This window comes from Variovorax sp. 05N34, from assembly GCF_056397405.1.
Genome location: NZ_JBFTNI010000016.1, coordinates 1 through 57,671, shown reverse-complemented (window position 1 = coordinate 57,671; position 57,671 = coordinate 1). Strand labels below are relative to the sequence as shown.

Sequence of the window (57,671 nt, the reverse complement as noted above, 5' to 3'; positions counted from 1 at the left end):
GGCCAGTGCGGCAGCCATTTCGCCGAAGGCTGGGCGCGCCATGACCTCGGCATCCATGCAGCGCGCTCGAAGGTCGGAGAGAAGCGCAAAAGTCGCATGCTCGTCTCGTGTCCTTGGCGCGCAGTGCGCCAGCAGCTCTTCGAGCAGGCAACCGAAGGCGCGCGCCTCGATGCGCTGCAACGCGTGGGCTCGCGCGTTGTCGTCAGCGGGAAGGAACGATGCGGCACCGAAGTCGCCGAGCAAAGCATCGCCCTCGACATTCGACAGGATGTTGTGGGCGTACAGGTCGCCGTGCAGGATGCCGCGCGCATGCAGTTGGGCGGTGACCGAAGCGATGCCGCTGGCCATGCGCAGTGCGATGGGGACAGACCAGGCTGCGCCCTCCGCGTAGACATCGCGGGTGCACGAGTCAAAGCTCGGCGGCCCTGCCAGGTTCCCGAAGCCTGCATGCACCAGTTCCAGCACGAGTCCCGGCGTGGCCTCGGGGTGATCCTGGATGCGCCCCAGCACACTGATGAGGTTGGAATGCGTGCCGGCCGCGATGCATGCTGCCATCTCGCTGTGCGGCCATCCATCGCTGGTCACCGCGCCCTTGAAGAGCTTGACCGCGACCGGCCGCGTGCCGCCATCCGGCTGGCGCCATTCGGCCTGATGAATCACGCCGGAAGCGCCTTCGCCCAGCTTCTGCTGAAGCGAGAGCTGCCGCCAATCGATCGCTGCAGTCGGCTGGGAGTCGAGCGCCGTCGCTTCAGGTGCTTCGTCGAACGGATTGCCCGCGAATGCCAGCCACGACAGCCTTGGCAGCGAGAGCAGCCAGGCAGGAAGTGCGTCGAGCTCATTGGCGGAAATGCGCACCAGCTCCAGTGCGCGACAGGCCGCCATCTCGGGCGGAAGGGCGCGCAAGCGGTTCCCGGCCAGCAACAGCTTCTGCAGCTTCGTACAGCGGCCGATTTCGGCGGGCAGTGCTTCGATCCGGTTGCCCGTCAGGATCAGCCATCGTAACTCGGGCGGCAGTGCGGCCGCCGGCACCTCGCCGATATCGTTGGCCCGAAACGCGACCATGCTGAGTCGCGGGCAACGTCCGATGGCCTCTGGCAGCGTGGTGAACCGATTGCTGGAGCAGAACAGAACGCGCAGCCGGTGCAGCCGATGAAGATCGTCCGGCAACGCGCTCAATGCGTTGCCGGAGAGGTCCAGAACCTCCAGCGTGTCGGCAAGGTCGAAGATCTCGCGCGGGAACTCCGAGAGGCCGCCGCCCAGATTCAGCCGCTGCGATCCGGCCAACTCGCCCGCGCGCAGTTGGCTCAACGTGTTCATGCGAAGGTGCCGAACCGGTAGACCCCGTCCTCGCCGCGCCGACGCTGCAACTGTCCCGAGAACCACAGCAGATGAAGGTGCGCGATGGTCTCGCCCAACGCGAAGGTCATCTGGTGCAGGTCGAGCGCGCGCTTGAAGAGAATCGGCAAGCCTTCGGCTCCGCTGTGCGGCTTGGCGATGCAGGCTTCGAGCAGTTCGGCCAGGCGGTCGCGGTGGTGTTCCTTGAGCTGCTCGACGCGGCGATGAATGCCGGTGAAAGGCTTCCCGTGCGAAGGCAGACCCAACGTGTTCTCAGGCAAGGACTTGAAGCGCTCGATGCTGTCCAGGAAGAGCCGGAGCGAATTGGCTTCCGGCTCGCCGGCATGCACGCTCACGTTCGTCGAGATGCGCGGCAGCATCATGTCGCCGCCAATGAGCGCATTGAGTTCCTCGCAATACAGGGCAATGTGCTCGGGCGCATGGCCATAGCCGCTGATGCAGCGCCAGCCCCGGCCGCCGATCTGGACGACGTCGCCGTCCAGCATGCGCACGAAGCTGTCCGGCACTGACGGCACCATGTTCGAGTAGTAGTTGCTGCGGGCGCGGATCTTGGCGATTGCTTCCGGGTCGGTGAGGCCGTGGGTCGCAAAGAAATCCGCGGCGGCATCGCCGCCGGCCAGCGTGTCGCCCGTGGAGGTCAGCACCCGTGCGACGTGATAGTCGGTCGAACTGATCCACAGCGGCGCGTTCCAGCGCTTGCACAGCCAGTCAGCCAGGCCGATGTGGTCCGGGTGCATGTGGGTCACGATCACGCGCAGGATCGGCAGACCCTGCAACTGTGTTTCGAAGATCTGTTCCCACTGCTTGCGCGAGGCTTCGTGGGAGATGCAGCAGTCGACCACCGTCCAGCCTTCGACGCCGTCGATCTTGTCGCGCAGCAGCCAGAGGTTGATGTGATCGAGCGCGAAGGGGAGCGCCATTCGGATCCAGCGCACGCCGGGAGCGACTTCAAGCGCCTCCCCGGGGGCCGGCAATGTGTCGCCGTGGGGGTAATGGAGTTCGCGTTCGAGGAGGTTCATGTACGATTGACGTTAACGTAAACGTCATGGCAAGGAGCCACCATTGTAGGCAGTGCCGCTCCGGCGCGCTTACTCATTGCTTTTGAGCCATTCTCATGCCGTCGCAGACCTTCACCATCAGCGAACTCGCCAAGGAGTTCGATCTCACCACACGGGCCATCCGCTTCTATGAGGACATGGGCCTGCTCGCGCCGCGGCGAGCTGGTATGCAGCGGATCTATACGGCGCGCGACCGGACCCGCCTGACGCTCACCCTGCGCGCCAAGCGACTCGGTCTGAAGTTGACCGAGGTCAAGGAAATCCTCGACATGTACGACAGTCCGCGCGACACGGCCTTGCAGTTGCAGCGCTTCCTGGGCGTGCTGGGCAGTCATCGCGAACAGCTCGAATCCCAACTGTCGGAGCTGCAAGCCAACCTCGCCGAGGTCCGCCAGCAGGAAGAACAGGCACGCGCCGCGCTCGCGCGCGCCGCAAGACAGAAGACGCGCTGAGCGCCAATCTCACCTTCAACTCATCCAAGAACGACCATGGAAAACGCACCCGAAACCCTCGACGATCTGTTCGCCCACAACCGGGCGTGGTCCGCACGCATGGAGCGCGACCGTCCTGGCTTCTTCACCAGCCTGGTGAAGCAGCAGACCCCGCGCTACATGTGGATCGGCTGCTCCGACAGCCGTGTGCCGGCCAACCAGATCACCGGGCTGGAGCCGGGCGAGGTGTTCGTGCACCGCAACGTGGCAAACATCGTGGTGCATTCCGACCTGAACGCGCTGTCGGCGATCCAGTTCGCCGTCGAGCGGCTGAAGGTGCAGCACATCATGGTGGTGGGCCACTATGGTTGTTCGGGCGTGCAGGCCGCCCTCGAAGGCGCGCGCATCGGCATCGCGGACAACTGGATCCGCCACATCCAGGACGTGCGCGACCGGCATCGCGTGATGCTCGACACGTTGCCCGAAGCAGCACGCGCCGACGCGCTGTGCGAGCTGAACGTCGCCGAGCAGGTGGTGAATGTGTCCGTCAGCACGGTGATGGTCGACGCATGGAGCCGCGGGCAGGCCGTCACGATTCATGGCTGGGCCTTCGGCGTGCACGACGGGCTCATCCAGGACCTCGGCATCACCGTCGACGGCAACAAGCCGATCGAGAACCAGTATCGCGCCGCGGTGCAGCGCATTCGCTACAAGTGGAGCAAGCCCGGCGAACTGACCATGTCCGAGTCCGCCAAGTAGTTCGCCAGGCTATCGGCCGAAGCCATGTTTCCGCAGCGCCTCGATTCGCCGCTTGCCTACGACGTCGCCAAGGCGATGCGGGACGGCTTCGATCGGCACTACAGGCTGTTTCGTGCCGAGTCGTCGCGTGCCAAGCATCGCTTCGAGACGGCGGACTGGCACGGACAGCAGCGAGCGCAGCGGGAGCGCATCGAGTTCTACGACCTGCGTGTGAACGAAGCCGTTGCGCGGCTCGAAAAGGAATTCAAGGCCGGCGAGCAGCCGATGGACGTCTGGCACCAGATCAAGCTGCACTTCATCGGGCTGCTGGTCGATCATCACCAGCCCGAGTTGGCGGAGACCTTCTTCAACTCGGTGACGACCAAGATATTGCACCGGGCGTATTTTCAGAACGACTTCATCTTCGTGCGCCCCGCCATCAGCACGGAGTACATCGAGCCGCGCGGTGCGCCGACCTATCGCGCCTACTACCCGGCACAGGAAACGCTCGCCGACACCATTGAGTGCATCCTGGACGACTATGCGCTGCAAGGCAGCGGCTACGCCAACATGCGCCGCGATGCGGAGCGCGTGGCGGCCGCAATCCTCGGGCGCTTTCACCAGATCAAGCTGCGCGCCAATTTCCAGGTGCAGGTGCTGTCGGGTCTCTTCTATCGGAACAAGGGCGCGTATGTGGTCGGCAAGATCATCAACGGCTTCACGGAGCTGCCTTTTTCGTTGCCCATCCTGCATGACGGCAAGGGCAAGTTCTATGTCGATGCAGTGCTCTTCGGCGAAGAAGACTTGCAGATGCTCTTCAGCTTTGCGCGTGCGTATTTCATGGTCGACATGGAAGTACCGTCGGCCTACGTGCAGTTTTTGCGATCGCTCATGCCCAGGAAACCGCGCGCGGAAATCTACAACGCACTGGGGCTCGCCAAGCAGGGCAAGACGCTTTTCTATCGCGACTTTCTCTCCCACCTGAACTATTCGACCGACAAGTTCCGCATCGCGCCGGGCATCAAGGGCATGGTGATGCTGGTGTTCGACCTGCCGTCCTTTCCATACGTGTTCAAGTTGATCAAGGACTTCTTTCCACCGCAGAAGGACACCACGCGCGAGCAGATCAAGAGCAAGTACATGCTGGTGAAGCAACACGACCGCGTCGGACGCATGGCCGACACGCTGGAGTACAGCGACGTGGGTTTTCCGATGGACCGCTTCGAGCCCGAACTCATCGAGGAGATCAGGAACTTCGCGCCCAGCCAGCTCGAGATCGGCGACCGCGACGGGAATGGGGAGATGGAGATCGTGCTCAAGCATGTCTACATCGAGCGCCGCATGATTCCGCTCAACATCTACCTGCAGGAGGCGTTCGACCAGCTCGATCATCCCGACCATGCCAAGCGCGCAGGCAAGCAGCTCGAGCATGCGGTCATCGAATACGGCAATGCGATCAAGGACATGGTGGCCGCCAACATCTTTCCGGGCGACATGCTGTTCAAGAACTTCGGCGTCACGCGCGGCGGAAAGGTCGTGTTCTATGACTACGACGAGATCGAATACCTCACCGACTGCAATTTCCGCAAGGTACCGGCGCCTCGCAACGAAGAGGAAGAGATGAGCGGCGAGGTCTGGTATGCCGTCGGCCCAAAGGATGTTTTCCCGGAGACATTCGGCCCCTTCCTGCTTGGCAATCCGGCTGTGCGCGAAGCCTTCATGGCGCATCACGCCAATCTCCTCGACGCGGCTTTCTGGCAGAGCCACAAGCAGCGCATCCAGGCCGGCCACATGCTGGACGTTTTTCCGTATGACGAGGCGCAGCGCTTTCGTCACGACAGCCACAACCCTTATTTCTGACCACTTTCCCTGACCACTTTCCAAGACCACTGAAGGAGCATTTTCATGAGCGAATCGATCGTGATCGTCGGCGCAGCCCGCACCCCCATGGGCGGCTTCCAGGGCGACTTCTCTTCTCTTGCAGCGCATGACCTCGGCGGCGTTGCCATCAAGGCCGCCGTGGAGCGTGCGGGTATCACGGCCGACAGCGTCGGCGAGGTGCTGTTCGGCAACTGCCTCATGGCGGGGCAGGGCCAGGCGCCGGCGCGCCAGGCGGCCTACAAGGGCGGCCTGCCCGATAGCGCGGGCGCGGTGACGCTCAGCAAGATGTGCGGCTCGGCCATGAAGGCGGCGATGCTCGCGCACGACATGCTGCTCGCAGGCACGCATGACGTGATGGTGGCCGGTGGCATGGAAAGCATGACCAACGCGCCCTATCTCATGCTCAAGGGCCGCGGCGGCTACCGCATGGGCCACGACCGCATCTTCGACCACATGATGCTCGACGGCCTCGAGGACGCCTACCAGCCGGGCCGTTCGATGGGCACCTTCGGCGAGGATTGCGCGGCCAAGTACAAGTTCACGCGCGAGCAGCAGGACGCCTTTGCCATCGCGAGCGTAGAGCGTGCCAAGGCAGCGACCACGTCGGGTGCATTCAAGGCTGAAATCGCCGCCGTGACCGTCAAGGGCCGCGGGGGCGAAACGGTCATCGACATCGACGAAGGACCCGGCAAGGTCAAGCTCGACAAGATCGCGACGCTCAAGCCGGCTTTCAAGAAGGATGGCGGCACCATCACGGCGGCATCGAGCTCGTCCATCAACGACGGCGCCGCTGCGCTCGTGATGATGACCGAGAGCACCGCGAAGAAGTACGGTGCAAAGCCCATCGCCCGGCTCGTCGCGCACGCCACGCACGCCCAGCAGCCGGAGTGGTTCTCCACCGCACCGGTCGGTGCCGTCGCCAAGCTCTTCAAGAAGACTGGATGGACAGTCAAGGACGTCGACCTGTGGGAAGTGAACGAAGCATTCGCGGTGGTGCCGATGGCGCTGATGCACGAGCTCTCGGTGTCGCACGACATCGTCAACGTGCACGGCGGCGCTTGCGCCCTGGGCCATCCGATCGGTGCAAGCGGTGCGCGCATCATGGTCACGCTGATCCATGCGCTGCAGCAGCGCGGCAAGAAGCGCGGCGTTGCGACGCTGTGCATCGGCGGTGGCGAAGGCACGGCGGTGGCGATCGAACTGCTCTGATCCGCTCTGAGTTCGCTCTCATCCGCACAAAGGGGCTGCCTAGAATGAAGCCCCGTTTTTTCCCCTTTGGAGACTCTGTTCACATGCATCCGGCCTTCCACCGCAGCGCAGTTGCCGCGCTGCTCGCTTCCGCTTTCATCGCCCCCGCCGTCTGGAGCCAGACGCGCGACCAGGCCTTGTTCGATGCTGCAACCGCTGAAAAGCCAGCGGTCATCAAGACGCTCGAAAACCTGGTCAACATCGAAACGGGCACGGGCGATGCCGAAGGGCTCGCATCGGCCGGCAAGTACCTGGAAGACGAACTGAAGTCGCTGGGTTTCACCGTCACGCGCAGCAAGTCGGCCGGCATCGTCGTCGGAGACAACATCGTCGGCAAGCTCAAAGGCAAGGGCGGCAAGAACCTGCTGCTGATCTCGCACATGGACACGGTCTACCTGAAGGGCATCCTCGCAAAGGCGCCATTCAAGGTCGAAGGCGACAAGGCGTACGGCCCCGGCATCGCTGACGACAAGGGCGGCAACGCGGTCATCGTGCATTCGCTCAAGCTGCTCAAGGCGCGCGGCTTCCAGGACTTCGGCAGCATCACGGTGCTGTTCAATACGGACGAGGAAAAGGGCTCCTTCGGCTCGCGCGACCTGATTCAGGAAGAAGCGGCCAAGGCGGACTACGTGCTGTCCTTCGAGCCGACGGGCGCCGGCAAGGAAGACCTTTCGCTTGGCACCTCCGGCATCGCCTATGTGCAGGTCAACATCACGGGCAAGGCCTCGCACGCCGGTGCCGCACCCGAGCTCGGCGTGAACGCGCTCGTCGAGGCGTCCGATCTCGTCCTGCGCACGATGAGCATCGACGACAAGGCGAAAGGCTTGCGCTTCAACTGGACCATCGCCAAGGCCGGCGCGGTGTCCAACATCATCCCCGCGAGCGCTACGCTCAATGCCGACGTTCGCTACGCGAAGAACGAAGACTTCGACGCCGCCATGAAGACGCTCGAAGAGAAAGCCCAGCAGAAGAAGCTGCCCGATGCCGACGTCAAAGTGCTGATCACGCGCGGTCGGCCGGCCTTCAATGCAGGTGAGGGCGGCCGCAAGCTGGTCGACAAGGCCATCGGCTACTACAAGGAAGCCGGCGGCGAACTCACCATCGTCGAGCGCACCGGCGGCGGCACCGACGCCGCCTACGCCGCGCTGTCGGGCAAGCCGGTGATCGAAAGCCTGGGCCTGCCCGGCTTCGGCTATCACAGCGACAAGGCCGAGTACGTGGACACCAGCGCCATTCCGCGTCGCCTGTACATGGCCAGCAAGCTGATCATGGATCTCGGGCAGGCCAAGTAGACAACCTCCAAGCACGACAAGAAAGCAAGGAACCCGCCATGCTGCTCAACGCCGACCAGGAAGCGATCCGCGACGCCGTTCGCGAGTTCGCGCAAGCCGAGCTCTGGCCCAACGCGCCGCGCTGGGACCGCGAGCACAGCTTTCCGAAAGCGGCGCACACAGGCCTGGCGGCACTCGGGGCCTATGGCATCTGCGTGCCTGAAGAAGACGGCGGCGCCGGGCTCGACTACCTGACGCTCGCGCTGGTGCTCGAAGAAATTGCTGCCGGCGACGGCGGCACCAGCACCGCCATCAGCGTGACCAACTGCCCGGTCAACGCCATCCTCATGCGCTACGGCAATGCGCAGCAAAAGAAGAAGTGGCTGCAGCCGCTCGCACAGGGACAGATGCTCGGCGCCTTCTGCCTCACCGAGCCGCAAGCCGGCAGCGATGCATCGTCCTTGCGCACCACGGCGCGCAAGGACGCCGAAGGCTGGGTGATCGATGGCGTGAAGCAGTTCATCACCAGCGGCAAGAACGGCCAGGTCGCCATCGTCATTGCGGTCACCGACAAGGGCGCCGGAAAGCGCGGGATGAGCGCTTTCATCGTGCCGACCGATGCGCCGGGCTACAACGTTGCACGCCTCGAAGACAAGCTCGGCCAGCATTCGAGCGACACCGCGCAGATCAATTTCGACAGTTGCCGCATTCCTTTCGAGAACCTCATCGGCCAGGAAGGCGAGGGCTACAAGATCGCGCTCGGTGCGCTCGAAGGCGGGCGCATCGGCATTGCCGCCCAGAGCGTCGGCATGGCGCGCAGCGCATTCGATGTCGCCGTGGCTTACGCGAAGGAGCGCCAGGCTTTCGGCGGCGCCATCTTCGACCAGCAGGCGGTGGGCTTCAGGCTGGCCGATTGCGCCACACAGATCGAAGCGGCGCGCCAGTTGATCTGGCATGCCGCCAGCCTGCGAGACGCAGGCCGCCCGTGCCTCAAGGAAGCGGCGATGGCCAAGCTCTTTGCGAGCGAGATGGCCGAGCGCGTTTGCAGCGCAGCGATCCAGACGCTCGGCGGCTATGGCTACGTCAATGACTTTCCGCTGGAGCGCATCTATCGCGACGTGCGCGTCTGCCAGATCTACGAAGGCACTTCGGACATCCAGAAGCTGCTGATTCAGCGCGCCCTGGCCTAAGGGTTTACGCGAGGGTCTGCACAATACGCGCTGAACCCCTCGCCAATACCCCATGCCTGCTCCCGATCCTGCCCGTATTCCCTGTCCCTGCGGGCGCCGCGACCGGCGGGAACTCCCGCTCGCCTACGCGCAGTGTTGCGGGCGCTATGTCGACGATTTCGACAACACGCCAGCTCCGGATGCCGAATCGCTCATGCGCTCGCGCTACACGGCTTTCGTGCGCGAGCGGGCGGACTATCTGCTTGCGACCTGGCACCCCTCGACGCGGCCGGCGACGATCGGCTTCGAGCCCGGCGTGAAATGGCTCGGGCTCGACGTGCGCTCGCGTTCGGTCCTCGACGCGGACCATGCAGAAGTCGAATTCGTCGCCCGACAGCGCAGCAGTGCCGGCGTCGCATCTCGCCTGCACGAGCGCAGCCGCTTCGTCCGCGAGGAGAGCGGGCCGCTGCACCGGTGGTACTACGTGGACGGCGATCTGCACTGACAGGACGGCCGTGCCGCGGCGCACGGCGCGATTGTGTGCAGGCGGGAGACAGAGCAGTTCCCAAAAGGGGTATTTATCTTGTGGCGCGCCTGGATCACACTCCACCCTCAACCACCAGCCACAGGGGCCAGCCATGGACAACAAAAGATTCCAGTTTGGACACCGGCGGCCTTCGCTGTCCGCGACGGCATTCCCTGTTGTGGCCGCGATCGCCTGCATAGCGGTCCCGGCGGCCCGCGCAGAGGGCGTGTTGACGGCGTTCTCGACTGCGCCAGGCCCGCAAGCGCCCGCACCATGGCGCTTCACGACCTTGCCGAACAAGGCGCCGACCAAGTTCGAGATCACCCAACTCGACGGCCAGAAGGTGCTCAAGGTCGACGCCGACAAGTCCTACGGCAATCTGGTTCATGCCACGCGCGTTCAGCTCAACGACCAGGCCACGCTGGCCTGGCGCTGGAAGGTCGAGGAATTCGTGGAAGGCGCCGATCTGCGCACCAAGGGCGGCGACGATGGCGCGGCCAAGGTCTGCGTGTTCTTCGACTTCCCGTCAGACCGGCTGTCCGTGGGTGAGCGAACCAAGCTCGCCTTGGCAAAAGGCTCGACCGGCGAAACGGTACCCACCGAAACCCTCTGCTACGTCTGGGACGTCAAGGAAAGCAAGGGCAGCGAGTTCGACAATGCCTTCACCAAGCGCATCCGCATGGACGTCATCGAATCGGGCGCGACCGACAAGGCCGGCGGCTGGCTCAGCGAGCGCCGGAACCTGGTGGCCGACTACAAGCGAGCCTTCGGCGCCGAGGCTGGCGATACGCTGCCCGATGTGGTGGGCGTGGCGATCCAGGCGGACGCGGACAACACCAAGTCTCGGGGGATCTCGTATTTCTCGGACATCGATCTGCGCGGTGCCACTGCTTCCGCACCCGCGTCCGGCGCGGCGAAACCTGCGCAATAGCGGCCTCGAAACCATCGAAACCGCCCCCATATCGCACATATCGCCGACATGAACGAATTCGTCTCGCTCCTCGCCAGCCAAGGCCCCGCCGTGGTGTTCGTCGCCACCCTGGCGACGCGGCTGGGCGCGCCGGTGCCGGCGGTGCCTTTCCTGATCGTTGCCGGCGGACTGACTTTTGGCGGACAGGTCTCTTTCCTCGCGGTGACGCTGGCCGCCGTGCTCGGCAACATCCTCGGCGACGGCGTCTGGTTCATCGCCGGACGCCGCTGGGGGTACCGGGTCATGCGGCTGCTCTGCCGCATTTCGCTGTCGCCCGATTCCTGCGTCAAGCACAGCGAATCCATCCTCGGGCGCTGGGGCGGCTTGTCGCTGATTGCCGCCAAGTTCGTGCCGGGGGTGTCGGTGGTTGCGCCGCCCATGGCAGGCGCGCTCGGAATGTCGAATCTCGGTTTCTATCCTATGAAACGGTGGCCGCGTTGATCTGGACGCTGGGCTTCCTCCTGATCGGACGCGTGTTCCATGCCGCCATCACGGATGTCCTTTCGGTGCTCTCCAGCATCGGGATGGTCGCGACGGTGATCTGCCTCGTGCTGCTTGGTGCATTCGTGCTCTGGCGCTATCGGCAACGCCGCATGGCTCTTCGATCTCTCGACATCGAGCGCATCGAAGCCGCTGCCCTGCGCGCCGCGATGGCGGCCGGCGCCGGGCTGACGCTGATCGACGTGCGCTCGGACGAAGCGCGGGCGCTCGACGGTCGTGCGATCCCGGGCGCCCTCGGCATTGCGCTCAAGCAGCTGCCCAAGCGTCTCGAAGCCTTCTCGGACGGCCGCGAACTCGTCGTCTTCTGCGATTGCCCCGATGACGGCTCCGCCATTGCGGCGGCGCGGGTACTTCGCAATGCCGGAGTGACCCGCGTGCGCGTCCTCGCAGGCGGTCTCGACGCCTGGGTGGCGCAGTCCGGCGAGACATCGCCTGCCGTCGATTCGTCCATCGTCGCGGCCAATCCCGCTTGATCCCTTTCGCGGGACGGGCCTAGAATCGGTCCCGCTCCGGGGTGCACGCAGATGTGTGCTGAGATGGCCAAGCGGCCGAACCCGCGAACTTGATCTGGTTCATACCAGCGTAAGAAGAGCTGCGACTCCCCGGCATCCCGTCCGTCCCCTGTGACCGATGCCGTCCGGAGCGATCGCGGAGCACCCGTTGTCCCACAACCAGGAGTGCCCCGCATGAATGCCGTCGACAAGTTCGCCTCCCTCCTCACGCTGACGCGCGAGCCCTTTCCCGCTTCGAGCAAGAGCGCCATATCGGGCAGCAGAGCCGATTTGCGCGTGCCTGTGCGCGAAGTCCTGCTCACCAACGGCGAGCGCGTATCGCTCTACGACACCTCCGGCCCCTACACCGATCCGGCGGCCGACATCGACGTGCGGCGCGGCCTTCCGGGCGTGCGCGGCGCATGGATCGCCGAACGCGGCGACACCGAAAGCTACGAAGGCCGCCTGCACCTTGCGCTCGACGATGGCGCCACCAACGTCGACCGCGACTCCCAGCGCATCGCCGACCTGCGTGCCGCCGCCGCTGCGCTGCAGCGCACGCCACGGCGCGCCAAAGCCGGCGGCAACGTCACGCAGATGCACTACGCACGCCGCGGCATCGTCACGCCGGAGATGGAATACGTCGCCCTTCGCGAGAACGGCCGCCGCGAGTGGATGGCCGAATACCTGGCCGACGCCGCGCGAGAAAAGCGCCTGGCCGGCAACCCCATGGGCGCGAGCATCCCGAAGATCATCACGCCGGAGTTCGTGCGCGACGAAGTCGCAAGGGGCCGCGCCATCATCCCGGCCAACATCAACCACCCCGAAGTCGAGCCCATGGCCATCGGCCGCAACTTCAAGGTCAAGATCAACGCCAACATCGGCAATTCGGCCGTGACGAGCAGCATCGAAGAAGAGGTCGAGAAGCTCGTGTGGGCGATCCGCTGGGGCGCGGACAACGTGATGGACCTTTCCACCGGCCGCAACATCCACACCACGCGCGACTGGATCGTGCGCAACAGCCCGGTACCGATCGGCACGGTGCCCATCTACCAGGCGCTCGAAAAGGTCGGCGGCGTGGCCGAAGACCTGACCTGGGAGATCTACCGCGACACGCTGATCGAGCAGGCCGAGCAGGGCGTCGACTACTTCACCATTCACGCCGGGCTGCGCCTGCCCTTCATTCATCTCACGGCGGACCGGCGCACCGGCATCGTTTCGCGCGGCGGGTCGATCATGGCCAAGTGGTGCATCTCGCATCACAAGGAAAGCTTTCTCTACACGCACTTCGAAGACATCTGCGACATCATGAAGGCCTACGACGTGAGCTTCTCGCTCGGAGACGGTCTGCGTCCCGGCTGCGCTTCGGATGCGAACGACGAAGCCCAGTTCGCCGAACTGCGCACGCTCGGCGAGCTCACGCAGATTGCATGGAAGCACGACGTGCAGACCATGATCGAAGGCCCGGGCCACGTGCCGATGCATCTCATCCAGGCCAACATGGACGAGCAGCTCAAGCACTGCCATGAGGCGCCGTTCTACACGCTCGGCCCGCTGACCATCGACATCGCGCCGGGCTACGACCACATCGCCAGCGCCATTGGCGCCGCCATGATCGGCTGGGCCGGTACCGCGATGCTTTGCTATGTCACGCCGAAGGAGCACCTGGGCCTGCCCGATCGCGACGACGTGAAGCAGGGAATCATCGCCTACAAGATCGCTGCGCATGCGGCCGACGTGGCCAAGGGCCATCCTGGAGCGCGAGCGCGCGACGATGCGCTTTCCAAGGCCCGCTTCGAATTCCGCTGGCAGGACCAGTTCAACCTCGGCCTCGACCCCGACACCGCGCGCGAATTCCATGACGAGACGCTGCCCAAGGACAGCAGCAAGGTCGCGCACTTCTGCTCTATGTGCGGCCCCAAGTTCTGCTCCATGAAGATCACTCAGGAAGTGCGCGAGTACGCGGCGCAGAAGGGCGTCGACGAGGTTCGGGCCATGGAGGACGGCATGGCGGACAAGTCGGCCGAGTTCAAGGCGGCGGGCGGCGAGATGTACATCCCGATCCGCAAGACGCAGTGAAATGACAAGGGCGGGCCCGCGGCCCGGGTCCGCAAAATGATTACGATGGCCGCCATGAAAGCCATCCCCTTCGATGCCGTCCTGTTCGACTGCGACGGCGTCCTCGTCGATTCCGAGCCCATCACCAACCGCGTCCTCGCCGAAATGCTCGGCGAACTCGGCTGGGCGTTGACTGTCGACGAATCCATGCGGATCTTCACGGGCAAGGCGGTCAAGGACGAAACCGCGCTGATCGAGGCACGCACCGGCTTTGCGATCACGCCCGAATGGCTTCATCGCTTTCGCCTGCGCCGCAACGAAGCGCTGGAACGCGACCTCGTCGCCATTCCGGGCGCGGCACTGGCGGCGCGTGCATTGCATGCCGCCCTGGACGGCCGCATTGCCTGCGCGTCGGGCGCCGACCGATTCAAGGTCGAACTGCAGCTCGAGAAGATCGGCATCCTCGATTGCTTCGAAGGCCGCATCTTCAGCGGGCATGAGCAACCGCGCTCGAAACCGGCGCCCGACGTGTACCTGGCTGCTTCGACCGCTCTGGGCGTCGATCCGGCGCGCTGCGCGGTGGTGGAAGACACCATCACCGGCGCCAGGGCGGGTGTGGCCGCCGGGGCGACGGTCTTCGGCTACAGCCCGAGCGATCTTGGCCACAGCAGCCCCGATGCGCTGCGCGCCGTCGGAGTCGCGCATGTGTTCACGGACATGGCGCAGTTGCCGTCGCTCCTTGCCGATTGGCGAGCCGTTGCGGCCTGAGTCGCATGCAGGGTCTGCGCGCACTCTGTGGTCTTTTGATCGCCGCGTGCGTCGCAGGCTGTTCGTCGCTGCGACCATGGCTCAACGAGCCGCTGCCCGAGAATCCACCGGCCAGTGGTCTCGTCGCCGGTGCGACGGGGCGCGATCCGAGCATCCTGGTGGCCGTCACCCTGTCCGGCGGCGGCGCGCGTGCCGCTGCTTTCGGCTACGGCGTGCTCGAAGAACTCCACGACACCACATTCAAATGGAGCGGCCACGACACCGACTTGCTCGACGCGACCGATGTCATCAGCGGCGTGTCCGGCGGCAGCATCCTTGCCGCCTACTACGCAGCCTTCGGCGCCGAAAGGCTGCCTGATTTCGAGCGCGATTTCCTGCGGCAGAACTTCCAGAACAGCCTGATATGGCAGGCGCTTCGGCCCGGCAGCCTGTACGACCTCACCTCGCCCTGGTATGGCCGCACGCATCTGCTGGCGCGGCGGCTCGACGAGATCTACGAAGGCAAGACCTACGCCGACGTGGAGCGCAATCCGCGCCATCCACAGCTCGTGATCGCCGCGACCGACATGTCGCTGGGCACACCGTTCGAGTTCACCGCGGACCAGTTCGAGCTGATCTGTTCCGATCTGCAGAGCGTTCCGCTGTCGTTCGCGGTCGCGGCGTCGTCCGCCGTGCCGATCCTGCTGAGCCCGCTGACGCTGAAGAACTACGCACTGGAGTGCCGGGAGCGAGGCATCGTTCCGCGACTCGCCGCGCGCGTCGGCGGCAACTACCGCGCCCGCATGTTCCGCATGCAGGCGAACAGCTATCTCGATGGGGAAGCGCGTCCTTTCATTCACCTCGTGGACGGCGGCGTCGCCGACAACCTCGCCGTGCGCAGGCTGCTCGACCGCGCGCTGGTGGGAGGCGGATTGCGCCGGAGTTTCGAGGAAGTCGGCATTCCGCCCGGCACGGTGCGCAAGCTGGTGGTCATCAGCGTGAACTCGGCGCGTGATCCGGCCAACAACATCGATCGGAGCGACAAGCTGCCGGGCATCAGGGCGGTGGCCGACACACTGCTGTTCGGCGCTGGCGCGCGAGCGACCCTGGAGACGCAGGAATTCCTGCTCGACACCACGCGGCAGTGGCGCGAAGACCTGAAAGTCCGAAGCGCCGATGGCAAGGATGCGTTCGCGCCAGATGCCGAGATCCACGTGGTGCAGGTGAATCTTCGGGACGCAGCCGATGGTGAACTGCGTTTGCGGCTGCTTCAGATCCCGACGGCGTTCTCAATCGGCGACGAGGAAGTCACCCGGCTGATCGCGGCGGGCCGCAGTGCGTTGCGGCGGTCGCCGGATTTCCAGGCGCTCAGGCAGTCGCTGGGCGCGTCAAAGGCGATTGAAGGCGACTGAAAGCGATTGAAGGCGCTCAGCGCTTGCCGGGCGCTGCAGCATTCGCCATGGCGATCAGCGATTGGGTCATGGCTTGGGCGCGGCCGGCCCACATCTGATTGACCAGCTTTTCAGCGTTTTCAGTCACGAAGGTGCCGTTGCGCGTGCGTCCGGACGTGACGATGAAGTCCATGAGGTCGGCAAAGTCTTCGCTGTCGGTGTCGGGAAAGTTCTGCATGACGGCGATCGTAGGGGCACCATCGAGGGCCTTCTGGCGTAGCCAAAGGCGTGGATGGCTGGGGTGAGCATTTAGTCACAAATCCAACGGCGGTTACAGCTTTCGTTGGGCCGACTTCCTTAGCCGCTCGGCAGGTCGCGACGCCTGAAGGCGCCGGGCGTGGCGCCGGACCATGCCCGGAAGGCACGCGAAAAGCTCTTTTCGTTGCGGAACCCCACGGCCAGCGCGATCTGCTTGATGGGCCGGTCGGTGCGGCGCAGTTGCTCCGCAGCCAATTCGTGGCGAACTTCATCCTTCAGCGTCTGCAGCGAAACGCCTTCTTCCAGCAATTGACGGTGCAAGGTACGGCTGGACACGTTCAGCAGCGCGGCGATGGCATCGGCCGTTGCGCCTTCGCTACCGCGCTTTCGCAAGAGTTCGCGCACGCGCTGTCCTAGCAGCCGGTCGCGGCGGTATTGCAGCACCGTCAGCGGCAGGGCGCGCTTCAGCATCGTCCGGAGCGCCCGCTCGTCGCGCTGCAATGGCAGCTCGAGGTAGCGGGCATCGAAGCTGTAACTCGTCCGGTCGGCACCGAAGCGCAATTCGCCGCCGAACATCAACGGGTAGGCGTCGCAGTGCGGCGGTGCCTCGAAGGAAAACGATGCGGCGCTCAGCGAGACGCGGGAGTCGATGGCCCAGCAGGCGTAGCCATGCAAGAAGCGCAGGCTCGATACAAGGCAGAACTCCCGGAACACACCCAGTGCGCGATGTTCGGTGATCGATACGGTTGCCGTGCCGCCAGTCACCGTCAGATCTAGCGTGATGTCCTCGGTCAGCAGGCGATGGTGGCGGCACCAGCGCTTGATTGCCACGCCCAGATCCGGAGATCCGATCGAGGCGCGGCACAGCATCCCGTAGGTGCCCCAGGGCAGCTTGCGCGAGAACCAGCCGAGCGCCTCGTCGTCCAGCTCTTGCATCGCGTGCCCCGAGAGCACCTCGAACTGCGCTGCCGTCACTTTTGCCTGCGGATTTCGCACCTCTTGCGGCGCAATCCGTGCCTCTGCCAAGGCGCCTGCAGGGTCCATCCCATAGCGCTCGTACCCTAGCGCAATCGCTCTCACAAAGGCCATCGGCGTGGCTGCTCGGCCGGCGCTGCGAAAGGGGGATGAGGACATGGCGGCGGCTGAAGATGGTGGCGTGATTTGCAACCATTGTGGCGCCAATTGCAACGGCACACGGCGTAAGCTGCGGTCTTTCCGCGCACGAAAATCCCGCGCGGCCGATGCTTTTGAGGAGACAACCCCATGCACGATCCCGGCCTGAACTTCGACCTGGGTGACACCATCGATTCCCTTCGCGACGCCATCCAGCACTTTTGCGCCGAGGAAATCGCGCCGCGCGCCGCGGACATCGACCGCGACAACCTGTTCCCGCACGATCTCTGGAAAAAGCTCGGCGACCTCGGCCTTCACGGCATGACGGTCAAGGAGCAATACGGCGGCACCGAGCTCGGCTACCTCGCGCACATCGTCGCCATGGAAGAAGTCTCGCGCGCTTCGGCGTCGGTGGGCTTGTCGTACGGCGCGCATTCCAACCTGTGCGTCAACCAGATCCATCGCAACGGCACCGATGCGCAAAAGAAGAAGTACCTGCCCAAGCTGGTGAGCGGCGAGCACGTCGGCGCACTGGCGATGAGCGAGCCCAACGCCGGCTCCGACGTCGTCAGCATGAAGCTGCGGGCCGAAAAAAAGGGCGCCCGCTATGTGCTCAACGGCGGCAAGATGTGGATCACCAACGGCGGCGACGCCGACACGCTGGTCATCTACGCCAAGACCGAGCCGGAGATGGGCGCCCGCGGAATGACCGCCTTCATCGTCGAAAAGAGCTTCAAGGGCTTCTCGGCAGGCACCAAGCTCGACAAGCTCGGCATGCGCGGCTCCAACACTTTTCCGCTCTTCTTCGACAACTGCGAAGTGCCTGAGGAAAACGTGCTGGGTGGCGAAGGCCAGGGCGCGCGGGTCTTGATGAGCGGACTGGACTACGAGCGCGCCGTGCTCTCCGGCGGTCCGCTGGGCATCATGGCGGCGTGCATGGATGCCGTGCTGCCCTTCGTCCACGAGCGCAAGCAATTCGGCCAGAGCATCGGCGAATTCCAGCTGATGCAGGGCAAGCTGGCGGACATGTACTCGACCTGGCAGGCCACGCGCGCCTACGTCTATGCCGTCGGCAAGGCTTGCGACCGCAACGACCATGCGCGCACCTTCCGCAAGGATGCGGCCGGCGCCATCCTCTACTCGGCCGAAAAGGCGACCTGGATGGCCGGCGAGGCGATCCAGGCGCTCGGCGGCGTCGGCTATACCAAGGACTTTCCGGTCGAGCGTTTGTGGCGCGATGCCAAGCTCTACGAGATCGGCGCGGGCACGTCCGAAATCCGCCGCATGCTGATCGGCCGCGAGTTGTTTTCCGAAACAGCCTGAAGGAGCCACCATGACCCTGACGCCCAGCCTGGCGCAAGGCGCCACCGACGTCCCGCTGATCGAGCAGACCATCGGCGACTTCTTCGACGACATGGCCGCGCGGCAAGGCGACCGCGAAGCGCTGGTCAGCGTGCATGAGAAGAAGCGCTACAGCTACCTCGAACTCCAGCGCGAATCCAACCGGCTCGCGAGCGCGCTGCTGAAGCTGGGGCTGGTTCCGGGCGATCGCGTCGGCATCTGGTCGCACAACAACGCGCCCTGGGTGCTGATGCAGCTCGCCACGGCGAAGGTCGGCATCATCCTGGTCAACATCAATCCGGCCTATCGCACCTCGGAGCTTGAATACGCGCTCAACAAGGTGGGGTGCAAGGCGCTGGTCACGATGAAGAGTTTCAAGACCAGCGACTACGTCGGCATGCTGCGCGAACTGGCGCCTGAACTCGCGAGCGCAACGCCTGGCGCCTTGAGCGCCGCGCGCTTGCCGCATTTGCGCGCTGTGGCGTGGATCGATACCGATGCTGACAGCGGCGAGCTTCCGGGGCTGATGYGCTTCTCGAGCCTGCTGGCCAGCGGATCGGCCGACGACCCGCAGGTGGCAGCCGCGGCCAAGCCATTGAAGGCGACGGACCCCATCAACATCCAGTTCACCAGCGGCACCACAGGCTTTCCCAAGGGCGCGACGCTGACGCACCGCAATATTCTCAACAATGGTTTCTTCATCGGCGAATGCATGAAGCTTTCGCCGGCGGACAGGTTGTGCATTCCGGTGCCGCTGTATCACTGCTTTGGCATGGTGCTGGGCAATCTGGCGTGCATCACGCACGGATCGACCATCGTCTATCCCAATGACGGCTTCGATCCGCTGACGGTGATGCAGACGGTGCAAGCCGAAAAGTGCACCGGCGTTCATGGCGTGCCCACGATGTTCATCGCGGAGCTGGACCACCCGCGCTTCAAGGAGTTCGACTTCTCGACCTTGCGCACCGGCATCATGGCCGGCTCGCCTTGCCCGACCGAGGTCATGAAGCGCGTCGTCGAACAGATGCATCTGAGCGAAATCACCATCGCCTATGGCATGACCGAAACAAGCCCGGTGAGCTGCCAGAGCTCGACCGACACGCCGCTCGAAAAGCGCGTGTCGACCGTCGGCACGGTGCAGCCGCATCTCGAAATCAAGATCATCGACCCCACCACGGGCGAGATCGTCGAGCGCGGCCAGTCCGGCGAGTTCTGCACGCGCGGCTACTCGGTCATGCACGGCTACTGGGAAGACGAAGAGAAGACGCGTGAAGCCATCGATTCCGAAGGCTGGATGCACACCGGCGACCTCGCCACGATGGATGCCGAGGGCTACGTCAACATCGTCGGCCGCATCAAGGACCTGGTGATTCGCGGCGGCGAAAACATCTATCCGCGCGAGATCGAGGAATTCCTGTATCGGCATCCGAAGGTGCAGGACGTTCAGGTGGTGGGCCTGCCCGACAAGAAATACGGCGAAGAACTCTGCGCCTGGGTGATTGCCAAGCCGGGACAGACAGTGAACGCCGATGAGATCCGCGACTTCTGCAAGGGCCAGATCGCGCACTACAAGGTGCCGAAGTACATCGAGTTCGTCACCGAATTCCCGATGACGGTCACCGGCAAGATTCAGAAATTCAAGATTCGCGAAGCGATGAAGGGCCGCCTGGGGCTCGATGAGGACAAGACAGCATGATGAGCGCAGCGCAGAACCGCTTCAAGCAAGCTCGCGCCCCCTTGGGGGGAAGCGAGGACACAACAGTGCCGAGCGTGGGGGCCCAATGAAACTGGATTCGAAACTCAACGCGCGCTCGGCCGAATTCCAGGCCAATGCAACGGCCATGCGCACGCTGGTCGATGACCTGCGCGATCAGTTCGCCAAGGTCGAAGCCGGCGGCGGCGAGGCCGCACGAAGCAAGCACACGGCACGCGGCAAGCTGCTGCCGCGCGATCGCGTCGCGCAGTTGCTCGACCCCGGCACGCCCTTTCTCGAAGTGGCACCGCTCGCCGCGCATGCCATGTATCACGGCGCGGCGCCGGGTGCGGGCCTCATCGCAGGCATCGGCCGCGTCAGTGGCGTCGACTGCATGATCGTGTGCAACGACGCGACGGTGAAGGGCGGGACCTACTACCCGATGACGGTCAAGAAGCATCTGCGCGCGCAAGAGATCGCCGAGCAGAATCGCCTGCCTTGCATCTATCTGGTCGACTCCGGCGGTGCCAACCTGCCGAACCAGGACGAGGTCTTTCCCGATCGCGATCACTTCGGGCGCATCTTCTACAACCAGGCGAACATGAGCGCGCAGGGCATTGCGCAGATCGCGGTGGTGATGGGCTCATGCACGGCTGGCGGCGCTTACGTTCCTGCAATGAGCGATGAAAGCATCATCGTCAAGAACCAGGGCACCATCTTCCTGGGCGGCCCCCCGCTCGTGAAGGCGGCGACCGGCGAGGTCGTCACAGCGGAAGACCTCGGCGGTGGCGACGTGCACACGCGGCTCTCGGGCGTGGCCGACCATCTGGCGCAAAACGATCTGCACGCGTTGGCGCTCGCGCGCACGGCGGTCGCCAACCTCAATGCACGCGCTCGCGCGAACGACACGAACGCTGCTGCGGTCGCAACGCCGCGCCCACCCGTCTTCGCAGCCGAAGAGCTCTACGGCGTGATTCCGGTGGACACCCGCAAGCCCTTCGACGTGCGCGAGATCATCGCGCGCATCGTCGACGGCAGCGAATTCCACGAGTTCAAATCGCGCTTCGGCAGCACGCTGGTCTGCGGCTTCGCGGAGATCGAAGGCATGCCGGTGGGCATCGTCGCGAACAACGGCATCCTCTTTTCCGAATCGGCGCAGAAGGGCGCGCACTTCATCGAGCTGTGCTGTCAGCGCAAGATCCCGCTGGTGTTCCTCCAGAACATCACCGGCTTCATGGTGGGCCGCAAGTACGAGAACGAAGGTATCGCGCGCCATGGCGCCAAGATGGTGACTGCGGTAGCCACCGCCAGCGTGCCGAAGTTCACCATCATCATCGGAGGCAGCTTCGGCGCAGGCAACTACGGCATGTGCGGCCGCGCCTACTCGCCACGCTTTCTCTGGATGTGGCCCAACGCGCGCATCAGCGTGATGGGCGGCGAGCAGGCTGCCAGCGTGCTCGCCACCGTCAAGCGCGACGGCATCGAGGCCAAGGGCGGGCAGTGGAGCGCGGACGAAGAAGAGGCGTTCAAGGCGCCGATCCGCAGCCAGTACGAAGCCCAGGGGCACCCGTATTACGCGACGGCGCGCTTGTGGGACGACGGCATCATCGACCCGGCCGATACGCGCCGCGTGCTGGCGCTGGGTCTTGCGGCGGCGCGCAATGCGCCAATCCCAGAGCCGAAGTTCGGCGTCTTCCGCATGTGAGGAGAGTGCCATGACGCTACCGAATTACTTCGCAAGCCTGGGGCGCTATCACGTCTGGGCGACGAACAGGTTGATCGGAACGAACCTGCACGGACTGTCCGACGACGACTGGCACCGCGACTGCGGGCTTTTCTTTCGCTCCGTGCATCGCACCGTCAATCACCTGCTGCTGACGGACACCATCTGGTTTTCGCGCTTTGCGGAAGGCAAGTCGCCGCGCCTTGCGCTCGACACCGAACTGCACACCGACCGCGCCGAAGTCTGCAAGCAACTCGGGGAAGCCGTGACACGCTGGAGCCCCTGGCTGGCAACGCTGGAGCCGGAGCGCTTCAATGGCGAGCTGGTCTACACGCGGAACAACGGCGAGGAGGTGCGGATCCCTTTCGCGCCGGCGCTTGGCCATGTCTTCAATCATGCGACCCATCACCGCGGCCAATTGACGGCCGCACTGACGGCAATGGTCCACCCCGGCCCCGAGCTGGACTGGGTGTATCTGTTGCAGCAGGAAAGCAAGGGATGAATCCCTCGTCCCAGCCTGCAGGTGTTCACAGAGAGCATTGAATGAATAACTTCACCACACTCGAACTTGCCATCGAAGGCGCGGTTGCACGCATCTGGCTCAACCGGCCCGAATTGCGCAATGCTTTCGATGACGTCGTCATCCGCGAACTCGGCGAAGCCTTTGCAGAGGCGAGTGCGGCGGCTGAAGTGCGGGTGATCGTGCTCGGCGCCAACGGCCCGGCATTTTGCGCGGGCGCGAATCTCAACTGGATGCGCCGCGCGGCTGATTTCACGCGCGATGAAAACACCGCCGACGCAGCGGCGCTCGCGGCGATGCTGCGCACGATCCACGAGAGCCCCAAGCCCGTCATCGCTCGCGTGCAGGGAGATGTCTATGCGGGCGGCATGGGGTTGGTTGCCGCCTGCGATATCGCCGTGAGCGTCGACACCGCCTGGTATTGCCTGAGCGAAGTCAAGATCGGCTTGATCCCCGCCACCATCAGCCCTTACGTGCTGCGTGCGATGGGCACGCGCGCAGCGCAACGCTGGTTCCTCACGGCCGAACGCTTTTCTGCCAAGGAAGCGCACCGCATCGGTTTCGTGCATGAGGTGGTCGACGCCGACGGTCTCGATGCGAAGGTCGCGGAGATCGTCAAGGCGCTCACCAACGCCAGCCCAGCGGCGGTGCGTGCGTGCAAGACCCTTATTGCCGATGTCGCAGGCCAGGAGATCGACGACGCATTGGTCGCCAAGACAGTCCAGGGCATCGCCGACATCCGCGCGAGCGAACAGGGGCGCGAAGGCGTTCAGGCCTTCCTGCAGAAGCGCAAGCCGAGTTGGCTGGCCTGACAAGCATGCTGAATGCTGGGGGTGAGCGATGACGTCTTTGGATATGCCCCAACTGTTGGCGTTGGCCGCGGCGTTGGGCTGGGCCAGTGGCGTTCGCCTCTATCTGGTGGTGCTGTTGACGGGGCTTGCCGGCTATCTTGGCTGGCTGCCCTTGCCCCAAGGCTTGCAATTGCTCGCGCATCCAGTCGTCATCGCGGCGAGCGGCTTCATGGTTTTTGTCGAGTTCTTCGCCGACAAGATCCCGGGCCTCGACTCCATCTGGGACATGGTCCACACTGCGATCCGCATCCCAGCCGGCGCTGCGCTGGCGGCTGGTGTGTTCGGCGCCGACCATGCGGCGATGGCCCTGGTCGCGGCGCTGCTCGGTGGCAGCTTTGCGGCCACGGCGCATGCGGCCAAGGCGACGACTCGCGCGGCCATCAATACGTCGCCGGAACCCTTCAGCAACATCGGCGCCTCGCTCGTCGAAGACACCATGGTTCCGGCCGGCTTGTGGCTGGCGGTTGCGCATCCGCTGGTCTTCGGCGTGCTGTTCATCGGCGTGCTCGTGCTCAGCGTTTGGCTCATCCGCAAGAGCTGGCGCTTCCTCAAATCGCTTTTCAGCCGCGTGGCCCGCATCTTCAGCGGCCATGCCGATCCGGGCGTGGTGCCCGCGTTCCAGCTCAAGAAGAATCCTCCCGGAGACTCATCGAATGTTTAAGAAGATCCTGATCGCCAATCGCGGCGAGATCGCATGCAGAGTTGCAGCGACAGCCCGCCGCATGGCGGTTCGCACGGTGGCTGTCTATTCCGACGCGGACGCGCACGCCAATCATGTGCGCGCCTGCGATGAGTCGGTCCACCTTGGCGGAAGCGCGCCCAAGGACAGCTACCTGCGCTGGGAAAAAATCCTCGAAGCGGCCAAGGCCACGGGCGCCGAAGCGGTCCATCCGGGCTACGGATTCCTGAGCGAGAACGAAGAGTTCGCCCAGGCCTGCGCCGATGCGGGCCTGGTCTTCATCGGGCCGCCGCCTTCGGCCATCAAGGCGATGGGCCTGAAGGCCGAGTCCAAGCAACTGATGGAAAAGGCCGACGTGCCGCTGGTGCCGGGCTATCACGGCAGGGACCAGAACCCGGCACTGCTGCAGCGCGAAGCCGATCGCATCGGCTATCCCGTGCTCATCAAGGCAAGTGCGGGCGGCGGCGGCAAGGGCATGCGTGTGGTCGAGAAGGCTGGGGACTTCGCGGGGGCATTGGCTTCGTGCCAGCGCGAGGCGATCAACAGCTTTGGCGACGACGCGGTGCTCATCGAAAAATACGTGCAGCGGCCGCGCCACATCGAGATCCAGGTCTTCGGTGACACGAAGGGAAACTACGTCTACCTCTTCGAGCGCGACTGCTCCGTGCAGCGCCGCCACCAGAAGGTGCTGGAGGAAGCGCCCGCGCCCGGCATGACCGAGGCCATGCGCAAGCAGATGGGCGAAGCGGCCGTGGCTGCAGCGCGCGCGGTGAACTACGTGGGTGCGGGCACGGTGGAGTTCATCGTCGAGCAGCGCGGCGAAGGGGAAATGAACTTCTTCTTCATGGAGATGAACACCCGTTTGCAAGTGGAGCATCCGGTGACTGAAGCCATCACTGGGCTTGACCTCGTCGAATGGCAACTGAGAGTGGCCTCGGGCGAGGCATTGCCGTTGAAGCAAGACCAGCTCCAGATCCACGGCCATGCGATCGAAGCACGCATCTGCGCCGAGAACCCGGACAACAACTTCCTGCCCGCCACCGGAACGCTTCGCGTCTATCGCAAGCCGCAGGCGACTGCGTTCCAGCGCAGCCGGGTGCGCATCGACGACGGTGTGCGCGAAGGCGGCGTGATCTCGCCCTTCTACGACTCGATGATCGCCAAGCTCATCGTGCATGGCGCCACGCGCGACGAAGCGCTCGCGAGGCTCGATCTCGCGCTGGCGCAGACGCACATCGTCGGTGTCGCGACCAACGTGCAGTTCCTGCGCGGCATCTTGCGCACCGATTCGTTCTCGAAGGCGAAGCTCGACACTGCGCTGATCGAACGGGAGCGCGCCGTTCTTTTCGACCAGGAGCCGCTCGGCCTGCCGCTTGCGGCCGCCGCATCGATTGCACGCACGCTCCTGGACGAATCCGCCACAGCGACGGCCGATCCGTTCAGCCGCCGCGACGGATGGCAGTTGCACGGTGTGGCGGTGCGGCCTTTCGAATTCGAGTTTCGTGGCGAGCCGCAGACGGCCGAGTTGCGCTATTTGCACGACGGCGCGATGTCGCTCAGTGTCGGCGGTGCATCAGGCATCCTCGAAATCGGCAGCTTTCCCTCGGGTGAGATCGAAGTGCAATTTGCCGGGCGCCGACACACGCTGAACGTTTATGAAGAGGAGTCGACCGCCTACGTTTTCACTGCCGACGGCGCGACGCGGATCACGGCCATCGACCGGCTCGCGCATGCGGGCGAGGTCCACGCCGAAGGCGGGCGCCTCACGGCACCGATGCCCGGCAAGGTCGTCTCCTTCGCTGTGAAGGCGGGCGACAAGGTCACGCGCGGCCAGCCGCTCGCAGTGATGGAGGCCATGAAGATGGAACACACGATCGCCGCGCCCGCGGACGGTACCGTGCAAGAGCTGCTCTACGCGCCGGGCGATCAGGTCGCGGAAGGCGCGGAGCTGCTCACCCTCGGCGCCTGAGGGTTTGTTCTGGTCAGGCCAATTCGGCCATATGGCAGAGTCGTCGGACGACCGGTCGACACCCCATGCCGCAACCCATCGTCACCATCCGTGATCTGACCAAGTCCTTCGCAGGCGTCCGTGCGCTCGACAGGGCGCAGTTCGACCTGCTGCCCGGCGAGGTGCACGCGCTGATGGGGGAGAACGGTGCGGGCAAGTCCACGTTGATGAAGGTGCTCGCGGGCGTCTACCGCAAGGATGCCGGCGAAGTGACTTTCGACGGAAGGCCGGTGGACATCGAGAGCCCGCGCGCTGCGCAGGCGCTGGGCATCGGGATCATTCATCAGGAGCTGAACCTGATGAATCACCTGAGCGCCGCGCAGAACATCTTCATCGGCCGCGAGCCGCGCCGGAGATTCGGCGTGTTCATCGACGAGCAGGCGATGCGCGTCGAGGCACGGCGCATCTTCGAGCGCATGCACCTGCGGCTCGAGCCGGACACGCCCGTGGGCGAGCTCACCGTCGCCAAGCAGCAGATGGTGGAAATCGCCAAGGCGCTGTCGTACGACTCGCGCGTGCTCATCATGGACGAGCCCACCGCCGCACTGAACACCGAGGAGGTGAGCGACTTGTTTCGCATCATCGGCCAGTTGCGTTCGCAGGGAGTCGCGATCGTCTATATCTCGCACAAGATGGATGAACTCAAGCGCATTGCCGACCGCGTGACGGTGATGCGCGATGGCCAGTACATTGCCACCGTGCGGATGGCCGACACCGCCATGGACTCGCTCATCGCCATGATGGTCGGACGCCATCTCGCCGACGTCGAGAACGATTTTCCGGACACTTCGCAGAACGAGATCGTGCTCGAAGCCAAGGGCATCCACCGCGGCGCCATGGTGCGCGACGCCAGCTTCGTCTTGCGCAAGGGCGAGATCCTGGGCTTTGCCGGCCTCATGGGCGCGGGCCGCACTGAATTGGCACGCGCGGTGTTCGGCGCCGACCCCATCGACTCCGGCGAAGTCTGGCTGCATGGCCGCAAAGTGAAGATCAAGTCGCCGCAAGATGCCGTGTTGCACGGCATCGGCTATCTCTCCGAAGACCGCAAGCATTTCGGGCTTGCCACCGGCATGGACGTGGAAACGAACATCGCGCTGCCAAGCATGAAGCGATTCCTGTCGATGGGCTTCTTTGTCGACCAGCCCGCCATCGAGGCGGCGGGCGAGCGCTATGTCAAGCAGCTCAACATCAAGACGCCTTCGGTGCGCCAGCAGGTGCGATTGCTGTCCGGCGGCAACCAGCAGAAGATCGTCGTCGCCAAGTGGCTGCTGCGCGACTGCAACGTGCTCTTTTTCGACGAGCCGACGCGCGGCATCGATGTGGGTGCCAAGGCCGAGATCTACCGCCTGCTGAAGGCGCTGGCGGAGAGCGGCAAGGCGATCGTGATGATCTCTTCGGAGCTGCCGGAGATCCTGCGCGTGAGCCATCGTGTGCTGGTGATGTGCGAAGGCCGCATCACCGGGGAGCTTGCCGGGCGCGAAGCCTCGCAGGAAAAGATCATGCAACTCGCTACGCGGCGCGAAGCCGCGACGACAGGAGACGCGCCTTGACGACACCCACCGCCAGCTCGACCGTTGCCGCACCGGGCTTTTCGCTGAGGGCGAGGCTGTTCCGCCCGGCGACGCGGCAGAAGCTGCTCGCCTTTGCCAGCCTGATCGCGCTGATGCTGTTCTTCAGCCTCGCCTCGTCACAGTTCCTGCAGACCGACAACCTAGTGGGCATCCTGCAATCGACCGCCGTGAACGGCGTGCTCGCGGTCGCCTGCACCTTCGTCATCATCACGGCCGGCATCGACCTCTCGGTGGGCACGCTGATGACCTTCTGCGCGGTGATGGCGGGCGTGGTGCTCACCTACATGGGCATGCCGCTCGCGCTCGGCATTGCGGCGGCGATCTTCTTCGGCGCGCTGTCAGGATTCGTTTCCGGCGTGCTGATCGCCAAGCTCAAAATCCCGCCCTTCATCGCAACGCTTGGCATGATGATGCTGCTCAAAGGGCTGTCGCTGGTGATCTCGGGCACCAAGCCGATCTACTTCAACGACACGCCGGGCTTCACGGTGATCTCGCAGGATTCGCTGATCGGCTACTTCATCCCCGCGCTGCCGATCCCGAATGCGGTGCTCATCCTTTTTGTTGTCGCTGTGGCCGCGAGCATCGTGCTCAACAAGACCATCCTGGGCCGCTACACCTTTGCGCTCGGCAGCAATGAAGAGGCGGTGCGGCTGTCCGGCGTGAACACCGACTTCTGGAAGATCCTCGTCTATACCGTGAGCGGCGGCATCTGCGGCATCGCGGGGCTGCTGATCGCTTCTCGCCTGAACTCCGCGCAGCCTGCGCTGGGGCAGGGCTATGAACTCGATGCGATCGCGGCGGTGGTGATCGGCGGCACTTCGCTCAGCGGAGGCACCGGCACCATCGTCGGCACGATCATCGGCGCCTTCATCATGAGCGTGCTGACCAACGGCCTGCGCATTCTTTCCGTGGCCCAGGAGTGGCAAACGGTGGTCACCGGCGTGATCATCATCCTCGCCGTGTATGCCGATATCCTGCGCCGCCGCAGCGCGAGCAAGCAGTAGAAGATTCGATTCCCTCGATTCCCTCGATTCCCTCGATTCCCTCGATTCCCTCGATTCCCCACACCACAGGAGACTTTGCATGATCCAGAGAAGAGCAGCCACGTTCGCGCTCGGCGCAGCCCTCGTCGGGCTCTCGGGCTTCGCCCATGCGCAGCAGTCGCAGGAGATGTACATCCCCCTCGTGTCCAAGGGATTCCAGCACCAGTTCTGGCAGGCCGTGAAAGCCGGCGCCGAGCAGGCGGCGAAGGACCTGAAGGTGAAGATCAGCTTCGAGGGGCCCGAGACCGAGGCCATGGTGGACAAGCAGATCGACATGCTCTCCGCCGCGCTGGCCAAGAAGCCGCAGGCGATCGGCTTCGCCGCGCTCGACAGCCAGGCCGCCATTCCTCTGCTGAAGAAGGCGCAGGCGGCGAAGATCCCCGTCATTGCCTTCGACTCGGGTGTCGACAGCGACATCCCGCTGACGACCACCGCCACCGACAACAAGGCCGCTGCCGCGCTCGCCGCCGACAAGATGGCCGAACTGATCGGCAAGTCCGGCGAAGTGGCACTGGTGGTGCACGACCAGACCAGCCGCACCGGCATCGACCGGCGCGACGGCTTCCTGAACCGCATGAAGTCGAACTACCCGAACATCAAGATCGTGAGCGTGCAGTACGGCGGTGGCGACCAGCTCAAATCCACGGAGATCACCAAGTCGATCCTGCAGGCCTACCCGAACCTGAAGGGCATCTTCGGTGCAAACGAGGGATCGGCGATCGGCGTGGTCAACGGCGTGAAAGAGATGAAGCGCAATGGCAAGGTCGTGATCATCGGGTATGACTCCGGCAAGCAGCAGAAGAACGCGATCCTCGACGGCAGCATGGCCGGCGCCATCACGCAGAACCCGGTCGGCATGGGTTACAAGACGGTGGAAATGGCGGTGAAGGCAGCGAAGGGCGAGCCGGTGCCGAAGGTGGTGGATACGGGGTTCTTCTGGTATGACAAGACCAACATCGCGGATCCGAAAATCRCCAGTGTGCTCTATGACTGACCCCCAGGCTGCGCGCACTTCGTGTCGCTTCGCCTACCCCCTTTCAGGGGGCAACACCAGCGGCCCGGCAAAGCCGGTTCCGCGGTGTTTCACGAATGGAGCGGGCAGGTCGGGGCGGGGATGTAGGCTTGTGGGTTTCTGGTTTGTTTCTTCCTTCTGAACATGCGCATTACTGTTTGCTTGACCGACAACCGACCTGACCCTTGGATAGATGGACTTCGTGCTGCCTTGCCGGAGGCGGAGGTTGAAAACTGGGCTCCGGGGGCTGCGGCGGCGGACCATGCGGTGGTTTGGGCGCCGCCGCAGGCTCTGCTGGACGATCAGCCGGGGCTGCGGGGGCTGTTCAATATCGGTGCGGGGGTGGATGCGCTGTTGAAGCTGAAGGTGCCGCCGCAGACGCAGGTGGTAAGACTGGACGACGCGGGGATGTCGGTGCAGATGGCGGAATACGTCTGTCATGCGCTGATTCGGCACTTTCGCGAATTCGATGCGTACGAGGCCGAATCGCGGGCGGGGCGGTGGAGTTACCGCAAGCCTCGCGAACGGCGGGACTTTGCAGTGGGCATCATGGGGCTGGGGGTGTTGGGGGAACGGGTCGCCAAGGCTGTGGCGCAGTTCGAGTTTCCGGTGAATGGCTGGAGCCGATCCGCGAAGGACATCGAAGGGGTTCGCTGCTTTGCCGGGGAAGAAGCCTTCGACGGCTTTCTGCGCGCGAGCCGGGTGCTGGTGAATCTGCTGCCGCTGACGGCTGCGACGCGCGGCATCCTGAACCGCGGCACGCTGTCGAAGCTCAACGGAGGGCAGCCGGGTGGCTATCTCATCAACGTGGCGCGGGGTGCGCATCTGGTGGAAGCCGATCTGATCCCCTTGCTCGACAGCGGGCAGCTCGCGGGGGCGACGCTCGATGTGTTCGAGGTCGAACCGCTGCCCGCCGACCATCCGTTTGTGCGGCATCCGAAGATCACCGTGACGCCGCACTGTTCGGCGCGCACCGAACGCGAAGCATCGATCGCGCAGATCGCGGGCAAGATCCGCGCGATCGAGCGCGGAGAGCCTGTTGCCGGCGTGGTCGATGTCCAGCGCGGATACTGATCGCCTTTCTTTGCAGCCTTGCAGCATTGCAGCCTTGTAGATAGATATCCAAAGACAACGCCATGAAACTCCCCACCCGAGTCAAGATCGTCGACGTCGGCCCGCGCGACGGCCTTCAGAACGAGAAGCAGCCGGTCGCGGCAGAAATCAAGATCGGCCTCGTCCATCGCCTGCAGGACGCGGGGCTGAAGGAAATCGAAGTCACCAGCTTCGTGTCGCCGAAGTGGGTGCCGCAGATGGCGGACAACGCCGAGGTCATGCACGGCATCCGGCGCAAGCCCGGCGTGCGCTATTCGGTGCTGACACCGAACATGAAGGGCTTCGAGGCCGCCATTGCGGCGCCCCGTGATGAATGGCCGGACGAGATCGTGGTGTTCGGCGCCGCGAGCGAGGCCTTTAGCCAGCGCAACATCAACTGCTCCATCTCCGAAAGCATCGAGCGATTCCGGCCGGTCGTCGAAGCGGCGCGGGAGAAGGGCATCTACGTGCGTGGCGCCATGTCGTGCGCCCTCGGCTGCCCTTACGAAGGCGAGATCGATCCTTCGCGCGTCGAAATGCTGGCGGGCCTCATGAAGGGGATTGGTGTGCAGCACATCGGCGTGGCGGACACCATCGGCACCGGCACGCCCGTGAAGGTGCAGCGCGCCATCGACGCGACATTGAAGCACTACGCCATCGACGACATCTCAGGACACTTTCACGACACGTATGGTCAGGCGCTCGGCAACACGCTCGCCAGCCTGGAGATGGGCGTGTGGCAGTTCGACACGTCGTCGGCAGGGCTCGGCGGCTGTCCCTATGCCAAGGGCGCGACGGGCAACGTGGCGACGGAGGACGTGGTCTACATGCTGCACGGCATGGGCATCGACACGGGCATCGATCTCGACAAGCTGATCGATGCGGGCGTCTACATCAGCGATGCGCTGGGCCGTGCGCCGAACTCGCGCGCGTCGAAGGCCATCCTGACGAAGAGGGCCGGCTGATGTGCGGCGCTGAATTGACAGCTTTGCCTGATGGCGTGCAGCGCGTGGCGCGCCTGCTGCAAGACAAGGGCCATCCGCATGCGCCGCAGATGCTCGACGACGCCGCGCGCACTGCGCAGCAGGCCGCCGATGCGCTGGGCATCGGCGTGGGCCAGATCGCCAAGAGCATCGTGTTCCGTCGCAAGGTCGACGAGGTTGCGGTGCTTGTCGTGACCTCCGGCGACAAGCGCGTCGACGAGAAGAAGGTCGAGGCGCTGGTCGGCAAGCTCGGCCGTGCCGATGCCGACTTCGTGAAATCGCGCACCGGCTTCTCGATCGGCGGCGTCTCGCCTTTCGCGCATGCCACGCCGCCCGTGATGCTGATCGACCGCGAGCTCTTTCGATTCGAGGACATCTGGGCGGCAGCCGGACATCCGCATGCGGTGGTGCGCCTGCGCCCGCAAGATCTCGAAGCATTGACCGGCGCGCCGGTAGCGGACGTGGTGTGACCGGGCTTGCCGATCGCGCCATTGCGGCTCGCGAAACAGCGAGCGATGTGCCGTCGCCCTGCATTTCGATCTGCCGCATGGACCCTGCGAGCGGCTTCTGCGAAGGCTGCCTGCGAACCCTCGCGGAGATCGCCGCATGGAGCCGGATGGACGACGCCGAGAAGCGCCGCGTATGGCGCGCCATCGAGCTGCGCGCCGAAGCCGGGTTTCTCGTCGCTTCCGGAGAAAAGGCATGAAGCACATCGTCTTCTATCTCGACTTTCTCTCACCGTATGCCTATCTCGCCTTCGAGCAGTTGCCGCAGGCGCTCGAAGGGTTGAGCTACAGCGTGGCCTACCGGCCCGTGCTGCTGGGCGCACTGCTGAAGCACCACGGCCAGCTCGGGCCGGCGGAGATTCCTGCAAAGCGCGCCTGGACCTATCGCCAAGTGCTGTGGCTGGCTCGCACAAATGGCATCCCGATGCAGATGCCTGCTTCGCATCCGTACAACCCATTGCCGCATCTGCGTCTGGCACTCGCGACGACGATGGATGGCGACATCAACCGGTACGTGGCGGAGACGATCTTTCGCGACGTGTGGTGCACGGGCGCCGAAGCCGGCGATGCGGCGCGTCTTGCCGCACTGTCGGCGCAGCTTCGGCAAGTGCGTGACGTGGGCAGCGACGAGGTGAAGGCGCAACTCAAGGCCAACACCGACGAGGCCATTGCGCACGGCGTCTTCGGCGTGCCGGCCTATGAAGTCGACGGCCGCATGTTGTGGGGCTTCGACGGCCTGGCCATGCTGCGTGCCTACCTCGAAGGCGACGCCTGGTTCGACGGGCCTGAGTGGGCGACCGCGGATCAGCGGCCTTCGCTGCTGAGGAAGTAGCTCGCCCCCAGGCTCGCGCACTTCGTGTCGCTCTCCGCCCCCGGCCGGGGGCAACACCAGCGGCCCGGCCAAGCCGGATTTGTGCGGTGCACATAGGCTTTTTCTACAGGCTGAAACGCGAAGAGCGGGTTTCACCTTAAGTCGTCAGCGAGCATTCAGTTTCGCGACAGGCTCGGGTCAGTCGGCCCTCCAAGAATGCGACACGTCCCACGCCGTGGGCGCATTTCATACGAAGGAGACGACATGTCAGCCACACTAGATTCAAGGGGCGCGCCGCACAGCGCTCCCCGGCCCATGAGCGCGGAGGAGAAGAAAGTCATCTTCGCCTCGTCCCTCGGCACCGTGTTCGAGTGGTACGACTTCTACCTCTACGGTTCGCTCGCGGCGATCATCGCCAAGCAGTTCTTCAGCGGTCTGGATGCGGGCGCGGCCTTCATCTTCGCGCTGCTGGCCTTTGCGGCGGGCTTCCTGGTGCGTCCCTTCGGCGCCATCGTGTTCGGCCGGCTCGGCGACATGATCGGCCGCAAGTACACCTTCCTGGTCACCATCCTGATCATGGGCCTGTCGACCTTCATCGTCGGCCTGCTGCCCAGCTACGGCACCATCGGCGTCGCGGCACCCGTGATCCTCATTGCATTGCGCATGCTGCAGGGCCTCGCGCTCGGCGGCGAGTACGGCGGCGCGGCCACCTATGTGGCGGAGCATTCGCCCCACGGCAAGCGCGGCGCCTACACATCGTGGATTCAGACGACCGCGACGCTTGGCCTGTTCCTGAGCCTGCTGGTTGTTCTCGGCGTGCGTGAAGGCGTCGGCGAAGCAGCCTTTGCCGATTGGGGATGGCGCATTCCGTTCCTCGTGTCGATCCTGCTGCTCGGCATCTCGGTGTGGATCCGCTTGTCGCTGTCCGAGTCGCCCGCCTTCCAGAAGATGAAGGCCGAAGGCAAGACATCGAAGGCGCCGCTGGCTGAATCGTTCGGCCAATGGAAGAACCTCAAGATCGTTCTGCTGGCGCTCATCGGCCTCACCGCCGGCCAGGCCGTCGTCTGGTACACGGGTCAGTTCTACGCACTTTTCTTCCTGACGCAGCAGCTCAAGGTCGACGGCACCACCGCCAACCTGATGATCGCCGCGGCACTCCTGATCGGCACGCCTTTCTTCGTCGTGTGGGGCGCGCTCTCCGACAAGATCGGCCGCAAGCCGATCATCATGGCCGGCTGCCTGCTGGCGGTGGTGACCTACTTCCCGGTCTTCAAGATGCTGACCGAAGCCGCCAACCCTGACCTCGCGAAGGCGCAAGCCACCGCCGGCGTCACCGTGACGGCCGATCCGCGCTCCTGCTCGTTCCAGGGCAACCCCGTGGCGCGTGAGATCGACTTCAACAGCTCCTGCGACATCGCCAAGCGCTTCCTGGTGCAGAACTCGGTGAGCTACGAGCGCATCGATGGCCCGGCCGGTTCGCCCGCCGTGGTCAAGATCGGCGAGGCGGCGATCACCGCGCCGGCCGGCAATGTAGTCAACCACAAGTTCGACGAGGCATCGAGCAAGGAAATCGCCGCGTTCAAGAAGTCGGTCGCCGACGGGCTCAAGGCCGCCGGCTACCCGAGCAAGGCCGACCCCGCCAAGATGAACAAGGTCATGACGGTGGTCCTGCTGTTCTGGCTGGTGCTGCTGGTGACGATGGTCTACGGCCCGATCGCCGCCATGCTGGTGGAGTTGTTCCCGACCCGCATCCGCTACACATCGATGAGCCTGCCGTATCACATCGGCAATGGCTGGTTCGGCGGCCTGCTGCCGACCACTGCCTTCGCGATCGTGGCGAGCACCGGCAACATGTACAACGGCCTGTGGTATCCGATCATCATCGCGGCAGTGACGCTCGTGGTGGGCACGATCTTCATTCGCGAGACGAAGGACGTGGACATCTACGCAAACGACTGACCGGCTTTGCGGCACGAGGGCCTGTCCCTCGGCTCGACATAGAGGCTTCGTATCTTCCCGATACGAGGCCTCTTTTCATTGGGGTACCTCTGGCTATCACTCTTGCGTCGGCGCGCCGCCTTGCCGAAGATCCGTGGCGTCCAGGCAAGGCGAATGCGCCCAGCGAAGGACGAAAGTACAAGAAAACGAGACGACAAGCCGACCGAGAACCGCTGCGATGCCTGAACCGACGAACGATCCCGCCATCGAGCCACTGTCGCCCAACCTGCGCAGCCTGGTGCAAAACATGCGCGAAGACAGCTCGGGACTGTCCTCACGCATGCTCGACATCTTGCGCAGCACCATTCCCGAATACGGCGCGCTGGGCGATTCCCTGGCGCAGGATGTGTATCGCGCCGGCGTCAAGAACGCCGAACTCTGGTATGACGCTCTCCTCGCGAGCGGCAGCCCGCACGTGGATGATCTGCAATGGATCGGCCAATTCAGCCAAAGGCGGCACGCCCAGGCGCTTTCGCTGTCCGCGCTGCTGCAAGCCTATCGGACGGGCTCGCGCGTCTACATGGACGCGATGCTCTCGCATGTGCGGCAGCATCGGTCGCTCGGTGACGAGGTGCTGTTCAAGGTGTCGCCTTTCCTGCTTTATTACAGCGACCTGATGAGCCGCACGATCAGCGATGCGTACTTGGCCGAGCACACGCGCGAGATGCGGTGGCGGGAGCAGATGCAGGCGCGGCTCTGCGCAGCTGTGTTCGATCCGGTGCGCGCCGGCGCTTTTGACGATGCGGCCCGTGCGCTCGGCATTGCGGCGGACCATCCCCACGTCGCGTTGGCGATGCGGGTGAAGATCACGGGGCCCGTCGCGGAACACCTGTCGGTCCCTGAGCACGCGTTGGAGGTGCTGCTTGCATCGGCGTCCGAGCTTGCGGTTGCGGCCGCCGCAGGCCAGCACCGCGGCCATTGGTTGATCTGGGTGCCGGTGCTCGCCGGGGAGTCGGCCGATGCCCGCGAACGGGGTCTGACCGAACGCGTCAAGCAAGTGTTGCGGCTTTGCTCGGAAGTGGAGGCGGCGGGAGTCGGCCTGCCGGGCGCCGGCGTCGCAGGCTGGCGCAGCAGCGCCGAGCAGGCGATGGCCGCCATCGATCTCGGTCGCAGGATCCACAAGGGGAGCTTGAGTTTTCGCTACTCCGAATTCGCGCTCGACACCCTGATGCGCGAGTCCTCCGAAGTGTCCGCCCTTTGCGGCGAGATGATCGCGTGCCTCGCAGCCGAGCCCACATTGTTGGAGACGCTCGAGGCGTATTTCGACCACCGCCAGAACCACAAGGCCGTGGCGGCTGCACTGGGCATCCACCGCAACACCTTGTTCCACCGGCTCGCGCACATCGAGACTGTGCTCGGAGCGAGCTTTGACGACATGGCATGGCTGTCGCGGATGTACCTGGCGCTGCGCCAGCGCCGTCTGAGCCGTGGTGCGCCGCCGGCGATGCACTGAGTCCTGACCAGCAGTTGTGCAAATGCACAGCGGCGCGGGGCAGTTTGCCAATGGCGTTGTCGGCTGCCCACTCGTAGAGTGCTGTCGTTCCAGACGATACCCACGAGGAGACAAGACCCCATGCAATCGCCCGATCGCGGCCAGCCCTTGGCACGCCCATCCTTATCTCGCCGCAGGCTCAAGCCCTGGACTGCGCTGGCAGGCACCGCATTGCTTGCGGCGGTCATCGCGGGCTGCGGTGGTGGCGGGTCCAGCGCACCTTTCGACCTGAGCAGCATCCGCCCTTCGGGCAACGGAGGCAATGGCGGAAACAACAACCCCGGCAACAACCCTGATGGTGGCGGCAATTCGTCGCCAACCATGCTCGCCAGCATCGATGACCAGCTACCGGCCGACACCGCCAGCACGGCCCAGCGATGCGATTTCCTCGACGCGACGCATTGCATGCTGCCGTTTCCGAACGACTACTACACCGTGGCCGACAAGGGCAGCGACACCGGTCGACATCTGAACCTGCAGACCGCCTCGATGCCGCGCAGTGCCATCGCAGCCAATCGTCCGATCGACACCACCGAATGGAACCGCAACGACGGTTTCTCGCCAGGCGCGATGATCGTCACGCGCGTCCCCGGCATCGATCTCGCGCGCACCGGCGCTCCGATGCTGACGGATCTCTCGGCCTCTCTCAAGGCCGACGCTCCTTTCGTGCTGATCGATGCCGACACCCTGGAACAAAAGCTGATCTGGGTGGAGCTCGACAAGAACACCGTGGGCTCGCCTGACCGCCAGGCCCTCAACATCCGCGTCGCGAAGAGCCTCGACTACGGCCACCGCTACATCGTCGCCATGCGAAACCTGAAGAATGCGCAGGGCGAGACGATCGATGCCGGACCGGCATTCCGGATCTACCGCGACAGTCACGAAAGCAGCCTCGACTTCGTCAACCAGCGGCGTGCGCACATGGAAGATCTGTTCGCCACGCTGAAGAAAGCCGGCGTCTCGCGCGATTCGCTTTTCCTCACGTGGGACTTCACCGTCGCTTCGCAGCGCAACTTGACCGGTCGCATGCTCGCGATCCGCGATGCGGGTTTTGCCGCGCTGACCAATGGCACGCCGGCGTTCAGAGTCACGACCAAGGTGGACTACACGCCCACGCAGAATGCGAAGGTCGCGCGCCACATCGAGGGCGTGCTCACCGTGCCGAGTTTCATCGTGACGCCCAATACCGGCACCGACATTTCCCCGGTGGCGAACGCGGTCGCACCTTATCTGCAGGGCCGCGCGCCGCTTGCTCTCGAAAGCATCAAGGCCGCTTTCGCGACCATCGGCGACAGCCCTTTGCCGCTGCCTCGGTTCAACTACGCATCCGCGACGCCGGGCGTCAATGACCTGCCGGTGCGCGCCGGCAGCGCGACCATGGACGTGCCCTTCATCTGCAACATTCCGCGCGCCGCGCTCAACGCCGACGGCAGCGTGAATCCGGCGCGGATTTCGCTCTATGGACATGGCCTGTTCGGCACGCCGACGGAAGTCAACGCAGGCAACGTCACCGACATGGGCAACGAACACAACTTCGTGTTCTGCGCCACCAATTGGTACGGCTTCTCGCAGACGGAACTGATTCCCGCGGTGTTCGCGTTCTTCGATCTCTCCAATGCCCGCGTGCCCTTTGACACCACGCAGCAAGGCGTGCTCAACACACTGATGCTCGGGCGCGCGATGCAAAGTGCGCAAGGCTTCGGCAGCGACCCTGCGTTCCAGATGGGCACGGCCCAGCAGAGCGTGTTGAACACAAGCGAGCTGTTCTACGACGGCAACAGCCAAGGCGGCATCCTGGGCGGGATGCTGATGAGCGTCGCGCAGGACATTCATCGCGGCGTGCTCGGCGTGCCGGGAATGAACTACTCGCTGCTGCTCGAACGCAGCGCCGACTTCCCGCAATTTGCCTCGATGGTGTACGCGGCCTATCCAGACAGCCTGGATCAGCAGTTCATCTTCTCGCTGTGGCAGACACTTTGGGATCGGGCGGAGGCCAACGGCTACGCGCAAACGATGACCGACAAGCCGCTGCCCAACACTCCGCCGCACAAGGTGCTGATGCATGCGGCCTTCGGCGACCACCAGGTGTCGATGTGGGCGGCCGAGATCGAGGCGCGCACCATGGGTGCGAAGCTCCATTGCCCCGCGCTGGCACCCGGTCGCCATCCTGACGCCGTGCCTTACTTCCAGCTCTCGTGCATGGACAACAGCACCGGCTACGACGGGTCGGCACTGGTCGTGTGGGACAGCGGCCCTGGCCGCGTCACCCCGCCGCCGCAAGACAATCTGGCGCCTTCGACGGCGAGCGACCCGCACAGCGATCCCCGCGCCACGCCGGCGGCACGGCTGCAGAAGTCGGAGTTTCTCAAGCCCGATGGCAAGGTCGTGGACACCTGCAACGGCGGGCCCTGCCACACAGCGGCCTATACGCCTTGATGAGCTAGGGGTTTGACTTGCCAAGCCTGTCGATGGTCAGGCCTTGGCTGGTCTTCCCGTACCGGTTCGATCCCGGTTTCCCTCTTGGCAGCGAGTGGTGCCCGTTTTGCGGGCAATCCAGCGGCAAGCCGCATGGGGCCTCGCTTCGAGCACAGCCGTCCTCGTACAACACACAACCTTATCCACAGAAACGCGGCCGAACTTCGTCACGAGGCATGCCGTTCGATCCAGTCGATCACGCCGCGCGCGGTGCGAAATTCATCCGCCGAGCGCGCCGGTATATCCGGATATTGCTGGTTCCACATGCGGGCCAGAGCCTGTCCCGGGCCGATCTCCAGCACGCAGCGGACGCCTCGCGCCGCGATGCCTTCCATGCATTCATCCCATCGCACGGTGTGATCGATTTGCGCGGCCAATGCGAGCTTGGCGTGCGCGCCGTCGCGAATGCGGCCCGTGAAGTCGCTGAGCAAGGTGGTTCGCGGTGACGCGAACGCGAAAGGCCCAGTGGCAAGCAATTCGTCGAAGGCTTTCGCAGCATCGGCCATCCACGGTGTATGCGAAGCGACGTGGACATTGAGCAGCGTGACATGGCCGCCGAGGCCCTGCGCAGATTCTGCGGCCGGCATGAGCGCCGCCTTCACTCCGCCGACGACGACACTGGCCGGGTCGTTGCGGATGGCGAGCGCCAGGCCGAACTCCGCACATAGCCGTTCCAGCGCTTTTTGTGCGAGTCCGCTGATTGCCATCAGCCCTGTGGCGCACTTGTCGGCGTCGCGGTCCATCAGTGCGGCGCGATGTTGCGCCAGGGCGATGGCGTCGCGCGGCGGGAAAACGCCCCCGGCGGAGAAGGCCGCCAGTTCACCGACGCTGTAGCCCGCGATCACGGCAGGCTCGGGCAAGGCCGGCGCGAGTTGCGACCATGCGGCAACGCCGAGTGCTGTCAGCAACAGTTGCGCATGCGCGTTGCGGCCGGCCCATGCGGGATCTTCCAGACGTTCGCGCCAATCGCGCCCAAGTGCGCGCTCGACGGTCTGCAGCGATTCGTCCTCGGTCAGCCACGGAAGCATCGCAGGGTGCTGCATGCCCTGGCCCGAGAAGATCAGCGCGAAGCCCATGGACGACGGGTCTTCAGATGGTCTCGCAGACGCGGCGCATCCAGCACGCTGCGGCCAATGTGTCGGCGGCACCACCAGGCGATAGCCGCCGCGAGACGAAGTCGCTGTGAATCTCCGATGCGGCTTCGAATCGATGGTCGCGTGCGGCGCCGCCATCGGCGAGATACCCGCGTGCGGCGCTTTGTGCGTACCGCAGTCCGGCAAGCCCGCCGCGATGTGCGAGGTTGCTGTCATCCAGCGTTGCCATCGCGGCGAACAAGGTGTCGATGCGCGCAGGTCTTGCGCCCAACCCGCGCCGCTGTGCATCCGCGAGCGCAGGGATGGCGCTCTCGAACAGCACCGGGAATGCAAGCGCAGCCTCTTGCGAGGCACTGCGCAAGCCGTGCCGCTGCGCTGCAATGCCTCCCGGGAGTGTCGAGACGCGCCGGCTGCGTGCATGCAGTGCATCACCCCAATGCCGGCGCAGCGATTCGCGCAACGCCTCGGGACTGAGCGGCACACCACTGCGAACGAGGGCGCCCGCCGAAGCGCACAGCAGGCCGAGCGTGAAGATTGCGCCACGATGGGTGTTGATGCCTCCCGTGGCCGCCAACATGCATTGCTCGGCAGCGATGCCGCAACGCTCCAGCGCTTCGAAGGGCGCATGAGCTTCGCCCAAGGCACTGATCTGCACGAAATAGCGGCGCAGCGCGAACAGGCTGCGCATGAACGTGTGCGCATCCATGTCCGTGTGACTGCCGCTGTCGACGAAGGACACCAGTCCCGGCTTGGGGGCGAGTTCCAGTTCGTCGTGCAACGCAAGTGTGGCGGCGCGTCCGATGTCGGCTGCGGCAAGGCGTCGCTCGTGCGCCCGCTGCGCAGTGCGTCGAGTCGCGGACGTGTTCATGCGGCCATCTCCAGAACGTGCGCATGCCGGCGCAGGAAGGCCGCGTCTGCCATCGCTGCGCCATGCAAGCGCTTCACGAGCAGATGGCGCGCCCGGCCGGCGCGCCAGGCACTCCATTCGCGCCAGGCGACCGCAGTTCCGTCATCGAACACGAGCTCGCCATCGAGCCGCGGATGCCTGGGTGTCAACCGCTCCAGATGGTGAGCGACCGTGTCCGCATGATCGGCGTCGCCGACTGCGATCCATATGTCGATATCGGAGCCGTCACGCAAGTACTCCAGCCCGGTCAACAAATGCCAGCCATAGCTGCCGTACACGCGTGCGGGCGCCCCGCAGTCGGCAAGAGCGCGCTCCAGCGTGCGCCACGCCGAACGCGGTGCGCGTGGCAGGAGCGTTGCCGCTTCGGATGCACGCGGGAATTCGTCGAACCACGCGATGGCGCTGCGCGGCACATGGACGGCGATGCGCCGCCGGTCCCATCGCAGGGGGGCCGGCAAGCCGAGCGCGATCGGTGCGTCACATGACTCGTTGCACGCAGGCTGTCGTGTGACGACCAGGGGCAGTCGGTGCAGCGACCAGTGATCGATGCAGGCCTGTGCCTGCGTGTCCCATGCGCGGGTGCGAATACCGGCCCAGCCCGCGTCGGACAAGTAGACCAATCGATGGCGGCGCAGCGGCATCATGTGCGGACCTCAGGCTGCGTCCAGCACGCGCTGGGTGATGGCCGCGGCCAATCGCCGCCCGCCGCGCTCGGCGCCGTCGACAGCGCGCACGTCTTCGCGCGGCGTGTGCGCCAGCGCATCCCGAAGGGCGGCGGGCAGGTTTCCATCCCACAGTGAGCGCACGCCGCCCATCGCGACGTAGTTCGACACGCCGGGCGCAAAGACCGGGTTCGACTGCGAGAGCGCATTGAGCATGTCCTCGGGCAACTTGGTCACGCGCGCCATCGCCGGGATGCGCATCACACGGATCTCGGCTTCGGGCAGCGCGTAGCAACCGTCGGCGATCAGGCCCGACGTGATGAAGCCACCGGAGAGCGCCTGGTCGTACACCAGCCCGATCACGCGATGGCCCAGCCTTCGTGCCAGATCGATGCTCGCTCCGAGGTGCGCCATGGCGCGATTGATGCCGAGCAGTTCGTCGCGCCGCCGCAGTTGCTGGCCCTGCGTGTCGATCAGCAGAAGGATCGGCCGCTGCGGATGCCGGGCGATGGTGTCCAGCACCAAGCGCGCCTGCGCCAATGCGAGCTTGACGCCGATCGGCGCGTGGTTCGTCGTGCCGATGACGGCGATGGGATGCCCATCGAATCGCGCAGTGCCTTGCAGGAAATCGCCGTCTGCGGTGATGCCGTGTTCGGCTCCGAAGAGCCGGGTGGCGAGAAGATTCCAGTCCATGGTTTCGGTCCTCATTGGGGAAGCAGTGCGCGCACCGCAGCCACATCCAGTTCAGGCACACGTTGGGCCTCAGGGATGCCCAGGCGCGACCACAGCGCGGTGGCATCGTCGAGTTCCGGGTCGGCAGCCGGCAGCAATTGCATGCGCGCTGCAAGCAGGGCATGTTCGTGTTCCAACGAAGCCAGCGTCACGGGCTTTGCCATGTGGATGGCATTGAGCGCAGCCTTGCGGAAGGCGGCCACATCGTCTTCCACGAGCATGTCGCAATCCCCAGTCAGCCAGCGATGCTTGCCACCCGTGGTGCGCCACACGAGCGCACGATCCCGCGAGTCGTATTCCTCGACGCCATGCGATGCCTCGATCACTTCGGGGCCCGACATCGCGAGCCGCCCGACGTCGCTCATCACAATCCAGTCGGCGCAGCGCGCCACGATGCCCATGCCGCCGAAGCATCCGTTGGCGCCGCCGATCAGCACGATCACCGGCAGGCCCGCGGCGCGAACATCAAGCACCGCGCGCATGACTTCGGACACGGCGATCAACCCGGCGTTGGCCTCGTGCAGGCGCACGCCGCCCGAGTCCGCCAGCAGCACCACGGCCGATGGCCTGTCCCGCAGCGCACGGCGCAGCAACCCGACCAGCTTGGCACCATGCACCTCGCCGACACCTCCGCCCATGAAGGCGCCTTCCTGCGCGGCCACGAACACATCGTGCCCGCCGAGCCTGGCCCGGCCGATCGCCACGCCGTCATCGAAAGACGAGGGCACGCCGAGTTGCGCGAGATGCGGGCTGGTGTGCCGCTCGGCCGGCGGCAGCCATTCATGAAAACTGTCCGTGTCGAGCAGCAACGCGAGCCGTTCTCGCGCCGAGCATTCGGCAAAGCTGATCATGGCTGGCCTCCTTGCGCCGCAGTCGGCAATTCAGCCACGGCCTGGTCGAGTCGCAAGCTGACGACGGCAGGCGTCGCACCCATGTCGTTGATGGAAATGCGAACGCCCGCCAGCGGATGGCGCTCGTGGAAGTCGCCGAGCACAGCCTCCCAGATCGGGCCGAAGCCCCGCGCCGAAGTCTCGACGCGCACCCTGCAGTCGTCGCCGGCGGACGCCTCGAGCAGCACCTCGAGGTTGCCGGACCCGACGACCCCCACCAGCACGGGCGCAAAGCTGCCTGCAGGCCGGCTGCCCGAGAAGACGAAATCGAGAGCTTCAAGCCCCGCGGGAATTGTCATGATTGATGCTCCGTGACTTTGCGCGCTGTGAGCGACGCATGAAACCGCCACAAGCGCGGCCAGAAATCCCGCGGAACCGGCTCTGCCGGGCCGCCGGGATTGCCCCCTGCAAGGGGGTGTCCGAGCCACACGAAGTGGGCGAGGCTGGGGGTGAGCTGCATGTCACCAGTTCCTGAATCGACGCGGCGGCTGGTAGAGCCCGCCCGAAGCACGCACCAGGTCGCGCATGCTGCGCGCCGCCAGCAGGTTGCGCGTGGCCTGGCGTGGATCGATGCCCAGGTCTTCCGGTCGGCGGATGACACCGCGATCGCGCAGGTTCTCGACCGCCCGCCGATCGCGCGCCAGCCCGACGGCGGTATAGCCGGCCACCCCACGGATCGCCTGCTCGCGCTCCGCGTCGTTGCGGCACAGCAGCAGGTTCGCAATGCCTTCTTCCGTGAGGATGTGCGAGACGTCTTCGCCGTAGATCATCACAGGCGGCAACTCCATTCGGGCTTGTTCGGCGAGCTGCCAGGCATCGAGCCGCTCGACAAAGGCCGGCTGCATGTGCTCACGGAAGGTCTCCACCATCTGCACGACCAGCTTCTGTCCGCGCGGCGTGCCGGCCGCGCCGGTGCGGCCGTTGCGCGCCTCGCGTCCCGCCTTGAGCCATGCCGGACTCGCGTGGCGGCGGCCGCGCGCATCGGCCCCCATGTTCGGCGCGCCGCCAAAGCCGGCGATGCGCCCCAGCGTTGCTGTCGAGCTGTTGCCGTCGAGATCGACCTGCAGCGTCGAGCCGATGAACAGGTCGCACGCGTAGTGCCCCGCCGCCTGGCACAGCGCGCGATTGCTGCGCAGGCTGCCATCCGGGCCCGTGAAGAAGATGTCCGATCGCGCACGGATGTAGTCTTCCATCCCGAGCTCCGAGCCGAAGGAGTGCACCGATTGCACCCAGCCCGCCTCAATGGCGGGAATCAGCGCCGGGTGCGGATTCAACGCCCAGTGCTTGCCGATCTTTCCCTTGAGGCCGAGCGACTCGCCATAGGTCGGCAGCAGCAACTCGATGGCGGCGGTGTCGAAGCCGATGCCGTGGTTGAGGCGCTGCACGCCGTATTCGGCGTAGATGCCCTTGATGGCCATCATCGCCATCAGCACCTGTATTTCGCTGATTTGCGCGGGGTCGCGCGTGAACAGCGGTTCGATGAAATTGGGCCGCGGCGCCTTCACGACGAAGCTCACCCAATCGGCCGGAATGTCGATGCGCGGCAGCGTGGTGGTCGCTCCGTCGACAAGCTCGTTGACCTGCGCGATGACGATGCCGCCCGAGAAGGCGGTGGCTTCGACGATCACCGGCGTGTCTTCGGTGTTGGGGCCGGTGTAGAGGTTGCCTTCGGCATCGGCCGCGTGCGCCGCCACCAGCGCCACCTGCGGCGTGAGGTCGACGAAGTAGCGCGCAAACAGTTCGAGGTAGGTGTGAATGGCACCGATCTCGATGCGCCCTTCGGAGACCAGCTTGGCGAGCCTTGCGCCCTGCGGGCCCGAGAAGCTGAAGTCGAGTCGGGATGCGACGCCGTTCTCGAACACGTCGAGGTGCTCCGGCAGCGCGAGAACCGATTGCACCATGTGCAGGCCGTGCACCCGCGTGGGGTCGACCTGCACCAGCGCTCGCGCCAGGAAGTCGGCCTGCTTCTGGTTGTTGCCTTCGAGGCAGACGCGGTCGCCAGGCTCCAGGACGGCTTCGAGCAATGTGCCGATCGCCTCGGTGGCCACGCGCTTGCCGGTGAGTTGCCTGCCAAGTGCGGCAGCCGCTCGTGCAAGACGCGCCGCTCGGTTGTCCGCCCTGGTGTTCCAGTTGATACGGTCCATGGTGAATCCTCAGCCGACCAGAGCCTTGGTGGCAAAAAACAGCAACGAGGGGCCCAGCAGGCAACCAAGCCCGGTATGAAAGGTCGCGACCAGTGCGCCGTAAGGCACCAGCTTTCGGTCGGTGGCGGCAAGTCCGGCGGAAACGCCGCTGACGGTGCCCGCCAATCCACCGAAGACCATCGCCGAGCGCGGTGTCTTCAGCGCCAGGAAACGCGCCGCGATGGGTGTGCCGACCATCACGATGATGGCCTTCACCAGCCCCGTCGCGATGCTCAGCGCCATGACGTCGGGGGTCGCACCGATCGCGGCGCCGGTGACCGGACCGACGATGTAGGTGACCGCGCCGGCGCCGATGGTGGTCATGCTCACCGCGTCTGAATAGCCGAAGCTCCACGCAATGGCGGCGCCGACGATGAAGGGCAGCACCGTGCCGAGCAGCAGTGACACCACGCCGATCAAGCCTGCCTTGCGTGCCTCGGTCGCTTGCACTTCGAAGGCCGTCGCGACGATCGCGAAGTCGCGCAGCATGGCCCCGCCCATGAGTCCGATGCCTCCGAACAGCGACATGTCGGCAATGCCCTTGTGACCGCCCGTCTGCGTGCCGCCCCAGTAGGCGAGCGCCAGGCCGATCACGATCGCGATGGCCGAGCCATGCACGCGGCCGAAGGTCAGCCGGCGCGAGATCTGGCCCGAGAGCAGGATGATCAGCCCGACCACTGCAAAGGCCGTGACGAGGCCGTTCTGGATGGCGGCTTTTTCGAGGATTTCGATCATGTCAATCACTCCGCTTCGGTCAGCAAGGGGTTGTCGTGCAGCATGGGAATGCTCTCGGCCTCGACAGCAGGCCGTTCGGAGCGGTTGATCACCGCGATGACGCAGGCGCAGACTGCAACCGCTGCAATGGCCGAAAGCACCGCGACCGGGCCGCCGCGCAAGGCGGACACCATGTCCTGCTGTGCCGCCATGGCGACGACGACGGGGATGTACATCGCCCCCCAGTACTCCACCCCGAGTTCCGTCAGCTTGGGCAGCATGTTTCGCTTCTGCATGTAGATGCGCGCGAAGATCAGCAGCAGCATCGCGATGCCGACGCCGCCGACATTGGTCTTGACGCCAAGCAACTGCCCCAGCAGATCGCCGAGAAAGATGCCCAGCAGGTGGCACAAGGCCAGCAGGGCGGTACCGAGAATGATCATGCGGTTGTCTCCTTGTTTGCGCCGCTTGAAGTTGCTGCGCTATGGAGACGAAAGGTACCGGCGCCCCTCTGCGCAATCAATTAAGGAGGGTTCGCGATGCTTACGCTGCGCGAAACGGTCGCGGGTAAACCCTGCAGCGACGATGTCGCGGGGACGCGCTCAGGAGAGCTCGGTTTTCGATGTGCGGCAGACCGCCAGCAGGGCCAGGAGATTGGGATCGCGCTCGCGGGTGCGCAGGAAGTTCACTGCAATGGTCTGCCGCACGAGATACCGCGCCTGCAACGGAATCAATCGCACGTTGGGCGGCAGTGCGCCGCGCACGCGCCCGGGCAGCAAGGTGAACCCGACGCCGCCGCTCACGAGATTCATCAGCGAGAAGATGTCGCCCGTCTTCATCACCACGTCGGGCGTGAAGTCGGCAATGCGAAAGGATTCCATGAAGCCGCTGTACGTGATGAAGCCTTCCGACAGGCTGACAAAGCGTTCCTGCGCGCAAGCGCCGAGATCGATTTCAGCCATCTCCGCATAGCGGGAGCCGAGCGGCGCGGCGAAGAAGATGTCGTCTTCGAAGAGCGGCTCCGACTCCACATCGGACGCTTCCCCGGGGATGGCCATCAGCACGGCGTCGACCGCGCCATCGCGCAGCTTCTGCAGCAGGTCGGCGTTCGAGCCCAGGACGAGTTCGGTGTGAAGGTCGGGCTTGCGCAGCTTCATCGCCATGATGACCTTCGGAACGGTCCGGCTCGTGAGCGAATAGAGCGATCCGATGCGAATGCGGTCGGCCGAGTAGCCCGCGACCTCGCGTGTCGCACGGATGCCGTCCGACATCGTGCGCAGCACCTCGCGCGCAACGTCTGCGAGCGCCTTGGCGGCGTCGGTGGGGAGCAAATTGCGCCCTTCGAGCCGGAACAGCGCGCAGCGGGCACCCGTCTCCAGCGAGTGCAGCGCCCGATGCACGCTCACGGTGCTGGTGTCCAGGCGCTCGGCGGTGCGCGCGAGATTCCCTGTCTCCATGAACACAAGCAGGATCTCCAGCTTCCGGAAGGTGATTTCTTCGTCGACGAGGTAGGTCATGTGTGTCCGCGTGTAAGTGCGCCCGTGCGTTGTCGGGCGAGGCCCTGCACGGTAGCGCAGTAGAAGCCCCGCGCGGCGAGCAACCTTGCGCCGCCGCAGGCAAGCCCCTTCATGTCTTCCTAGGGCGAAGCCGCGATCACCAGTACTTTGGATACCGATCTGTTCGAGTCACGTTGTTGTACACAAGCGCGAAGGCCACGATGCAGATCGCGCCGACCAGCGTGGGGAAGAGCAGAAAACCCCATCCGGGGTCACCCAGGAACGCAATGACGGGATTCGATCCGGCCGGCGGATGTACGGTGCGTGTGACCATCATCAGCGCGATGGCCGTTCCGACCGCGATGGAAACTGACCACCACTGCGCCCCGAACATCTGCATGCAAACCAGTCCGACGAGTGAGCTGAGGAAGTGGCCGACAACGACGTTTCGAGGCTGGGAGAAGGGCGCTTCGGGATAGCCGAACACCAGGACGCACGATGCGCCGAAGGACCCAAGCACCATTGCCACGGTCAACCAATTGGTCAAGCAGGCCAGGATGGCAATGATCAGAAAACCGCCTAACCAGGCGAATGCCAACGCCTTCGTCGAGGGCCGAGGCGGCAAAGGGGAGCTGTCGCCCTTGAGTTTTTCCAGAAGAATCATGTTTGCTACGTTTCCTACAAGTGGTTCCGCTCGAATGCGACTCGGCATCGAGAAAAAAGGTGGAGTGGAAGTCGCGACGCTGATCGGCGACGGACTTGGATGGTGTTAGCAGGCTCTAGGCTTCATTGCCTGCGGCGGTGTGATCGACGCCTTGCGCATGCCGCAGTGATGCGCACAAGGCGTCGACGCACTGTCGCGAGTGCCGTGCATTGATATCCAGTGCGCTGGTGAAGAAGAAGGCGCTCGTGGTGAGTTCAGCGACGGCTCGCATCGATCCGTTGCGCGAACCGAAGCGTCTATCACCTCGTAGCAAGCTGGATCGATCTTGTTTTCCCGAGCCAATCCGGCACGATCGAACGGTCGGCGCTACGACCTGACAGGAATCCCCACAAGGCGGCATGTCGTGGAGCTTTCGGCGTAGATGGTCTCGTCGGGGCCATACAAACTCGCCTCGCCAAACGCATCTCGCCCCTCTGTGCATGTGAGCCGAACTTCGACGCGCACGCGCGACGTTTTCAGTGTCAGGAACTGTCGATACCCGATGTCGAGGCCACTTGTTGAGTACGCTTGGCCTGGAGGCAGTGAAGACAGAACGGCGCAGCCGAACGCCGAGTCGGGGATGGAGCCGATCCATCCTCCCTGAATGGCGCCCATCGGATTGAGTTGGCCGTACGTGGGGGGCAGCCTTGATCGCGAAGAAGCTTAGCGATTTCGCGCACTCGGCGTACGGCAACTCTCCGCCCATCATTTGCTGCATAACCTCAAGTCCGGATTTGCCGGCGAGTTCTTCGGGGTGCGCGATGGCAGAGCCCCGACCTCTTTGCAGACGTTCGAGAACGGCCTGCTCATCTGCGATCCAATGTTGAAGCGTTTCTTCTGGTGTCATGTGAACTCCCTGGTTATTTGTTGCGAAAAGCCCGCCGTCCTTCAAACGTGAGGCGGGCATTTGTAGGGTACGCGATCAAAGCCGCCTGCAAATACGTGTGAATCTGCCTACAACCTGGCCGCCCCAGCCTGTTCTGCTGCAATGCCGTCCTCGCCAGAGATGCCCCTGCATGACCGTGCGCGTTACGCCACCGCCGCAAGCGAAAGCCTCGCCAGGTTCCTAGAATGTCTGCCCTATCCCGCAAGGCATTCATGACACAGGGCTTCATCCGGATTCGCGGTGCACGTCAGCACAACCTCCAGAACCTCGATCTCGACATCCGCACCGGCGAGATGACGGTGGTCACCGGCCCGAGCGGTTCCGGCAAGTCGAGCCTGGTGTTCGACACGCTCTACGCGGAAGGCCAGCGGCGGTACGTGGAGACTTTCTCGGCCTACGCCCGACAGTTCCTGGACCGAATGGACAAGCCCGCCGTCGACAAGGTCGAAGGAGTGCCGCCCGCCATTGCCATCGACCAGACCAATCCGGTGCGATCGTCCCGCTCCACCGTGGGCACGATGACGGAGCTGAACGACCATCTGAAGCTGCTCTTCGCGCGTGCCGCGCAGCTTTTCGACCGCGAGACCGCGCTGGCGGTGCGGCACGATTCGCCGGATTCGATCTACGCCGAACTGGTCTCTCGCGCTGCCGCGGCAGGCGATCCGCGCGTGGTGCTGACCTTTCCGGTCGAACTGCCCGCCAGCACTTCGGCCGAGGAAGTCACGCAATGGCTGTCCGCCAGCGGCTTCACGCGGGTGCAGGCCGAGCGCGATGTTGCAACGCCGACGGGGCCACGCAAAGTGCTCGACGTCGTGGCTGATCGCTTTCGCATGGCCGGGGCCGAGAGAGCCCGTGTCGTCGAAGCCATCGAGGTGGCCCTCAAGCGCGGCAGTGGGCGGCTCACGGTCTATGCCTTGTCCGGCGATGAAGGCGCTGCGCCCGATGTCTGGAAGTTCTCCACCGGCCTGCATTGCCCCGAGAGCGACATTCGCTATGGCGATCCGCTCCCGTCGATGTTCTCTTTCAACTCGGCAGTGGGTGCGTGCGAAACCTGCCGCGGATTCGGCCGGGTGATCGGTGTCGATCTCGGGCTCGTGATCCCGAACGACAAGCTCACGCTGCGCGCAGGTGCAATCAAGACCATCCAGACACCAGCATGGAAAGAGGCGCAGGACGACCTCATGCGTCACGCGGAGGCCGCCGGCATTCCGCGCGACACGCCCTGGAACAAGCTGACCGACGAACAGAAGCACTGGGTGATCGAAGGCACGCCCAACTACAAGGAAGGCAACTGGAGCAAGCAGTGGTATGGCGTGCGCCGCTTCTTCGGCTACCTGGAGAGCAAGGCGTACAAGATGCACATCCGGGTGCTCTTGTCGAAGTACCGCAGCTACACCCCATGCCCGACCTGTGCGGGCGCGCGGCTCAAGCTCGACAGCCTGCTGTGGCGCATCGGCAGCAAGCAGGACGCCGACGCCGTGCTCGACCCCGCGAAGCGCTTCATGCCAGTTGGCACCAAATGGTCGCGCGCGCAACTCGAAGCACTTCCGGGCCTGTGCCTGCATGACCTCATGCTGCTGCCCATCGAGCGCCTGCGGCGCTTCTTCGATGGCATCGAAAGCCACCGCCACGGCAATGGCAGCACGGCGAGCGACGGCGATGTGCAGGCGCTCAAGCTGTTGTTCGAAGAGATCACGACGCGCTTGCGCTATCTGCACGACGTCGGCATCGGCTACCTCACGCTGGACCGCCAGAGCCGAACGCTGAGCGGCGGTGAAGTGCAGCGCATCAACCTCACGACGGCGCTCGGCACGTCGTTGGTCAACACGCTCTTCGTGCTCGACGAGCCCAGCATCGGGCTCCATCCGCGCGACATGAACCGCATCACCGAGGCGATGCTGCGCCTGCGGGACGCGGGCAACACGCTCGTCGTCGTGGAGCACGACCCCGCGGTCATGCTCGCTGCCGATCGCGTGATCGACATGGGACCCGGCCCGGGCGTGCGCGGCGGACAAGTGGTGTTCGACGGCAGCACCGACGCGCTGCGCGATGCCGACACGCTGACAGGCCAATACCTCGGCGGACGCAAGCAGATCGGCATGGGCTTCCGCCGCATGGTGAGCGAGAACACGCCGCGCCTCATCCTGGAGGGCGTGCGCGAGCACAACCTGCAGAACGTGACGGTCGAGCTGCCGTTGTCGCGGCTGGTGTGCATCACCGGCGTGAGCGGTTCGGGCAAGTCGACGCTGGTGCAGGACGTGCTCGCACCGGCGCTGATGCGGCACTTCGGCAGGGCGACCGAATCGCCGGGCGCGCACGACCGCCTGCTGGGCGCCGATCACCTGAGCGATGTAGTCTTTGTCGACCAGTCGCCGATCGGCAAGACGGCGCGCTCCAATCCCGCGAGCTATGTCGGTGCATGGGATGCCATCCGCGAAATTTTTGCGACGGCGGCGCTCTCGCGGCAGCGGGGCTACACCGCATCGAAGTTCAGCTTCAACAGCGGCGACGGACGCTGCCCGACCTGCGGGGGCTCGGGCTTCGAGCACGTCGAGATGCAGTTTCTCTCGGACGTCTATCTTCGCTGCCCCGATTGCGATGGCAAGCGCTATCGGCCGGAGATTCTTGAAGTCACCATCGAGCGTGGCGGCCGCAGCGTCAACGTGGCGGATGTGCTAGATCTCACCGTCGCGGAAGCGGCCGCGGCGTTTGGGGCCGACCGGGACGTGCTGCGGACGCTGCAGCCCATCGTCGACGTGGGGCTCGACTATGTGAAGCTCGGCCAGCCGGTGCCCACGCTGAGTGGGGGCGAGGCGCAGCGGCTCAAGCTCGCGGGCTTTCTGGCCGAAGCTGCGAAGAGCGGTAGCGCAAGCAAGCAACCGCTCGCGCGCAAGGGGACGCTGTTTCTTTTCGACGAGCCCACGACCGGCCTGCACTTCGATGACATCGCACGCCTGATGCGGGCCTTGCGCAAGCTGCTCGATGCCGGGCATTCGCTGGTCGTGATCGAACATAACCTCGACGTGATCCGCGCCAGCGACTGGCTGATCGACCTGGGGCCCGAAGGCGGCGAGGGCGGCGGGCAGATCGTCGCGGTCGGCACGCCCGAGCAGGTGCGCGAGAACCGTGCGTCCCTCACCGGCGCGGCCCTTGCGGATTACGAACTGGCCATCGGACCGGGCGCCTACAAGGTGGCCGAGCGCGCAGCCCGGTCGTATGCAGCGCGCGCGCAACCGGCGCCCGGCCGGGAAGCGATCCAGATCGTGAATGCGCGGGAGCACAACCTGAAGCATCTCTCGGTCGACATCCCGCGGGGCAAGTTCAGCGTGGTGACCGGTGTCAGCGGCTCGGGCAAGTCCACGTTGGCTTTCGACATTCTTTTCAACGAAGGGCAGCGGCGTTATCTCGAATCGCTGAACGCCTATGCGCGCAGCATCGTGCAACCCGCAGGCCGTCCGGAAGTGGATGCCGTGTATGGCATTCCGCCGACAGTCGCGATCGAGCAGCGCCTGTCGCGCGGCGGTCGCAAGAGCACGGTCGGCACGACCACGGAGGTGTGGCACTTCCTGCGTCTGCTGTACGTCAAGCTCGGCATCCAGCATTGCATTCACGATGGCTCCGCCGTGCAGCCGCAAACGCCGGACAGCATCGCCGCGCAGTTGCTGAAGAACTTCAAGGGCCAGCACATCGGGCTGCTTGCGCCGCTGGTGAGCAATCGCAAGGGCGTCTACACCGAACTCGCCGACTGGGCGCGTCCACGTGGCTATACGCATCTGCGGGTGGATGGCGCGTTCTTGCCGACGACGAACTTCCCGCGCATCGATCGTTTCAAGGAGCACAGCATCGAGCTGCCCGTGGCAAGCCTGGATGTGCTGCCGTCGCAGGAGACGGAGCTGCGCCAGGCGCTCACGCGCGCGCTGGAACACGGCAAAGGCGTGGTGCATGTGCTGAGCGATCTCACCGGCCTGCGCGGCGCGATGATGGCGGGCGCGCCCACCAATGGCATCGGACGCGCGCACGTGTTCTCGACACTGCGTGCGTGCCCGGTTTGCAGCACCAGCTATGCGGAACTCGATCCGCGCCTGTTCTCGTACAACAGCAAGCACGGCTGGTGCCCGGACTGCGTGGGAACCGGCGTGAAGCTCACGAAGGAGCAGCGCAAGGTCTACGACGATTCGGTGATGGCTGACGACCAGAAGGGGCGCGAGCAGACCTTTGCCGAGCCCGAGGCTGAAGACGTGGGCGATGTGGTGTGCCCGACTTGCGAAGGCACACGGCTCAATGCAACGGCGCGCGCAGTGAGTTTCGGAGCGTCGGAAGCCGATGGCATGAGCGGCATCGGCATCACCGAGATCGCACGCATGAGCGTGAGCGATATCCGCGTTTGGTTCGAAGGCTTGAAGCTCTCCGGCCGAGAGGCCGAGATCGCGCGCGACCTGGTTCCCGAGATCAAGAGCCGGCTCGAATTCCTCGAAGAGGTGGGGCTGGGCTATCTCACGCTTGACCGCGGCGCGCCGACGTTGAGCGGCGGCGAGGCGCAGCGCATTCGCCTCGCGGCGCAACTCGGCAGTAACCTGCAAGGCGTCTGCTACGTGCTCGACGAGCCCACCATCGGCCTGCATGCGCGCGACAACCAGATCCTGCTCGACGCGCTCCACAAGCTGGGCGACAAGGGCAATACGCTGGTGGTCGTGGAGCATGACGAGGACACGATTCGCCGCGCCGATCACATCATCGACATCGGTCCGAGTGCGGGCAAGCGCGGCGGCCGGCTGGTGGCGGAGGGCACAGTTTCCGACATCCAGAACGCGGGCGATTCGCAGACGGGCCGCTATCTGCGCAACGCGATCAAGCATCCGCTGCAGGCGCGGCGCCTGGTGCCGCCGCCAGAGCCGGGTGCGCCGGATTGGCTCTCGGTGCGCGGAGCCGATCTTCACAACCTCAAGGACGTGACGGTGACACTGCCGCTGCGGCGCCTGGTGGCGGTGACGGGTGTCAGCGGTTCCGGCAAGTCGACGCTGGCGCGCGACGTGTTGCTGGCCAACGTGTATGCGGTGGTGGTGCAGCGGATGACCAAGGCCGGCCGTGATGCGGACGCTGCCGGCAAGCATCCCGCATGGTCAGGATGCAGCTCGGTCGAAGGCTACGAGACGATCGACCGCGTGCTCGAAGTCGACCAGACGCCCATCGGCAAGACCCCGCGCAGTTGCCCGGCGACCTACATCGGCTTCTGGGACACCATCCGCAAGCTGTTTGCCGACACGCTCGAGGCCAAGGCGCGCGGCTACGGGCCGGCGCGCTTCAGTTTCAACACCGGCGAAGGCCGCTGCCCCGGCTGCGACGGCGCGGGCGTGCGCACCATCGAGATGAGCTTCCTGCCTGACGTGAAGGTGCCTTGCGAGGTTTGCCATGGTGCGCGCTTCAATCCCGAGACGCTGGCGGTGAGCTGGCGCGGCAAGAGCATCGGCGATGTCCTGCAGATGGAAGTCGATGAAGCGGTCGAGTTCTTCGCTTCGATGCCCAACATCAGCCATCCGCTGCAGTTGCTCAAGGACGTGGGGTTGGGCTATCTCACGCTGGGCCAGCCGTCGCCGACGCTGTCTGGCGGCGAGGCGCAGCGCATCAAGCTCGTGACCGAACTCAGCAAGGTGCGCGACGACGTCACCCGGCGCGGCAACAAGGCGCCGCACACGCTGTATGTGCTTGACGAGCCGACGGTCGGCCTGCACATGGCCGACGTCGAAAAGCTGATCCACGTGCTGCACCGCCTGGTGAATGGCGGGCACAGCGTGATCGTCATCGAGCACGACCTGGACGTGATCGCCGAGGCCGACTGGCTGATCGACCTGGGTCCGGAAGGCGGCAACGCGGGCGGGCGCGTCGTGGCCGCTGCRCCGCCGGAAGAAGTCGTGAAATTGGGCACGCACACAGGCGTCGCGCTTGCGCCGGTGCTGGCGCGGTCGCGTGAAGCGCATGTCGTGCTGACCCTGCCCGTGCAGGAGACCGAGCCTGTGGTAGCGCGGCGCGAGGCTTAGGACGTGCTGACGATCTACAACGACCGCCATGCGCTCCATCAGGGCAAGTTCGAGATGTTCCGCGGCGAACTGGTGCCTTGCTTCGAGGTCCCAGCGCGCGCCGACTTCGTGCTGCGGGAGCTGAACAAGCGCAACCTGGGCGCTATTGAAACGCCGGACGCTTTCGACGATGCCGCCATCGCCCGGGTCCATGCGCCTCGCTATCTCGATTTCCTCGCGAACGCCTGGAGCGAGTGGGTGGCGCTGGACCCCGCCAATGCACATCGCGACGCCTTGCCTTCATATTGGCCGATCCGCACTTTCCGCTCGGACGTGCTGCCCGCGAGCTTTCCTGCGCGCATGGGCTTGTTCTCGTATGACGCGGGTACGCCACTCACCAGCGGCACCTGGACCGCCGCGCGTGCGGGCGCCGCTTGTGCATTGACTGCAGCTGCGCGGGTGCTGCAAGGCGAGCGCACGGCCTTCGCGCTCACGCGGCCGCCGGGTCATCATGCGGGCGCGGACTTCTTCGGCGGCTACTGCTTTCTCAACAACGCGGCAATTGCAGCGCAGGCGCTTCGTGACGCGGGCGTCGAGCGGGTGGCGATCCTCGACATCGACTATCACCACGGAAACGGCACTCAGGCGATCTTCTACGACCGCGCCGACGTGCAGTTCACCAGCATTCATGGCGATCCGCACACGGAGTACCCGTATTACCTGGGCTACGCCGACGAGCGGGGTGCCGGTGAAGGGCTTGGCTTCAATCGCAACCTGCCGCTGCCGCGCGGGACGGGCTTCGCAGCCTGGCGGGATGCCTTGAAGGATGCGATTCGTGGCGTGGCTGAATTCAAGCCGGGCGCGTTGGTCGTGTCGCTGGGGCTGGACACTTTCGAAGGTGATCCCGTCGCGGGCTTCACGCTCGCCACGCCGGACTACCTTCGCATCGGCGAGGATCTTGCGCGCGCCGGCCTGCCGACCGTCTTCGTTTTCGAAGGGGGCTATGCCGTGGAAGAAGTGGGAACGAATGCCGTCAATGTGCTCGACGGCTTCATGCAGCACGCGGGCTGAGCGCCCGCGTGGCATGGGTTCTTACTGCTTGCGCGCTGCGACGGCCTGCTCGGCCTTCGTGACCAGATCGTTGCCGACGGTCGACTTCCACTTGGTGTAGACCGGGCGTGTCGCCTTCACGAAAGCATCGCGTTCGGCTGGCGTCAGTTGCGTCACTGTGACGCCCATCGCGGCAATGTCCTTGAGCACGGGTTTGTCCGCACCGGTCAGTCCTTTGCGGGCGAGCGCGATGTTCTGTTTGCCGGCATCGATGGCGGCTTGGCGAACGATCGCCTGATCGGCCGGCGTCCACGAAGCCCAGGTTTCCTTGTTGACGACGAACACGAGCGGATCGCACACGTAGCCCCAGGTGGTCACGAACTTCTGCCCGACGGTGTGCATCTTGAGCACGGTGAAGAGGAACAGCGGGTTTTCCTGCCCGTCGACGGCACCGCTGGCGAGCGCGGGCTGCGCATCGGCCCAGCTCATCTGCGTGGGATTGGCGCCCAGCGCGGTAAACATGTCCGAGAAGATCGGCGAGCCGACGACCCGGATCTTCATGCCCTTCAAGTCGTCAGGCGTCTTGATGGGCTTCTTCGAATTGGTGATTTCGCGGAAGCCGTTTTCACCCCATGCCAGGGGCACGACGCCAGACTTGTCGAGGGTCGCAAAGATTTCCTTGCCTACGTCGCCTTGCGTGAGCGCATCGACCGCTGCGTAGTCGGGCATCAGGAAAGGCATCGAAAAGAGGTTGAGCTGCTTGACCTGCGGTGACCAGTTGATGGTCGAGCCGACAGCCATGTCGATGACGCCTTGCCGTAGCGCGCTGAACTCGCGCGTCTGGTCGCCCTGGATCAGCGACACACCAGGGTAGAGCTTGATGTTGATGCGGCCTTGAGTGCGCTCTTTCACGAGGTCGGCCCAGATGCGGCCCGCTTCACCCCAGGGGGTCGGGGGGCCTAGGACCAGGGACATCTTGTATTCGGACTTGTAGGTCTGCGCGGGGGCTGCTACTGAGAAGCTGCCTAGGGTGGCTGCTACGGCCATGAGGGCTAACAGGGAACGGCGGAATTTCATGGGTGGGTCTCCTTGGGGTGATTACGGTGATTTCGTTTGGATGGGTGGGGGGCGTCTTGGAGGGGCCGCCCGGTATGCGGTGCGGGCTGTGCGACCCCGCTGCGCCGGCCCTTCGGGCTTCCCTGCAGTGCTCGCCTCAGGTGGGGTCCGCGTGAAACTCGCTGCGCTCAAACACACGCGGCCCTGATCCACCTGAGGCTGCGCGCTTCGGCGGCGCAGAAGGGTCGCACAGCCCGCACCGCATACCGGGCTCGGCTC

The 57,671-nt window shown here is 64.8% G+C and carries 50 protein-coding genes and 1 riboswitch (1 of these 51 running past the window's edge); of the genes, 33 read left to right on the top strand and 17 right to left on the bottom strand.

Going from position 1 to position 57,671, the window contains the following annotated elements; all coding sequences use genetic code 11:
- Both AC1DMA_RS28755 and AC1DMA_RS28750 read right to left on the bottom strand, forming a co-directional pair.
- Positions 1–1,317: the 5' portion of a leucine-rich repeat-containing protein kinase family protein gene (locus AC1DMA_RS28755; RefSeq protein ID WP_478146285.1), read on the bottom strand. Its footprint begins 15 nt before the window's first position; the window shows 1,317 of its 1,332 coding nt (coding positions 1–1,317); the start codon lies at positions 1,315–1,317; its stop codon lies off the left edge, out of view.
- Positions 1,314–2,375, bottom strand: a complete 1,062-nt coding sequence (locus tag AC1DMA_RS28750; protein ID WP_478146284.1) for an MBL fold metallo-hydrolase — start codon at positions 2,373–2,375, stop codon at positions 1,314–1,316. Before AC1DMA_RS28750 ends, AC1DMA_RS28755 begins: the two co-directional genes overlap by 4 nt.
- A gap of 95 nt (positions 2,376–2,470) precedes the next feature.
- Here AC1DMA_RS28750 and AC1DMA_RS28745 point away from each other — a divergent pair, with 95 nt between their 5' ends.
- From AC1DMA_RS28745 to AC1DMA_RS28685, 13 genes are all read left to right on the top strand, one after another.
- Positions 2,471–2,866: a MerR family transcriptional regulator gene (locus AC1DMA_RS28745; RefSeq protein WP_478125871.1), complete on the top strand. Its 396-nt coding sequence runs from the start codon at positions 2,471–2,473 to the stop codon at positions 2,864–2,866.
- 36 nt (positions 2,867–2,902) lie between these two features.
- Positions 2,903–3,604: a carbonate dehydratase gene (gene can / locus AC1DMA_RS28740; RefSeq protein WP_478146283.1), complete on the top strand. Its 702-nt coding sequence runs from the start codon at positions 2,903–2,905 to the stop codon at positions 3,602–3,604.
- A 24-nt stretch (positions 3,605–3,628) separates the two neighbouring features.
- On the top strand, positions 3,629–5,443 hold the full coding sequence (aceK, locus tag AC1DMA_RS28735; RefSeq protein WP_478146282.1) for a bifunctional isocitrate dehydrogenase kinase/phosphatase: 1,815 nt from the start codon (positions 3,629–3,631) through the stop codon (positions 5,441–5,443).
- A 45-nt stretch (positions 5,444–5,488) separates the two neighbouring features.
- Entirely contained in the window at positions 5,489–6,673 is a 1,185-nt protein-coding gene (locus tag AC1DMA_RS28730) for an acetyl-CoA C-acyltransferase (RefSeq protein WP_478146281.1), read from the top strand.
- An 83-nt stretch (positions 6,674–6,756) separates the two neighbouring features.
- Positions 6,757–8,004 carry a glutamate carboxypeptidase gene (locus AC1DMA_RS28725; protein ID WP_478146280.1) on the top strand — a complete coding sequence of 416 codons (1,248 nt, stop codon included), beginning with the start codon at positions 6,757–6,759 and terminating at the stop codon, positions 8,002–8,004.
- Between the two features lie 38 nt (positions 8,005–8,042).
- A complete protein-coding gene (locus AC1DMA_RS28720; RefSeq protein ID WP_478146279.1) occupies positions 8,043–9,173 on the top strand; it encodes an acyl-CoA dehydrogenase family protein in 1,131 nt (376 codons plus the stop codon).
- Positions 9,174–9,225: 52 nt separating this feature from the next.
- Positions 9,226–9,657: a YchJ family protein gene (locus AC1DMA_RS28715; RefSeq protein ID WP_478146278.1), complete on the top strand. Its 432-nt coding sequence runs from the start codon at positions 9,226–9,228 to the stop codon at positions 9,655–9,657.
- Positions 9,658–9,790: 133 nt separating this feature from the next.
- Positions 9,791–10,609, top strand: coding sequence for a DUF3047 domain-containing protein (locus tag AC1DMA_RS28710; RefSeq protein WP_478146277.1), 819 nt, complete (start codon positions 9,791–9,793; stop codon positions 10,607–10,609).
- 48 nt (positions 10,610–10,657) lie between these two features.
- Positions 10,658–11,089 (top strand): DedA family protein, encoded by a 432-nt coding sequence (locus tag AC1DMA_RS28705; RefSeq protein WP_478146276.1) that lies wholly within the window; start codon positions 10,658–10,660, stop codon positions 11,087–11,089.
- Positions 11,077–11,622, top strand: a complete 546-nt coding sequence (locus AC1DMA_RS28700; RefSeq protein WP_478146275.1) for a rhodanese-like domain-containing protein — start codon at positions 11,077–11,079, stop codon at positions 11,620–11,622. The genes AC1DMA_RS28705 and AC1DMA_RS28700 overlap by 13 nt, the downstream gene beginning before the upstream one ends.
- A gap of 27 nt (positions 11,623–11,649) precedes the next feature.
- A riboswitch (TPP riboswitch) is annotated at positions 11,650–11,755 on the top strand.
- An 80-nt stretch (positions 11,756–11,835) separates the two neighbouring features.
- The gene (gene thiC, locus AC1DMA_RS28695) at positions 11,836–13,719 is read left to right on the top strand and encodes a phosphomethylpyrimidine synthase ThiC (protein WP_478125880.1); all 1,884 of its coding nucleotides are present in this window, start codon (positions 11,836–11,838) and stop codon (positions 13,717–13,719) included.
- A 54-nt stretch (positions 13,720–13,773) separates the two neighbouring features.
- Positions 13,774–14,466 (top strand): HAD family hydrolase, encoded by a 693-nt coding sequence (locus tag AC1DMA_RS28690; protein WP_478146274.1) that lies wholly within the window; start codon positions 13,774–13,776, stop codon positions 14,464–14,466.
- 5 nt (positions 14,467–14,471) lie between these two features.
- Complete coding sequence (locus tag AC1DMA_RS28685; RefSeq protein WP_478146273.1) at positions 14,472–15,857, top strand: patatin-like phospholipase family protein; 1,386 nt, start codon at positions 14,472–14,474, stop codon at positions 15,855–15,857.
- A gap of 16 nt (positions 15,858–15,873) precedes the next feature.
- On the opposite strand, the gene AC1DMA_RS28680 is transcribed toward AC1DMA_RS28685, so the two are convergent.
- Both AC1DMA_RS28680 and AC1DMA_RS28675 read right to left on the bottom strand, forming a co-directional pair.
- The gene (locus AC1DMA_RS28680) at positions 15,874–16,074 is read right to left on the bottom strand and encodes a hypothetical protein (RefSeq protein ID WP_478146272.1); all 201 of its coding nucleotides are present in this window, start codon (positions 16,072–16,074) and stop codon (positions 15,874–15,876) included.
- A gap of 119 nt (positions 16,075–16,193) precedes the next feature.
- Entirely contained in the window at positions 16,194–17,228 is a 1,035-nt protein-coding gene (locus AC1DMA_RS28675) for an AraC family transcriptional regulator (protein WP_478125884.1), read from the bottom strand.
- Between the two features lie 129 nt (positions 17,229–17,357).
- Between AC1DMA_RS28675 and AC1DMA_RS28670 the strand changes: the two genes are divergently transcribed.
- From AC1DMA_RS28670 to AC1DMA_RS28585, 18 genes are all read left to right on the top strand, one after another.
- On the top strand, positions 17,358–18,530 hold the full coding sequence (locus AC1DMA_RS28670; RefSeq protein ID WP_478146271.1) for an isovaleryl-CoA dehydrogenase: 1,173 nt from the start codon (positions 17,358–17,360) through the stop codon (positions 18,528–18,530).
- 10 nt (positions 18,531–18,540) lie between these two features.
- Entirely contained in the window at positions 18,541–20,244 is a 1,704-nt protein-coding gene (locus AC1DMA_RS28665) for an AMP-binding protein (RefSeq protein ID WP_478146270.1), read from the top strand.
- A gap of 85 nt (positions 20,245–20,329) precedes the next feature.
- The gene (locus tag AC1DMA_RS28660; RefSeq protein ID WP_478146269.1) at positions 20,330–21,946 is read left to right on the top strand and encodes a carboxyl transferase domain-containing protein; all 1,617 of its coding nucleotides are present in this window, start codon (positions 20,330–20,332) and stop codon (positions 21,944–21,946) included.
- Between the two features lie 10 nt (positions 21,947–21,956).
- Positions 21,957–22,466 carry a DinB family protein gene (locus AC1DMA_RS28655; RefSeq protein ID WP_478125888.1) on the top strand — a complete coding sequence of 170 codons (510 nt, stop codon included), beginning with the start codon at positions 21,957–21,959 and terminating at the stop codon, positions 22,464–22,466.
- Positions 22,467–22,507: 41 nt separating this feature from the next.
- Complete coding sequence (locus AC1DMA_RS28650; protein WP_478146268.1) at positions 22,508–23,296, top strand: enoyl-CoA hydratase/isomerase family protein; 789 nt, start codon at positions 22,508–22,510, stop codon at positions 23,294–23,296.
- Between the two features lie 28 nt (positions 23,297–23,324).
- Entirely contained in the window at positions 23,325–23,996 is a 672-nt protein-coding gene (locus AC1DMA_RS28645) for a DUF4126 domain-containing protein (protein WP_478125890.1), read from the top strand.
- Complete coding sequence (locus AC1DMA_RS28640) at positions 23,989–25,983, top strand: acetyl/propionyl/methylcrotonyl-CoA carboxylase subunit alpha (protein ID WP_478146267.1); 1,995 nt, start codon at positions 23,989–23,991, stop codon at positions 25,981–25,983. The genes AC1DMA_RS28645 and AC1DMA_RS28640 overlap by 8 nt, the downstream gene beginning before the upstream one ends.
- A 65-nt stretch (positions 25,984–26,048) precedes the next feature.
- A complete protein-coding gene (locus tag AC1DMA_RS28635) occupies positions 26,049–27,572 on the top strand; it encodes a sugar ABC transporter ATP-binding protein (protein WP_478146266.1) in 1,524 nt (507 codons plus the stop codon).
- On the top strand, positions 27,569–28,597 hold the full coding sequence (locus AC1DMA_RS28630; protein WP_478125893.1) for an ABC transporter permease: 1,029 nt from the start codon (positions 27,569–27,571) through the stop codon (positions 28,595–28,597). Before AC1DMA_RS28635 ends, AC1DMA_RS28630 begins: the two co-directional genes overlap by 4 nt.
- Before the next feature lie 79 nt (positions 28,598–28,676).
- The gene (locus AC1DMA_RS28625; protein WP_478146265.1) at positions 28,677–29,630 is read left to right on the top strand and encodes a substrate-binding domain-containing protein; all 954 of its coding nucleotides are present in this window, start codon (positions 28,677–28,679) and stop codon (positions 29,628–29,630) included.
- A gap of 162 nt (positions 29,631–29,792) precedes the next feature.
- On the top strand, positions 29,793–30,722 hold the full coding sequence (locus AC1DMA_RS28620) for a 2-hydroxyacid dehydrogenase (RefSeq protein ID WP_478146264.1): 930 nt from the start codon (positions 29,793–29,795) through the stop codon (positions 30,720–30,722).
- 62 nt (positions 30,723–30,784) lie between these two features.
- On the top strand, positions 30,785–31,705 hold the full coding sequence (locus AC1DMA_RS28615; protein WP_478125896.1) for a hydroxymethylglutaryl-CoA lyase: 921 nt from the start codon (positions 30,785–30,787) through the stop codon (positions 31,703–31,705).
- The gene (locus AC1DMA_RS28610) at positions 31,705–32,193 is read left to right on the top strand and encodes a YbaK/EbsC family protein (RefSeq protein WP_478125897.1); all 489 of its coding nucleotides are present in this window, start codon (positions 31,705–31,707) and stop codon (positions 32,191–32,193) included. Before AC1DMA_RS28615 ends, AC1DMA_RS28610 begins: the two co-directional genes overlap by 1 nt.
- A complete protein-coding gene (locus tag AC1DMA_RS28605) occupies positions 32,190–32,429 on the top strand; it encodes a DUF1289 domain-containing protein (protein WP_478125898.1) in 240 nt (79 codons plus the stop codon). Before AC1DMA_RS28610 ends, AC1DMA_RS28605 begins: the two co-directional genes overlap by 4 nt.
- Positions 32,426–33,061, top strand: coding sequence for a DsbA family protein (locus AC1DMA_RS28600; RefSeq protein ID WP_478146263.1), 636 nt, complete (start codon positions 32,426–32,428; stop codon positions 33,059–33,061). The genes AC1DMA_RS28605 and AC1DMA_RS28600 overlap by 4 nt, the downstream gene beginning before the upstream one ends.
- A 243-nt stretch (positions 33,062–33,304) precedes the next feature.
- A complete protein-coding gene (locus AC1DMA_RS28595) occupies positions 33,305–34,999 on the top strand; it encodes an MFS transporter (RefSeq protein ID WP_478125900.1) in 1,695 nt (564 codons plus the stop codon).
- A gap of 217 nt (positions 35,000–35,216) precedes the next feature.
- Complete coding sequence (locus AC1DMA_RS28590) at positions 35,217–36,491, top strand: PucR family transcriptional regulator (RefSeq protein ID WP_478146262.1); 1,275 nt, start codon at positions 35,217–35,219, stop codon at positions 36,489–36,491.
- A 120-nt stretch (positions 36,492–36,611) separates the two neighbouring features.
- On the top strand, positions 36,612–38,966 hold the full coding sequence (locus tag AC1DMA_RS28585) for a hypothetical protein (RefSeq protein ID WP_478146261.1): 2,355 nt from the start codon (positions 36,612–36,614) through the stop codon (positions 38,964–38,966).
- Between the two features lie 206 nt (positions 38,967–39,172).
- On the opposite strand, the gene AC1DMA_RS28580 is transcribed toward AC1DMA_RS28585, so the two are convergent.
- From AC1DMA_RS28580 to AC1DMA_RS28525, 12 genes are all read right to left on the bottom strand, one after another.
- Positions 39,173–40,081, bottom strand: coding sequence for a malonate decarboxylase subunit epsilon (locus AC1DMA_RS28580; protein WP_478146260.1), 909 nt, complete (start codon positions 40,079–40,081; stop codon positions 39,173–39,175).
- 13 nt (positions 40,082–40,094) lie between these two features.
- Positions 40,095–40,967 carry a triphosphoribosyl-dephospho-CoA synthase gene (locus AC1DMA_RS28575; protein WP_478146259.1) on the bottom strand — a complete coding sequence of 291 codons (873 nt, stop codon included), beginning with the start codon at positions 40,965–40,967 and terminating at the stop codon, positions 40,095–40,097.
- Positions 40,964–41,650: a malonate decarboxylase holo-[acyl-carrier-protein] synthase gene (mdcG, locus tag AC1DMA_RS28570; protein WP_478146258.1), complete on the bottom strand. Its 687-nt coding sequence runs from the start codon at positions 41,648–41,650 to the stop codon at positions 40,964–40,966. Before mdcG ends, AC1DMA_RS28575 begins: the two co-directional genes overlap by 4 nt.
- 9 nt (positions 41,651–41,659) lie before the next feature.
- The gene (locus tag AC1DMA_RS28565) at positions 41,660–42,361 is read right to left on the bottom strand and encodes a biotin-independent malonate decarboxylase subunit gamma (protein WP_478146257.1); all 702 of its coding nucleotides are present in this window, start codon (positions 42,359–42,361) and stop codon (positions 41,660–41,662) included.
- 11 nt (positions 42,362–42,372) lie between these two features.
- Positions 42,373–43,251, bottom strand: coding sequence for a biotin-independent malonate decarboxylase subunit beta (locus AC1DMA_RS28560; protein ID WP_478146256.1), 879 nt, complete (start codon positions 43,249–43,251; stop codon positions 42,373–42,375).
- A complete protein-coding gene (gene mdcC, locus AC1DMA_RS28555; RefSeq protein WP_478146308.1) occupies positions 43,248–43,592 on the bottom strand; it encodes a malonate decarboxylase acyl carrier protein in 345 nt (114 codons plus the stop codon). Before mdcC ends, AC1DMA_RS28560 begins: the two co-directional genes overlap by 4 nt.
- A gap of 159 nt (positions 43,593–43,751) precedes the next feature.
- Positions 43,752–45,434: a malonate decarboxylase subunit alpha gene (gene mdcA, locus AC1DMA_RS28550; protein WP_478146255.1), complete on the bottom strand. Its 1,683-nt coding sequence runs from the start codon at positions 45,432–45,434 to the stop codon at positions 43,752–43,754.
- 9 nt (positions 45,435–45,443) lie between these two features.
- Complete coding sequence (gene madM / locus AC1DMA_RS28545) at positions 45,444–46,208, bottom strand: malonate transporter subunit MadM (protein WP_478125909.1); 765 nt, start codon at positions 46,206–46,208, stop codon at positions 45,444–45,446.
- Positions 46,209–46,213: 5 nt separating this feature from the next.
- Positions 46,214–46,630 (bottom strand): malonate transporter subunit MadL, encoded by a 417-nt coding sequence (gene madL, locus AC1DMA_RS28540; RefSeq protein ID WP_478125910.1) that lies wholly within the window; start codon positions 46,628–46,630, stop codon positions 46,214–46,216.
- 159 nt (positions 46,631–46,789) lie between these two features.
- Positions 46,790–47,704 (bottom strand): LysR substrate-binding domain-containing protein, encoded by a 915-nt coding sequence (locus AC1DMA_RS28535; protein ID WP_478125911.1) that lies wholly within the window; start codon positions 47,702–47,704, stop codon positions 46,790–46,792.
- Between the two features lie 136 nt (positions 47,705–47,840).
- The gene (locus tag AC1DMA_RS28530) at positions 47,841–48,347 is read right to left on the bottom strand and encodes an HPP family protein (protein ID WP_478125912.1); all 507 of its coding nucleotides are present in this window, start codon (positions 48,345–48,347) and stop codon (positions 47,841–47,843) included.
- Positions 48,348–48,462: 115 nt separating this feature from the next.
- On the bottom strand, positions 48,463–48,618 hold the full coding sequence (locus tag AC1DMA_RS28525; protein WP_478146254.1) for a hypothetical protein: 156 nt from the start codon (positions 48,616–48,618) through the stop codon (positions 48,463–48,465).
- Between the two features lie 866 nt (positions 48,619–49,484).
- Here AC1DMA_RS28525 and uvrA point away from each other — a divergent pair.
- Both uvrA and AC1DMA_RS28515 read left to right on the top strand, forming a co-directional pair.
- Positions 49,485–55,307 (top strand): excinuclease ABC subunit UvrA, encoded by a 5,823-nt coding sequence (gene uvrA / locus AC1DMA_RS28520; RefSeq protein ID WP_478146307.1) that lies wholly within the window; start codon positions 49,485–49,487, stop codon positions 55,305–55,307.
- A 3-nt stretch (positions 55,308–55,310) separates the two neighbouring features.
- Complete coding sequence (locus AC1DMA_RS28515; protein ID WP_478146253.1) at positions 55,311–56,357, top strand: histone deacetylase family protein; 1,047 nt, start codon at positions 55,311–55,313, stop codon at positions 56,355–56,357.
- A gap of 21 nt (positions 56,358–56,378) precedes the next feature.
- Here AC1DMA_RS28515 and AC1DMA_RS28510 read toward each other — a convergent pair whose 3' ends face one another.
- Positions 56,379–57,413, bottom strand: a complete 1,035-nt coding sequence (locus AC1DMA_RS28510) for a DctP family TRAP transporter solute-binding subunit (RefSeq protein WP_478146252.1) — start codon at positions 57,411–57,413, stop codon at positions 56,379–56,381.
- Positions 57,414–57,671: the final 258 nt, after the last annotated feature.

Excerpts from the sequence above, each read along its gene's own strand:
- AC1DMA_RS28750 (WP_478146284.1), bottom strand. The coding sequence starts at position 2,375 with ATGAACCTCCTCGAACGCGAACTCCATTACCCCCACGGCGACACATTG.
- AC1DMA_RS28745 (WP_478125871.1), top strand. The coding sequence starts at position 2,471 with ATGCCGTCGCAGACCTTCACCATCAGCGAACTCGCCAAGGAGTTCGAT.
- can (WP_478146283.1), top strand. The coding sequence starts at position 2,903 with ATGGAAAACGCACCCGAAACCCTCGACGATCTGTTCGCCCACAACCGG.
- aceK (WP_478146282.1), top strand. The coding sequence starts at position 3,629 with ATGTTTCCGCAGCGCCTCGATTCGCCGCTTGCCTACGACGTCGCCAAG.
- AC1DMA_RS28730 (WP_478146281.1), top strand. The coding sequence starts at position 5,489 with ATGAGCGAATCGATCGTGATCGTCGGCGCAGCCCGCACCCCCATGGGC.
- AC1DMA_RS28725 (WP_478146280.1), top strand. The coding sequence starts at position 6,757 with ATGCATCCGGCCTTCCACCGCAGCGCAGTTGCCGCGCTGCTCGCTTCC.
- AC1DMA_RS28720 (WP_478146279.1), top strand. The coding sequence starts at position 8,043 with ATGCTGCTCAACGCCGACCAGGAAGCGATCCGCGACGCCGTTCGCGAG.
- AC1DMA_RS28715 (WP_478146278.1), top strand. The coding sequence starts at position 9,226 with ATGCCTGCTCCCGATCCTGCCCGTATTCCCTGTCCCTGCGGGCGCCGC.
- AC1DMA_RS28710 (WP_478146277.1), top strand. The coding sequence starts at position 9,791 with ATGGACAACAAAAGATTCCAGTTTGGACACCGGCGGCCTTCGCTGTCC.
- AC1DMA_RS28705 (WP_478146276.1), top strand. The coding sequence starts at position 10,658 with ATGAACGAATTCGTCTCGCTCCTCGCCAGCCAAGGCCCCGCCGTGGTG.
- thiC (WP_478125880.1), top strand. The coding sequence starts at position 11,836 with ATGAATGCCGTCGACAAGTTCGCCTCCCTCCTCACGCTGACGCGCGAG.
- AC1DMA_RS28690 (WP_478146274.1), top strand. The coding sequence starts at position 13,774 with ATGAAAGCCATCCCCTTCGATGCCGTCCTGTTCGACTGCGACGGCGTC.
- AC1DMA_RS28685 (WP_478146273.1), top strand. The coding sequence starts at position 14,472 with ATGCAGGGTCTGCGCGCACTCTGTGGTCTTTTGATCGCCGCGTGCGTC.
- AC1DMA_RS28680 (WP_478146272.1), bottom strand. The coding sequence starts at position 16,074 with ATGCAGAACTTTCCCGACACCGACAGCGAAGACTTTGCCGACCTCATG.
- AC1DMA_RS28675 (WP_478125884.1), bottom strand. The coding sequence starts at position 17,228 with ATGTCCTCATCCCCCTTTCGCAGCGCCGGCCGAGCAGCCACGCCGATG.
- AC1DMA_RS28670 (WP_478146271.1), top strand. The coding sequence starts at position 17,358 with ATGCACGATCCCGGCCTGAACTTCGACCTGGGTGACACCATCGATTCC.
- AC1DMA_RS28660 (WP_478146269.1), top strand. The coding sequence starts at position 20,330 with ATGAAACTGGATTCGAAACTCAACGCGCGCTCGGCCGAATTCCAGGCC.
- AC1DMA_RS28655 (WP_478125888.1), top strand. The coding sequence starts at position 21,957 with ATGACGCTACCGAATTACTTCGCAAGCCTGGGGCGCTATCACGTCTGG.
- AC1DMA_RS28650 (WP_478146268.1), top strand. The coding sequence starts at position 22,508 with ATGAATAACTTCACCACACTCGAACTTGCCATCGAAGGCGCGGTTGCA.
- AC1DMA_RS28645 (WP_478125890.1), top strand. The coding sequence starts at position 23,325 with ATGACGTCTTTGGATATGCCCCAACTGTTGGCGTTGGCCGCGGCGTTG.
- AC1DMA_RS28640 (WP_478146267.1), top strand. The coding sequence starts at position 23,989 with ATGTTTAAGAAGATCCTGATCGCCAATCGCGGCGAGATCGCATGCAGA.
- AC1DMA_RS28635 (WP_478146266.1), top strand. The coding sequence starts at position 26,049 with ATGCCGCAACCCATCGTCACCATCCGTGATCTGACCAAGTCCTTCGCA.
- AC1DMA_RS28620 (WP_478146264.1), top strand. The coding sequence starts at position 29,793 with ATGCGCATTACTGTTTGCTTGACCGACAACCGACCTGACCCTTGGATA.
- AC1DMA_RS28615 (WP_478125896.1), top strand. The coding sequence starts at position 30,785 with ATGAAACTCCCCACCCGAGTCAAGATCGTCGACGTCGGCCCGCGCGAC.
- AC1DMA_RS28610 (WP_478125897.1), top strand. The coding sequence starts at position 31,705 with ATGTGCGGCGCTGAATTGACAGCTTTGCCTGATGGCGTGCAGCGCGTG.
- AC1DMA_RS28600 (WP_478146263.1), top strand. The coding sequence starts at position 32,426 with ATGAAGCACATCGTCTTCTATCTCGACTTTCTCTCACCGTATGCCTAT.
- AC1DMA_RS28595 (WP_478125900.1), top strand. The coding sequence starts at position 33,305 with ATGTCAGCCACACTAGATTCAAGGGGCGCGCCGCACAGCGCTCCCCGG.
- AC1DMA_RS28590 (WP_478146262.1), top strand. The coding sequence starts at position 35,217 with ATGCCTGAACCGACGAACGATCCCGCCATCGAGCCACTGTCGCCCAAC.
- AC1DMA_RS28585 (WP_478146261.1), top strand. The coding sequence starts at position 36,612 with ATGCAATCGCCCGATCGCGGCCAGCCCTTGGCACGCCCATCCTTATCT.
- AC1DMA_RS28580 (WP_478146260.1), bottom strand. The coding sequence starts at position 40,081 with ATGGGCTTCGCGCTGATCTTCTCGGGCCAGGGCATGCAGCACCCTGCG.
- AC1DMA_RS28575 (WP_478146259.1), bottom strand. The coding sequence starts at position 40,967 with ATGAACACGTCCGCGACTCGACGCACTGCGCAGCGGGCGCACGAGCGA.
- mdcG (WP_478146258.1), bottom strand. The coding sequence starts at position 41,650 with ATGATGCCGCTGCGCCGCCATCGATTGGTCTACTTGTCCGACGCGGGC.
- AC1DMA_RS28565 (WP_478146257.1), bottom strand. The coding sequence starts at position 42,361 with ATGGACTGGAATCTTCTCGCCACCCGGCTCTTCGGAGCCGAACACGGC.
- AC1DMA_RS28560 (WP_478146256.1), bottom strand. The coding sequence starts at position 43,251 with ATGATCAGCTTTGCCGAATGCTCGGCGCGAGAACGGCTCGCGTTGCTG.
- mdcA (WP_478146255.1), bottom strand. The coding sequence starts at position 45,434 with ATGGACCGTATCAACTGGAACACCAGGGCGGACAACCGAGCGGCGCGT.
- madM (WP_478125909.1), bottom strand. The coding sequence starts at position 46,208 with ATGATCGAAATCCTCGAAAAAGCCGCCATCCAGAACGGCCTCGTCACG.
- madL (WP_478125910.1), bottom strand. The coding sequence starts at position 46,630 with ATGATCATTCTCGGTACCGCCCTGCTGGCCTTGTGCCACCTGCTGGGC.
- AC1DMA_RS28535 (WP_478125911.1), bottom strand. The coding sequence starts at position 47,704 with ATGACCTACCTCGTCGACGAAGAAATCACCTTCCGGAAGCTGGAGATC.
- AC1DMA_RS28530 (WP_478125912.1), bottom strand. The coding sequence starts at position 48,347 with ATGATTCTTCTGGAAAAACTCAAGGGCGACAGCTCCCCTTTGCCGCCT.
- AC1DMA_RS28525 (WP_478146254.1), bottom strand. The coding sequence starts at position 48,618 with ATGCGAGCCGTCGCTGAACTCACCACGAGCGCCTTCTTCTTCACCAGC.
- AC1DMA_RS28510 (WP_478146252.1), bottom strand. The coding sequence starts at position 57,413 with ATGAAATTCCGCCGTTCCCTGTTAGCCCTCATGGCCGTAGCAGCCACC.